At 51.4% G+C, this 55,940-nt stretch carries 59 protein-coding genes and 1 pseudogene; 28 read left to right on the top strand and 32 right to left on the bottom strand.

The window, feature by feature from the left end:
- Nucleotides 1–92: 92 nt before the first annotated feature.
- The 11 genes and pseudogenes from nfsA to ACO0U8_RS09710 all read left to right on the top strand — a co-directional run bounded on the left by nfsA (nt 93) and on the right by ACO0U8_RS09710 (nt 11,270).
- Nucleotides 93–815: an oxygen-insensitive NADPH nitroreductase gene (gene nfsA, locus ACO0U8_RS09760; RefSeq protein ID WP_421670711.1), complete on the top strand. Its 723-nt coding sequence runs from the start codon at nt 93–95 to the stop codon at nt 813–815.
- 18 nt (nt 816–833) lie between these two features.
- Nucleotides 834–1,736 (top strand): 30S ribosomal protein S6--L-glutamate ligase, encoded by a 903-nt coding sequence (gene rimK / locus ACO0U8_RS09755; RefSeq protein WP_390972336.1) that lies wholly within the window; start codon nt 834–836, stop codon nt 1,734–1,736.
- Nucleotides 1,737–1,878: 142 nt separating this feature from the next.
- Nucleotides 1,879–2,364: a YbjN domain-containing protein gene (locus ACO0U8_RS09750; RefSeq protein ID WP_056769832.1), complete on the top strand. Its 486-nt coding sequence runs from the start codon at nt 1,879–1,881 to the stop codon at nt 2,362–2,364.
- Between the two features lie 428 nt (nt 2,365–2,792).
- The gene (gene potF / locus ACO0U8_RS09745) at nt 2,793–3,902 is read left to right on the top strand and encodes a spermidine/putrescine ABC transporter substrate-binding protein PotF (protein ID WP_421670710.1); all 1,110 of its coding nucleotides are present in this window, start codon (nt 2,793–2,795) and stop codon (nt 3,900–3,902) included.
- Between the two features lie 166 nt (nt 3,903–4,068).
- Nucleotides 4,069–5,202, top strand: coding sequence for a putrescine ABC transporter ATP-binding subunit PotG (potG, locus tag ACO0U8_RS09740; protein WP_056769838.1), 1,134 nt, complete (start codon nt 4,069–4,071; stop codon nt 5,200–5,202).
- A gap of 12 nt (nt 5,203–5,214) precedes the next feature.
- A complete protein-coding gene (gene potH, locus ACO0U8_RS09735) occupies nt 5,215–6,168 on the top strand; it encodes a putrescine ABC transporter permease PotH (RefSeq protein ID WP_056769840.1) in 954 nt (317 codons plus the stop codon).
- Nucleotides 6,165–7,010: a putrescine ABC transporter permease PotI gene (gene potI, locus ACO0U8_RS09730; protein ID WP_056769843.1), complete on the top strand. Its 846-nt coding sequence runs from the start codon at nt 6,165–6,167 to the stop codon at nt 7,008–7,010. Before potH ends, potI begins: the two co-directional genes overlap by 4 nt.
- A 95-nt stretch (nt 7,011–7,105) precedes the next feature.
- Nucleotides 7,106–7,564, top strand: coding sequence for a YbjO family protein (locus tag ACO0U8_RS09725; protein ID WP_056769846.1), 459 nt, complete (start codon nt 7,106–7,108; stop codon nt 7,562–7,564).
- A 70-nt stretch (nt 7,565–7,634) separates the two neighbouring features.
- Nucleotides 7,635–8,792, top strand: a pseudogene (gene rlmC / locus ACO0U8_RS09720) (23S rRNA (uracil(747)-C(5))-methyltransferase RlmC); the annotation flags it as partial.
- 349 nt (nt 8,793–9,141) lie between these two features.
- Complete coding sequence (locus ACO0U8_RS09715) at nt 9,142–10,437, top strand: OprD family outer membrane porin (RefSeq protein ID WP_072158046.1); 1,296 nt, start codon at nt 9,142–9,144, stop codon at nt 10,435–10,437.
- Nucleotides 10,438–10,463: 26 nt separating this feature from the next.
- Nucleotides 10,464–11,270 (top strand): histidine phosphatase family protein, encoded by an 807-nt coding sequence (locus ACO0U8_RS09710; protein ID WP_421670709.1) that lies wholly within the window; start codon nt 10,464–10,466, stop codon nt 11,268–11,270.
- A 74-nt stretch (nt 11,271–11,344) separates the two neighbouring features.
- On the opposite strand, the gene ACO0U8_RS09705 is transcribed toward ACO0U8_RS09710, so the two are convergent.
- The 14 genes from ACO0U8_RS09705 to fliF form a co-directional block, all read right to left on the bottom strand.
- Nucleotides 11,345–11,758: a hypothetical protein gene (locus ACO0U8_RS09705; RefSeq protein ID WP_421670708.1), complete on the bottom strand. Its 414-nt coding sequence runs from the start codon at nt 11,756–11,758 to the stop codon at nt 11,345–11,347.
- Between the two features lie 138 nt (nt 11,759–11,896).
- The gene (fliR, locus tag ACO0U8_RS09700; protein ID WP_421670707.1) at nt 11,897–12,685 is read right to left on the bottom strand and encodes a flagellar biosynthetic protein FliR; all 789 of its coding nucleotides are present in this window, start codon (nt 12,683–12,685) and stop codon (nt 11,897–11,899) included.
- A gap of 3 nt (nt 12,686–12,688) precedes the next feature.
- Entirely contained in the window at nt 12,689–12,958 is a 270-nt protein-coding gene (gene fliQ, locus ACO0U8_RS09695; RefSeq protein WP_056769862.1) for a flagellar biosynthesis protein FliQ, read from the bottom strand.
- A gap of 114 nt (nt 12,959–13,072) precedes the next feature.
- A complete protein-coding gene (gene fliP / locus ACO0U8_RS09690; RefSeq protein WP_056769869.1) occupies nt 13,073–13,852 on the bottom strand; it encodes a flagellar type III secretion system pore protein FliP in 780 nt (259 codons plus the stop codon).
- The gene (gene fliO / locus ACO0U8_RS09685; protein ID WP_056769871.1) at nt 13,849–14,280 is read right to left on the bottom strand and encodes a flagellar biosynthetic protein FliO; all 432 of its coding nucleotides are present in this window, start codon (nt 14,278–14,280) and stop codon (nt 13,849–13,851) included. The genes fliP and fliO overlap by 4 nt, the downstream gene beginning before the upstream one ends.
- Entirely contained in the window at nt 14,280–14,696 is a 417-nt protein-coding gene (fliN, locus tag ACO0U8_RS09680; protein WP_056769872.1) for a flagellar motor switch protein FliN, read from the bottom strand. Before fliN ends, fliO begins: the two co-directional genes overlap by 1 nt.
- Nucleotides 14,689–15,705 (bottom strand): flagellar motor switch protein FliM, encoded by a 1,017-nt coding sequence (gene fliM, locus ACO0U8_RS09675; RefSeq protein ID WP_056769874.1) that lies wholly within the window; start codon nt 15,703–15,705, stop codon nt 14,689–14,691. Before fliM ends, fliN begins: the two co-directional genes overlap by 8 nt.
- 7 nt (nt 15,706–15,712) lie before the next feature.
- Nucleotides 15,713–16,213 carry a flagellar basal body-associated protein FliL gene (gene fliL, locus ACO0U8_RS09670; RefSeq protein WP_421670706.1) on the bottom strand — a complete coding sequence of 167 codons (501 nt, stop codon included), beginning with the start codon at nt 16,211–16,213 and terminating at the stop codon, nt 15,713–15,715.
- Nucleotides 16,214–16,409: 196 nt separating this feature from the next.
- A complete protein-coding gene (locus ACO0U8_RS09665; protein ID WP_421670705.1) occupies nt 16,410–17,762 on the bottom strand; it encodes a flagellar hook-length control protein FliK in 1,353 nt (450 codons plus the stop codon).
- Nucleotides 17,759–18,205, bottom strand: coding sequence for a flagellar export protein FliJ (gene fliJ, locus ACO0U8_RS09660; protein ID WP_421670704.1), 447 nt, complete (start codon nt 18,203–18,205; stop codon nt 17,759–17,761). Before fliJ ends, ACO0U8_RS09665 begins: the two co-directional genes overlap by 4 nt.
- A 77-nt stretch (nt 18,206–18,282) precedes the next feature.
- Complete coding sequence (fliI, locus tag ACO0U8_RS09655) at nt 18,283–19,647, bottom strand: flagellar protein export ATPase FliI (RefSeq protein ID WP_056769889.1); 1,365 nt, start codon at nt 19,645–19,647, stop codon at nt 18,283–18,285.
- The gene (gene fliH, locus ACO0U8_RS09650) at nt 19,644–20,414 is read right to left on the bottom strand and encodes a flagellar assembly protein FliH (protein WP_122095051.1); all 771 of its coding nucleotides are present in this window, start codon (nt 20,412–20,414) and stop codon (nt 19,644–19,646) included. The genes fliI and fliH overlap by 4 nt, the downstream gene beginning before the upstream one ends.
- Nucleotides 20,407–21,399, bottom strand: a complete 993-nt coding sequence (gene fliG, locus ACO0U8_RS09645) for a flagellar motor switch protein FliG (protein WP_056769895.1) — start codon at nt 21,397–21,399, stop codon at nt 20,407–20,409. The genes fliH and fliG overlap by 8 nt, the downstream gene beginning before the upstream one ends.
- Complete coding sequence (gene fliF / locus ACO0U8_RS09640; protein ID WP_421670703.1) at nt 21,396–23,126, bottom strand: flagellar basal-body MS-ring/collar protein FliF; 1,731 nt, start codon at nt 23,124–23,126, stop codon at nt 21,396–21,398. The genes fliG and fliF overlap by 4 nt, the downstream gene beginning before the upstream one ends.
- Before the next feature lie 282 nt (nt 23,127–23,408).
- Here fliF and fliE point away from each other — a divergent pair, with 282 nt between their 5' ends.
- Nucleotides 23,409–23,723 carry a flagellar hook-basal body complex protein FliE gene (gene fliE / locus ACO0U8_RS09635; RefSeq protein WP_056769901.1) on the top strand — a complete coding sequence of 105 codons (315 nt, stop codon included), beginning with the start codon at nt 23,409–23,411 and terminating at the stop codon, nt 23,721–23,723.
- A gap of 662 nt (nt 23,724–24,385) precedes the next feature.
- On the opposite strand, the gene ACO0U8_RS09630 is transcribed toward fliE, so the two are convergent.
- From ACO0U8_RS09630 to ACO0U8_RS09615, 4 genes are all read right to left on the bottom strand, one after another.
- Nucleotides 24,386–25,699 carry a hypothetical protein gene (locus ACO0U8_RS09630; RefSeq protein ID WP_390972314.1) on the bottom strand — a complete coding sequence of 438 codons (1,314 nt, stop codon included), beginning with the start codon at nt 25,697–25,699 and terminating at the stop codon, nt 24,386–24,388.
- Nucleotides 25,700–26,617 (bottom strand): glycosyltransferase family 2 protein, encoded by a 918-nt coding sequence (locus ACO0U8_RS09625; protein ID WP_390972312.1) that lies wholly within the window; start codon nt 26,615–26,617, stop codon nt 25,700–25,702. It abuts the gene before it with no gap.
- The gene (locus ACO0U8_RS09620; RefSeq protein ID WP_217203347.1) at nt 26,617–26,976 is read right to left on the bottom strand and encodes a GtrA family protein; all 360 of its coding nucleotides are present in this window, start codon (nt 26,974–26,976) and stop codon (nt 26,617–26,619) included. Before ACO0U8_RS09620 ends, ACO0U8_RS09625 begins: the two co-directional genes overlap by 1 nt.
- A gap of 813 nt (nt 26,977–27,789) precedes the next feature.
- Nucleotides 27,790–30,000: a phosphoglycerol transferase I gene (locus ACO0U8_RS09615; RefSeq protein ID WP_421670702.1), complete on the bottom strand. Its 2,211-nt coding sequence runs from the start codon at nt 29,998–30,000 to the stop codon at nt 27,790–27,792.
- 670 nt (nt 30,001–30,670) lie between these two features.
- On the opposite strand from ACO0U8_RS09615, the gene ACO0U8_RS09610 reads away from it, so the two are divergent.
- Together ACO0U8_RS09610 and ACO0U8_RS09605 are read left to right on the top strand one after the other, a co-directional pair.
- Entirely contained in the window at nt 30,671–31,576 is a 906-nt protein-coding gene (locus tag ACO0U8_RS09610) for a bestrophin family protein (protein ID WP_056771877.1), read from the top strand.
- Nucleotides 31,577–31,690: 114 nt separating this feature from the next.
- A complete protein-coding gene (locus ACO0U8_RS09605) occupies nt 31,691–31,930 on the top strand; it encodes a hypothetical protein (protein WP_056771880.1) in 240 nt (79 codons plus the stop codon).
- Between the two features lie 48 nt (nt 31,931–31,978).
- On the opposite strand, the gene ACO0U8_RS09600 is transcribed toward ACO0U8_RS09605, so the two are convergent.
- Nucleotides 31,979–32,443 (bottom strand): GNAT family N-acetyltransferase, encoded by a 465-nt coding sequence (locus ACO0U8_RS09600; protein ID WP_421670701.1) that lies wholly within the window; start codon nt 32,441–32,443, stop codon nt 31,979–31,981.
- 329 nt (nt 32,444–32,772) lie between these two features.
- On the opposite strand from ACO0U8_RS09600, the gene ACO0U8_RS09595 reads away from it, so the two are divergent.
- Nucleotides 32,773–32,946 (top strand): hypothetical protein, encoded by a 174-nt coding sequence (locus tag ACO0U8_RS09595; protein WP_162997812.1) that lies wholly within the window; start codon nt 32,773–32,775, stop codon nt 32,944–32,946.
- A gap of 68 nt (nt 32,947–33,014) precedes the next feature.
- Here ACO0U8_RS09595 and ACO0U8_RS09590 read toward each other — a convergent pair whose 3' ends face one another.
- Nucleotides 33,015–33,215 carry a hypothetical protein gene (locus tag ACO0U8_RS09590; RefSeq protein ID WP_056769906.1) on the bottom strand — a complete coding sequence of 67 codons (201 nt, stop codon included), beginning with the start codon at nt 33,213–33,215 and terminating at the stop codon, nt 33,015–33,017.
- Nucleotides 33,216–33,357: 142 nt separating this feature from the next.
- Between ACO0U8_RS09590 and ACO0U8_RS09585 the strand changes: the two genes are divergently transcribed.
- Complete coding sequence (locus ACO0U8_RS09585) at nt 33,358–33,627, top strand: hypothetical protein (RefSeq protein ID WP_056769909.1); 270 nt, start codon at nt 33,358–33,360, stop codon at nt 33,625–33,627.
- A gap of 90 nt (nt 33,628–33,717) precedes the next feature.
- Here the strand turns inward: ACO0U8_RS09585 and ACO0U8_RS09580 are convergent, their stop codons facing one another.
- The gene (locus ACO0U8_RS09580) at nt 33,718–33,993 is read right to left on the bottom strand and encodes a hypothetical protein (RefSeq protein WP_056769912.1); all 276 of its coding nucleotides are present in this window, start codon (nt 33,991–33,993) and stop codon (nt 33,718–33,720) included.
- Nucleotides 33,994–34,399: 406 nt separating this feature from the next.
- Here ACO0U8_RS09580 and ACO0U8_RS09575 point away from each other — a divergent pair, with 406 nt between their 5' ends.
- Nucleotides 34,400–34,654 (top strand): hypothetical protein, encoded by a 255-nt coding sequence (locus ACO0U8_RS09575; protein WP_056769914.1) that lies wholly within the window; start codon nt 34,400–34,402, stop codon nt 34,652–34,654.
- Between the two features lie 71 nt (nt 34,655–34,725).
- Nucleotides 34,726–34,884 (top strand): YqaE/Pmp3 family membrane protein, encoded by a 159-nt coding sequence (locus tag ACO0U8_RS09570; RefSeq protein ID WP_072158030.1) that lies wholly within the window; start codon nt 34,726–34,728, stop codon nt 34,882–34,884.
- A 66-nt stretch (nt 34,885–34,950) separates the two neighbouring features.
- Here ACO0U8_RS09570 and ACO0U8_RS09565 read toward each other — a convergent pair whose 3' ends face one another.
- The 5 genes from ACO0U8_RS09565 to fliD form a co-directional block, all read right to left on the bottom strand.
- Nucleotides 34,951–35,127 (bottom strand): GhoT/OrtT family toxin, encoded by a 177-nt coding sequence (locus ACO0U8_RS09565; RefSeq protein ID WP_013575783.1) that lies wholly within the window; start codon nt 35,125–35,127, stop codon nt 34,951–34,953.
- A gap of 142 nt (nt 35,128–35,269) precedes the next feature.
- Complete coding sequence (locus ACO0U8_RS09560; protein WP_238485097.1) at nt 35,270–35,974, bottom strand: helix-turn-helix transcriptional regulator; 705 nt, start codon at nt 35,972–35,974, stop codon at nt 35,270–35,272.
- 353 nt (nt 35,975–36,327) lie between these two features.
- Complete coding sequence (gene fliT / locus ACO0U8_RS09555) at nt 36,328–36,690, bottom strand: flagella biosynthesis regulatory protein FliT (protein WP_122095064.1); 363 nt, start codon at nt 36,688–36,690, stop codon at nt 36,328–36,330.
- Nucleotides 36,665–37,102 carry a flagellar export chaperone FliS gene (fliS, locus tag ACO0U8_RS09550; protein WP_122095066.1) on the bottom strand — a complete coding sequence of 146 codons (438 nt, stop codon included), beginning with the start codon at nt 37,100–37,102 and terminating at the stop codon, nt 36,665–36,667. Before fliS ends, fliT begins: the two co-directional genes overlap by 26 nt.
- 19 nt (nt 37,103–37,121) lie before the next feature.
- Complete coding sequence (gene fliD, locus ACO0U8_RS09545) at nt 37,122–38,546, bottom strand: flagellar filament capping protein FliD (protein ID WP_421670700.1); 1,425 nt, start codon at nt 38,544–38,546, stop codon at nt 37,122–37,124.
- A 253-nt stretch (nt 38,547–38,799) separates the two neighbouring features.
- Between fliD and ACO0U8_RS09540 the strand changes: the two genes are divergently transcribed.
- The 7 genes from ACO0U8_RS09540 (at nt 38,800) to tcyN (ending at nt 45,479) form a co-directional block, all read left to right on the top strand.
- On the top strand, nt 38,800–40,245 hold the full coding sequence (locus ACO0U8_RS09540) for a flagellin (RefSeq protein ID WP_390972302.1): 1,446 nt from the start codon (nt 38,800–38,802) through the stop codon (nt 40,243–40,245).
- Between the two features lie 290 nt (nt 40,246–40,535).
- Nucleotides 40,536–41,258 carry an RNA polymerase sigma factor FliA gene (locus ACO0U8_RS09535; RefSeq protein ID WP_056769937.1) on the top strand — a complete coding sequence of 241 codons (723 nt, stop codon included), beginning with the start codon at nt 40,536–40,538 and terminating at the stop codon, nt 41,256–41,258.
- Between the two features lie 54 nt (nt 41,259–41,312).
- Complete coding sequence (gene fliZ / locus ACO0U8_RS09530; RefSeq protein WP_056769939.1) at nt 41,313–41,819, top strand: flagella biosynthesis regulatory protein FliZ; 507 nt, start codon at nt 41,313–41,315, stop codon at nt 41,817–41,819.
- Between the two features lie 177 nt (nt 41,820–41,996).
- Complete coding sequence (locus ACO0U8_RS09525) at nt 41,997–43,007, top strand: D-cysteine desulfhydrase (protein ID WP_217203357.1); 1,011 nt, start codon at nt 41,997–41,999, stop codon at nt 43,005–43,007.
- Between the two features lie 176 nt (nt 43,008–43,183).
- A complete protein-coding gene (gene tcyJ, locus ACO0U8_RS09520; protein WP_056769944.1) occupies nt 43,184–43,984 on the top strand; it encodes a cystine ABC transporter substrate-binding protein in 801 nt (266 codons plus the stop codon).
- Between the two features lie 77 nt (nt 43,985–44,061).
- Nucleotides 44,062–44,730, top strand: a complete 669-nt coding sequence (gene tcyL, locus ACO0U8_RS09515) for a cystine ABC transporter permease (RefSeq protein WP_056769946.1) — start codon at nt 44,062–44,064, stop codon at nt 44,728–44,730.
- Nucleotides 44,727–45,479, top strand: coding sequence for an L-cystine ABC transporter ATP-binding protein TcyN (gene tcyN / locus ACO0U8_RS09510; RefSeq protein ID WP_056769950.1), 753 nt, complete (start codon nt 44,727–44,729; stop codon nt 45,477–45,479). Before tcyL ends, tcyN begins: the two co-directional genes overlap by 4 nt.
- A gap of 414 nt (nt 45,480–45,893) precedes the next feature.
- Here the strand turns inward: tcyN and ACO0U8_RS09505 are convergent, their stop codons facing one another.
- From ACO0U8_RS09505 to ACO0U8_RS09495, 3 genes are all read right to left on the bottom strand, one after another.
- Nucleotides 45,894–46,814, bottom strand: coding sequence for a L,D-transpeptidase family protein (locus ACO0U8_RS09505; protein WP_056771888.1), 921 nt, complete (start codon nt 46,812–46,814; stop codon nt 45,894–45,896).
- 360 nt (nt 46,815–47,174) lie between these two features.
- Entirely contained in the window at nt 47,175–49,292 is a 2,118-nt protein-coding gene (locus ACO0U8_RS09500) for a TonB-dependent siderophore receptor (RefSeq protein WP_136376982.1), read from the bottom strand.
- Between the two features lie 383 nt (nt 49,293–49,675).
- Nucleotides 49,676–51,637 (bottom strand): glycoside hydrolase family 3 protein, encoded by a 1,962-nt coding sequence (locus ACO0U8_RS09495; protein ID WP_421670699.1) that lies wholly within the window; start codon nt 51,635–51,637, stop codon nt 49,676–49,678.
- A gap of 257 nt (nt 51,638–51,894) precedes the next feature.
- On the opposite strand from ACO0U8_RS09495, the gene ACO0U8_RS09490 reads away from it, so the two are divergent.
- Nucleotides 51,895–52,182, top strand: a complete 288-nt coding sequence (locus ACO0U8_RS09490) for a Bor family protein (RefSeq protein ID WP_056769956.1) — start codon at nt 51,895–51,897, stop codon at nt 52,180–52,182.
- Between the two features lie 60 nt (nt 52,183–52,242).
- On the opposite strand, the gene ACO0U8_RS09485 is transcribed toward ACO0U8_RS09490, so the two are convergent.
- Together ACO0U8_RS09485 and ACO0U8_RS09480 are read right to left on the bottom strand one after the other, a co-directional pair.
- Nucleotides 52,243–52,761, bottom strand: a complete 519-nt coding sequence (locus ACO0U8_RS09485; protein WP_056769958.1) for a chromate transporter — start codon at nt 52,759–52,761, stop codon at nt 52,243–52,245.
- A complete protein-coding gene (locus tag ACO0U8_RS09480; protein ID WP_056769960.1) occupies nt 52,761–53,345 on the bottom strand; it encodes a chromate transporter in 585 nt (194 codons plus the stop codon). Before ACO0U8_RS09480 ends, ACO0U8_RS09485 begins: the two co-directional genes overlap by 1 nt.
- 122 nt (nt 53,346–53,467) lie before the next feature.
- Here ACO0U8_RS09480 and ACO0U8_RS09475 point away from each other — a divergent pair, with 122 nt between their 5' ends.
- Nucleotides 53,468–54,385 carry a LysR family transcriptional regulator gene (locus tag ACO0U8_RS09475; protein ID WP_421670698.1) on the top strand — a complete coding sequence of 306 codons (918 nt, stop codon included), beginning with the start codon at nt 53,468–53,470 and terminating at the stop codon, nt 54,383–54,385.
- On the opposite strand, the gene ACO0U8_RS09470 is transcribed toward ACO0U8_RS09475, so the two are convergent.
- Entirely contained in the window at nt 54,382–54,735 is a 354-nt protein-coding gene (locus ACO0U8_RS09470; RefSeq protein ID WP_056769964.1) for an ArsR/SmtB family transcription factor, read from the bottom strand. The two genes, ACO0U8_RS09475 and ACO0U8_RS09470, sit on opposite strands and share 4 nt — an antisense overlap.
- 302 nt (nt 54,736–55,037) lie before the next feature.
- Between ACO0U8_RS09470 and ACO0U8_RS09465 the strand changes: the two genes are divergently transcribed.
- Nucleotides 55,038–55,940: GTP-binding protein (locus tag ACO0U8_RS09465; protein WP_421670697.1), on the top strand; the 903-nt coding region annotated here is incomplete at its 3' end.

The following is a 55,940-nucleotide window of genomic DNA, read 5'->3' as shown; positions in this document are numbered from 1 at the left end:
AAAGCAATTGATGCCGCCACACTTGCAAAGGGCGTGCGCAGCATCAATCATTGAGCGCTGATGTATTTTATTTTTCAGTCCAAGGATTTTTCATGACACCGACTATCGATCTCCTGCGTTCCCACCGTTCCATCCGTGCTTTTACCGATCAGCCAGTGTCAGATGAACAGCGTGAAGCCATCATTGCGGCAGCACAGGGCGCATCGACATCCAGCTTTTTGCAGTGCTCTTCAATTATTCGTATCACTGATCCGGTACTTCGTGAAAAGCTGGTGGGCTATACCGGCGGTCAGAAATACGTTGCCAGCGCTGCTGAATTTTGGGTGTTCTGCGCTGATTTCAACCGTAACCAGCAAATCAATCCGCAGGCTGAGCTCGGCCTTGCCGAGCAACTGCTGCTGGGGTGTGTGGATACCGCGCTGATGGCGCAAAATGCGATGACGGCGGCTGAGTCACTCGGGCTGGGCGGCGTGTTTATCGGCGGCATTCGTAATCAGGTTGAAGACGTTGTGGCGCTGCTGAAACTGCCTAAATTTGTCATGCCGCTGTTTGGTTTTTGCATCGGTACACCGGCGCAGGATCATCAGGTGAAGCCACGTATGCCGCAGTCTATGCTGGTGCATGAAAACAGCTATCAGCCGCTGGACAAAGAGGTGCTGGCGGAATATGACGAAGCGCTGAGTCAGTATTATTTGCAGCGTGACAGCAATGCACGCCGTGATACCTGGAGTGATTTGATCGTTCGTACCCTGAAAAAGGAACAGCGTCCGTTTATGCTGGACGCATTGCATAAGCAAGGTTGGGCAACGCGCTAAACGGCGACGGAGTGTCGGATGAAGATTGCTATTCTTTCCCGTGACGGGTCTTTGTATTCGTGCAAACGCCTGCGGGAAGCGGCGCAGAGCAGGGGGCATGAGATCGACATCATCGATCCTTTGTCTTGTTATATGAACATTAATCCCGCCGCGCCCAGTGTGCATTATCGCGGACGGCAGCTCGATATTTACCAGGCCGTCATCCCGCGCATCGGCTCGGCGATCACCTTCTACGGCACCGCCGTGCTGCGCCAGTTTGAAATGCTCGGCAGTTTTCCGCTCAATGAATCGGTGGCGATCACCCGGGCGCGCGACAAATTGCGCTCAATGCAGATCCTCGCGCGCGAAGGCATTGATCTGCCGATCACCGGCTTTGCCAATGCACCGGACGACACCTCAGATCTCATCGCGCTGGTCGGCGGTGCGCCGCTGGTGGTGAAACTGGTGGAAGGCACGCAGGGGATCGGCGTGGTGCTGGCGGAAACCCGTCAGGCAGCAGAAAGCGTGATTGACGCGTTTCGCGGGCTGAATGCGCATATTCTGGTACAGGAATATATCCGCGAAGCAGAAGGGCGGGACATTCGTTGTCTGGTCGTGGGAAAGCGCGTGGTCGCGGCCATTGAGCGTCAGGCCAAACCGGGTGATTTCCGTTCCAATCTTCATCGCGGCGGCACGGCGAAAAAAGTCAAAATTACCCCGCAGGAGAAAGACATTGCGGTGAAAGCCGCGCAGACGCTGGGGCTGGATATCGCCGGGGTGGATATTCTGCGGGCACATCGCGGGCCGCTGGTGATGGAAGTCAACGCATCACCGGGGCTGGAAGGTATCGAGACGACCACCGGTCTGGACATCGCCGGGATGATGATCGATTACATCGAACAGCGCGCAAAACCGGGTTTTCGCTTAAAATCCGGCGGCTAATTCTCAATTGATCGGCCTAATGTTGATCAAGGCGGTTTTGATCGTAGCGCTGGCCGGCATAATTCCGTAAGCTATCGCCCCTTCGTAAGGCCCTGCGCATTACGGAAGGGTTATTTTCGTTGTTGAACTCGTGAGGCATTCTATGGATTCGCTCATCGTCCCTGATTTAGCGCTGTTGCGGCGCTGGCTTGATCAGCTGGGCATTTCTTTTTTCGAGTGTGATTCCTGTCAGGCTCTCCATCTGCCGCATATGCAGAATTTCGATGGCATTTTTGATGCCAAGCTCGACATTGTGGACAACGTGATTTTGTTCTCGGCGCTGGCCGAAGTGAAGCCGACGGCGCTGATCCCGCTGGTGGCTGATTTAAGCTCGATCAATGCCAGCTCGCTGACCATCAAAGCCTTCGTGGATATTCAGGACGATAATTTACCGAAGCTGATTGTTTGTCAGTCGCTGACTATCGCAGTAGGCGTGACCCATGAGCAGTTCTCCTTCTTCCTGCAACAGGCAGAAGAGCAGATGTCGATGATCATTCTCGAAGCTCATGCCAATGACTTGCTGTTTATCGGTGATGAAGAAGAAGACGGCGCACCTGCCACGTCGGTCAATCTGCCGTTACTGCACTGATCCCTTTTTTAATTTTTTCTCTCCTTTAAAGATCCTTTCCTGCGAGCCGTAACAACCACGGCTCCGCTGCCTTTATTCGCTTTCGCGATAAGTTATGCTGCTGTTTACCCGATGTTGCCCTATATTTCACTTTGTTAATGGCTAAAATGCCAGACGCTGTACATCAAATTTGCATAATTAATCGATAAACGCCGGTTTTGTCTCAGGAGGCTGGTACACGCGGGTTGCAGGCGCTATGCTTCTGACTCTGCATCAAGCGTGATTACGTCGTAAAACCAAACGGTTAATTCGCAGGCAGCGTATTCGCCAACATTGAATGCCTATGCATATTTTCGTGTCCGGCAGTTGGCTTGGTAGTGAAGGGTTTTGTATCCATTTCAGTGATGCAAATTCAATGACATATTCCCCTGGCTTGGAGGTAGTAACGGATGTTCACCCTGCGTAAAAAGTGGTTATCGGGTGTTGTCGCCGGTCTGGTAATGGCCGCGTCCGTCACAGCGTCTGCGGAAGAGAAAACGCTGCATATCTATAACTGGTCCGATTATATCGCGCCAAACACCGTGCCTGATTTCCAGAAGGAAACCGGCATCAAAGTGGTTTACGACGTCTTTGATTCCAACGAAGTGCTGGAAGGCAAACTGATGGCAGGCAGCACCGGTTTTGATTTAGTGGTGCCTTCAGCCAGTTTCCTTGAGCGCCAGCTGACCGCGGGCGTGTTCCAGCCGCTGGATAAAAGCAAACTGCCTAACTATAAAAACCTCGATCCAGACTTGTTGAAAATGGTCGCGCAACACGATCCGGGTAACAAGTACGCGATTCCTTACCTGTGGGCGACCACCGGTATCGGTTATAACGTCGAAAAAGTAAAAGCGGTGCTGGGTAAAGATGCGCCGGTGGACAGCTGGGATCTGGTGCTCAAACCAGAAAACCTAGAGAAGCTGAAAAGCTGCGGTGTCTCCTTCTTAGACGCTCCGGCAGAAATTTATGCCACAGTGCTCAATTACCTGCATCTGGATCCGAACAGCACCAAAGCGTCTGATTACACCGGTGCGGCGAACGATCTGTTGCTGAAATTGCGTCCTAACATCCGTTATTTCCACTCTTCTCAATACATTAACGATCTGGCGAACGGCGACATTTGTGTGGCGATTGGCTGGGCTGGTGATGTGATGCAGGCGTCTAACCGCGCGAAAGAGGCTAAAAATGGCGTGAACGTGGCGTACAGCATTCCGAAAGAGGGGGCGCTGGCCTTCTTCGACGTGTTTGCAATCCCTGCGGATGCGAAAAATCTCGACGAAGCCTATCAGTTCCTCAACTACCTGATGGAGCCGAAAGTCATCGCGCAAATCAGTAACACCGTGTATTACGCGAGTGGCAACAAAGCGGCCACGCCGCTGGTCAACGAAGATGTGCGTAATAACCCAGGCATTTATCCGCCAGCGGATGTGCAGGCCAAACTCTTCAGCCTGAAAGTTCAGGATCCGAAGATTGACCGCGTGATCACAAGAGCATGGACAAAGGTTAAGACGGGCAAGTAATACCGTTTAAAAGTCAGGAAGACTTCTCAGCGGCTCCGCCTGTTCATGGCGGGGCCGCTGACGTTTTGCTTCCGGCCCTATTTTGGGCATAGCGGTCAGGCACTTTTTCCCCTGACTGTTATGCTTATTTGAATCTGCTTTATCCTGATACCGGAGATTTCTCTGAGTGAACGACGCTATTCCCCGCCCGCAGCCTAAGTCCCAGAAAGGTTTCACGCCTTTACTGGAGATCCGCAATTTAACCAAGTCTTTTGACGGTCAGGCCGCTGTGGATGATGTCAGTCTGACCATCTACAAAGGCGAGATTTTTGCTCTGCTGGGCGCATCCGGCTGTGGCAAATCGACGCTGCTGCGCATGCTGGCCGGTTTCGAGCAGCCGACGCAGGGTCAGATTGTCCTGGATGGCGTGGATCTCTCGCAGGTGCCGCCTTATCAGCGACCGATCAACATGATGTTCCAGTCGTACGCATTGTTCCCGCACATGACCGTGGAACAAAACATTGCGTTCGGGCTCAAGCAGGACAAATTACCCTCGGCGGAAATCAAAAGCCGTGTGGCAGAAATGCTGACGCTGGTACACATGCAGGAATTCGCCAAACGTAAGCCGCATCAGCTTTCCGGCGGTCAGCGTCAGCGCGTGGCACTGGCCCGCAGCCTGGCGAAGCGTCCGAAATTATTACTGCTCGATGAACCGATGGGCGCGCTGGATAAAAAATTGCGCGACCGGATGCAGCTGGAAGTGGTGGATATTCTTGAGCGCGTGGGCGCGACCTGCGTCATGGTCACGCACGATCAGGAAGAAGCCATGACCATGGCCGGGCGAATCGCCATCATGAACCGCGGTAAGTTCGTGCAAATCGGCGAGCCGGAAGAGATTTATGAGCATCCGACCAGCCGTTTCAGCGCGGAGTTTATCGGCTCGGTCAACGTGTTCGAAGGCGTACTCAAAGAGCGTCTGGACGATGCGTTGATCCTGACCTCTCCGGGGCTGGTGCATCCGCTGAAAGTGGACGTGGATGTGTCGGTGACCGACGGCGTGCCGGTGTATGTGGCGCTGCGTCCTGAAAAAATCATGCTCTGTGAAGAGGTGCCGGAAGATGGCAGCAACTTTGCGGTCGGCGAAGTGGTGAACATCGCGTATCTGGGTGATCTGTCGATTTATCACGTCAGATTACACAGCGGACAGATGATTACCGCGCAGTTGCAGAACGGCCACCGTTTCCGCAAAGGCATGCCAACCTGGGGCGATGAAGTGCGCCTGTGCTGGGAAGCCGACAGCTGCGTCGTGCTGACCGTTTAAGAGGGGCTGAATATGTCTGTAATCTCTGAACAACCGGTCAGTAAACCTCCGGGTGGTTTTAACGCGCTGATGGGCCGTCTGCAACAACGTCATGGCCGCAAGCTGGTGATCCTGCTGCCGCTGGTGTGGTTCCTGCTGCTGTTTTTACTGCCGTTTCTGATTGTCTTTAAAATCAGTTTTGCCGAAATGGCGCGCGCCATTCCGCCGTATACCGATCTGGTGACCTTTTCGGACGGTATGCTGGATATCGCGCTCAACATCGGCAATTACATTTCGCTTACCGACGATCCGCTGTATATCGAAGCTTATCTGCAATCCATTCAGGTCGCGGCGGTGTCTACGGCGCTATGTCTGGTGATTGGCTACCCGCTGGCGTGGGCGGTGGCGCACAGTAAAGTCTCGACGCGCAACATTCTGCTGTTGCTGGTGATCTTGCCCTCATGGACGTCGTTCCTGATCCGCGTGTATGCCTGGATGGGCATTCTGAAAGACAACGGCGTGCTGAACAACGTGCTGATGTGGCTGCATGTTATCGATCAGCCGCTGGTGATCCTGCACACCAATCTGGCGGTGTACATCGGCATTGTGTATTCCTATCTGCCGTTTATGGTGTTGCCGATATACACGGCGCTGACCCGCATGGATTACTCGCTGGTGGAAGCGTCACTGGATCTGGGGGCGCGTCCGCTGAAAACCTTCTTTAAAGTGATCATGCCGCTGACCAAAGGCGGGATTATTGCCGGTTCGATGTTGGTGTTTATCCCGGCGGTCGGTGAGTACGTGATCCCTGAACTGCTTGGCGGGCCGGACAGCATCATGATCGGCCGCATTTTGTGGCAGGAATTCTTTAATAACCGCGACTGGCCGGTGGCCTCTGCGGTGGCGGTGATCATGCTGTTATTGCTGATCATGCCGATCCTGTGGTTCCACAAATATCAAAACAAAGAGCTGGGAGACAAAGAATGAATAAGTTACCGGTTGTCCGTTCGCCGTGGCGAATTCTTATTCTGATCATCGGCTTTACGTTTTTGTACGCACCGATGCTGATGCTGGTTATTTACTCGTTCAACAGCTCCAAGCTCGTGACGGTCTGGGCGGGCTGGTCTACCCGCTGGTATACTCAGCTTTTCCATGACACCGCGATGATCAACGCCGTGGGCATGAGCCTGACGATTGCCACGGCCGCGGCCACGATGGCGGTGATTGTCGGCACACTGGCGGCGGTGGTCATGGTGCGTTTCAGGCGTTTTCGCGGTTCGACCGGCTTTGCTTTTATGCTGACCGCACCGCTGGTTATGCCGGATGTGATCACCGGGCTGGCGCTGTTGCTGCTGTTTGTGGCGATGGGGCACGCCTTTGGCTGGCCCGCCGAGCGCGGCATGTTCACCATCTGGCTGGCGCACGTGACGTTTTGTAGCGCTTACGTCGCCGTGGTGGTGTCTGCGCGTTTGCGCGAGCTGGACCGCTCAATCGAAGAGGCCGCGATGGATTTAGGAGCAACGCCGCTGAAGGTGTTTTTCATCATCACCTTACCGATGATCCTTCCGGCGCTGATTTCCGGCTGGCTGCTGGCGTTTACGCTCTCGCTCGACGATCTGGTGATCGCCAGTTTCGTCGCCGGGCCGGGCGCGACCACCTTGCCGATGCTGGTCTTTGCCAGCGTGCGCATGGGCGTCAACCCTGAAATCAACGCACTGGCGACGCTTATCCTGCTGGTGGTTGGCATCATCGGCATGATTGCCTGGTGGTTTATGTCGCGGGCTGAAAAGCAGAGAGTGAAGGAGATCCAGCGCGCTGCGCGAGGTTAACGCCCGTCATTCTTCGGGTTACCGCCTTGACGCAACACCCATGATTCAGGGGATTAGCAGTTGAATACCATAAGAAAAGGAAACAACAAGGAAGTATGAGACTCTCCTTTATCCCCGTTCCGGTAATGATAGGCGCGTCGGCCATTGTGGCGACGCGCTGCCTGGAATTCATTCTGTTACTCGATGCCATGGGCTTTTCAGGGCTGATGAGTTTTATCGAAGTCAGCGCCGAATCCTGGCTCAATTGCTTCATCATGCTCGCCAGCCTGGTGATTATTCTGGTGGAATGCCGTGCCGCTTACGCCATGATGCGTGCACGCCGCTGGGGGCGCTGGGCGTTTATCGGCTGTCAGGCCATCGTGGTCAGCTATATGTTGCTGGCGTCATTTGACTGGTTCGGGCCACGTATCTTTCGTTTTAACGTTGAAACGCAGGGCGAATTCTTGTTAGCGCTGCTGGAGCAAAAAATTCCCGATATGGCGATCCTGCTGTTGCTCTTTCTGCCTGCCAGCAGCCGGCGCTACTTTTCCAGACGTAAGGCTGAAAATAAATAAGTCCGGCTGCCAGTGAGCCTTTCGGGCCGCGTGGTGGTACACTGCGCGCCAGTTTTTTTCAGCATCTGATGACCGGACTTCTTTCATGCATTGCGCACTCTACACCGCAGGAACCTGCCGTTCCTGCCAGTGGCTCGACAAACCCTATTCCCGCCAGCTGGCTGACAAACAGCAAGATCTGCACGATCTGCTGAGCGGGCTGCCGGTGGGCGAATGGTGTGAACCGGTGACCGGCGAAGAGCGCGCTTTTCGAAATAAAGCCAAAATGGTGGTCAGCGGCAGCGTTGAACGCCCGCTGCTGGGCATGCTGCACCGCGACGGCACGCCGGTCGATTTATGCGATTGCCCCCTTTATCCGGCCAGTTTTCCGGCGGTATTTTCCGTTCTCAAAACCTTTATCGCCCGCGCCGGGCTGACGCCGTATAACGTCGCCCGTAAGCGCGGCGAACTGAAATTCCTGTTACTGACAGAAAGCCAGAAAGACGGCGGCATGATGCTGCGTTTTGTTCTGCGCTCGGACACCAAACTGGCGCAACTGCGGGCCGCACTGCCGTGGCTGCAACAGCAATTGCCGCAGCTGAAAGTGATATCTGCCAATCTTCAGCCGGTGCACATGGCTATTCTCGAAGGCGATACGGAAATTGCGCTGACCGACGTTCAGCGGCTGGAAGAGGATTTCAACCAGGTGCCGCTGTTTATCCGCCCGCAAAGTTTCTTCCAGACCAATCCGCAGGTGGCCGAAAAACTCTATGCCACGGCGCGCGACTGGGTGCGCGAGCGCGGTAATATCGCCAGCATGTGGGATTTATTCTGCGGTGTGGGCGGTTTCGGGCTGCACTGCGCGACGCCGCAGATGAAACTGACCGGTATTGAAATCAGCGCTGAAGCCATTTCCTGCGCGAAAGAATCGGCGGCGCGGCTGGGGCTGCAAAACGTTGAGTTTCAGGCGCTCGATTCCACCGGTTTCGCCACCGGAAAGGGCGAGGTGCCCGATCTGGTGCTGGTGAACCCGCCGCGTCGCGGTATCGGTAAAACCTTGTGTGATTACCTGAGCCGCATGGCGCCCGCCACCGTGCTTTACTCCAGCTGCAACGCGCAGACGATGGCGAAAGATCTGGCGCTGCTGCCGGAATACCGCATCGCACGCGTCCAGCTTTTCGACATGTTCCCGCACACCGCGCACTATGAAGTGATGACGTTATTAATTCGTCATGACGCTCCACGGTAATTAACCTGACAGCGTCAGGTGTTATTCCCGGCCCCTGGTAAAAGAACGTGTAAATATATCGGTTACTTCCGTGTTACCGGCAGAGAGGTTATTGATTTAACGCGGGGGGAATAATCATGACTGAGTTCACAAATCCTTTTTTTAATCCGTAAAAGCGGATTGTCTTCATGTTTTTAGTTTCGTAAACCCGCTATGTTTGCCTCCGGATTGTTACTGCATCAGCAGGCAAAACCTGAACTGAAATCTCGCGCGCCTCGGGGGATTTCTGTTCAGGTTTTTTTTTGCCTGTCATAAATGCACCCAGAAAAATCACTCTACCTCGGGTTATGACACAATGGAAAAACAGGCTATGGAAAAGCACGCACGGGCACTGGCATTAGGGCTTCTCTGTGTTCCCGCACTGGCATGTGCCGGGATCGACGATATTGCAGAAACGGATTTTATCAAAAAAAGTTCGCTGGAATTCGGTACGCACAATATCTGGAAATACCTGAATGAAGGCGAAACGGATAAACGCTACGTTCACTCGGCATGGGGGCAGGGGCTGTCACTGGATTACACGTCGGGATATCTCTCCGACGTTATCGGTGTCGATGCCTCTTATTATGGCGTAATCAAACTCGCCGCCGCCGATAATTTCGCGTCGAGAGGTATTTTGTATAACGACGAAGGTAAAGCGAAAGGTTTCAATAAACTTGGTCAGATTTATGGCAAGGCAAAATTATCCGAAGGCGGAGTGGATGCCAATCTCTACGGCGGCTGGAAACTGCTTAAACTTGGCGTATTAACCACATCGATGCGTGCTGCGCCTAATACGTATCAGGGCTGGAGCGGGGATATTACCTATGACGCCTACCGGTTACGTCTGGGTTACGTCACCCGATCATCAAACCGTGACTCACCGGATAAAGTGGATTTTCAGACCAGCGATTCAAAGTCGATAAACGCCATTTATACCGGTGATATTCAGGTCAAAACCGACAATCTGACCGCGCTGTATTTCTATGGCGAGAGTGAAGATTATCTGCGCAGAAATGGCCTCGAGCTGAAAATAACACAAAATAAAGCGCTGTCTTATGGCGTGCAGATATACATGACCGAAGGGCTGGATAAATGGAACAGCATGGCGAACAGCAAAAAAGATTTCGACACCCGTGCGAATCACTACGCCACCGATGTGACCTGGAAACACAACGGCTGGGTCACCAAAGGCGGGCTGGCGTATACCGACGCCAATAAAGACGGCGGTATCGGCATGTATCCGAGACACATGAGCAAAAATTCACGCGGCACCTTTAACTCGATGACCACTGCGGGGCTCGATTACATGCGTGACGAAGAAAAAGTGCTGTCGCTGGACGTTGGTTACAACCTCACTCCGGAGGTGTTAGTCGGCATTAATACCCACTACGGTTTCTTCGATTATCAGGGGCAGTCGGTGCAGGAGGGGGAATTCAACCTGTATTCCGTCTGGAAACCGGCATCGAAAAAGCTGAAAGATTTGTCTCTCTTCGTCCTGATTGGCCCTGGCCGGACGTATGAACATAAAGGCACCGCACCGATTGTCGATCACCACGGCAATATTAAAAATACTGACAGTTTTGCGGCGGAATTCCGTCTGGACTACAAATTTAAAATCTTTTAATTAACCTCAACGATAAGGATGCTGTTATGAAAAATAGCTTAACGAAAACGCTGTTCTCTTTACTGGCTTTCAGCCTGCCGCTGTTCCTGAGCAGCGTAACGGTGTCGGCGGCGACGCCTGAGGTTCAGGCCGCCGGTGAAAAGGGAGAAGTGACTTTTTACGTTACCCGTCATGGTAAAACCTTGTTCAACGCCGCGCACCGGGCGCAGGGCTGGTCAGACACGCCGCTGACCTCCGCCGGGGTGGAAGTGGCAGAGCAACTTGGCCGTGGCCTGAAAGACATTCACTTTGCCGCAGCCTTTTCCAGTGATGCTGGCCGTGCGCGCCAGACGGCAAAAATTGCCTTAGCTTCTGCCGGGCAACCCCTGCCGGTCAGCGAAGATCAGCGCCTGCGCGAAACCTTCTTCGGCCCGTTTGAAGGGGAGCATGAATTACTGATGTGGGAGCCGGTAGCGAAAAAACTCGGCTATAAAGATTTCGCCGCCCTGACGCAGGCGCTGAATAACGGTCAGGTGACGCTGAAAACCATGATGAATACGCTGGCTGAGGTTGACCCGTCGCATACCACCGAAAACGCGGCGCAGGTCCATCAGCGTATGCAGGCCGCACTGACAGATATCGCCCGCAAAGTCAGCGCACAGGGCGGCGGCAATGTGCTGATCGTCTCTCACGGCATGGCGATTCTGGCGATGCTCGAAGGGATGACGCCTGAAGAAAACCTGCGTGCGCCATTACAGAACGCCAGCGTCACGGTGATCACGTATAAAGACGGTAAGTTTACGGTCGGTAAAATCGGGGACATGCATTACGTGGAGAAAGGGAAAGGGAATTAGGTTGAAACAGTTTGCATGATGTAACGTCAGATAAAATAAGCGCAACAGGGAGGACTCTGTTGCGCTTATTTCGATTACGGGATCAGCGTGTTCAACACATAGAAAAGCTTTTCAGCGCCTTTATTGGACTGAGTCAGGGTAAACTTATGCTGTGCTGAATGAAGCGTCAAAATTTTAATGGTCTTATTCAGGCTGCCGCTTATCGACAGGGCTTTTATATCGCTTAATTCAAGACGGAAACATTTGTATGCTTTTCCTAAGTCACAAATCATTTCACTCCGGGTAATAACAACGCCGCGATCGCCACTGCCAAACACCGTATCATCAAAGTAAAATAATACGTCTTCTGCTCTGAGGAGCGGCATTTTAATGCTGGCATTCAGGGACGTTAAAAATTTACCGAGCTTAAGCGTGTCCATCTCATCATCACGGTAAAAGTGCAGGGCTTTATTCGTTGAGGTGAAGTCATTTTCCATTTCAGTCGTCATAGAAAATTGATCCCTGTATTTTCTTTTAATATTAATTAAATAAGTAAGCCATGGGCACGAAATGACCCGGCACATGAATATACGCTGCAAATCTTTATAAATACACCCTCAGCACCCGCGGACATCGCGAAATACATATTAACGTCCGGTCGCCAGCTGGTTCATGACTAGCACCAGTTTATCGAACACTTCACTGAACAAATGCTCACTGAATGGCGCAAGCAGCGGCATCATCATACCGATGGAGAGAATTCCGATGCTGAGTGTCAGCGGGAAACCGATGACGAAAACGGAAAGCTGCGGCGCCACGCGGTTGAGTATGCCGAGCGCCATGTTGAGTGTCAGCAGCAGGGTGACAATTGGCAGGGCGAGCATCAGGCCGCCGCTGAACACAATGCTGCCCGCCTGTGCAACTGCCATGTAGCCCTGAGCATTCACCGGATTGGGGCTTATCGGCAAGGTGTGGAAACTGTCGGCCAGCAGGGAAATCAACCACAGATGACCGTTGAAACTCAGAAACAGCAGCACCGCCAGCAGGTTGAGAAATTGTGCCAGCAGCGGAGAGTTCAGGCGGTTACTGGGATCGTAGAACGTGGCGAAGGAGATGCCCATTTGCAGGCCCATGATTTCACCGGCCATGCGGATCGCGGCGAACGCCAGCTGCATGGTCAGGCCGAGCGCGGTACCAATCATGATTTGCTGCATGGTCAGCCACAGCGCAGGCGTGGAGAAAATCGGGGTGTCGACAACCGGCAGAGCCGGGGCGATCAGAAAGGTGATCATCGCCGCGAGGCCAATTTTAACCTTTTTCGGCACCTGTTTTTCGCTGGTGATCGGCGCGGTGCTGATCAGCGCCAGAATGCGCAGCATCGGCCAGAAATACATGCTCAGCCATCCGGCTAACTGGGTGCTGTCAAAAGAAACCATAGGTTAACCGATGATGTACGGCAGGCTGGAAAACAGCGTGCGCATGTAATCAAGCAGCAGATTGAGCATCCACGGACCCGCGATGACGATGGTCGCCACCACCGCCAGGATCTTCGGAATGAAGGACAGCGTTTGTTCGTTGATTTGCGTCGCCGCCTGCAACAGGCTGACGATAAGACCGGTGACCAGCGCAGCCAGCAGCAGCGGGGCCGCGACCGCAAGTGCGACTTTCATCGCTTCATTGCCAATCGCCATTACCGATTCAGGAGTCATAAATCTCTCTTTAAATGTGAACCTGCGTGGGCGGGCTTACGTGTCATTTTGTCCGCCGGCAGTGCCCGCACTGACGGCGACGCTGACGCCCATAAAATCAGGCAACGGCATGAATTAACTGTAGAAACTCTGCGCCAGCGATCCGAGCAGCAGCTGCCAGCCATCGACCAGCACGAACAGCATCAGTTTGAAGGGCAGTGAGATAGTTGCAGGCGGCACCATCATCATCCCCAGCGCCATCAGCACGCTGGCCACCACCAGATCGATAATCATGAACGGGATAAAGACCGTGAAGCCAATCTGGAAAGCCGTTTTCAGTTCGCTGGTGACGTAAGCCGGTAACAAAATACGCATCGGCACCGCTTCCGGGCCAGCCAGTGGCGGCAGGTTGGCGAGGCGGGCGTACAGCGCGAGGTCACTTTCACGGGTCTGGCGCAGCATGAATTCACGTAACGGCTGAGCGCCTTTGTCCATGGCATCCTGCATGCTGATTTTGTTTTCAGTGAACGGCTGATAAGCGTCGGTGTAAATCTTGTCGAAAACCGGCGCCATGACGAAGAAGGTCAGAAACAGCCCGAGGCCGAGCAGAACCTGGTTCGGCGGTGCAGACGGCGTGCCGAGGGCGTTTCGCAGTAAACCCAGCACGATGATAATGCGGGTAAAGCTGGTACACATCAGCAGCATCGCGGGCAGCAGGGTCAGCGTGGTGATGAAGACCAGCGTCTGGATCGGCAATGACCAGTTTTGCGCACCGTTCGCCATTTGCTGGCTGATGATGCCCGGTAATTGCGCAAACGCGGCGGGGCTGGCGAGCAGCAGCAGCGGCAGACAACGGGTAAGCAAGCGAACAGGACGCTGACGGACAGCGTTAACTACGGAACTCAAGAAGGTCATGCCTGCTTTCCCGGACGTTTCAACATTTTTTGCATCAGCTGACGAAAATCAGCGGGCTTGTCGGCAGCAGCGCCCGGCGTGATATCAGCCGGTGGCGCGCTCAGGGTATGCAGCGGTGTGATGTTGTGGGCAGTCACGCCCAGCACCAGCCAGGTATTGTCCACTTCCACAATCACCACTTTTTCACTGCGCCCGACCTGACAGCTGGACGTGATTTTCAGCAGCTTGTTATTTTTTGCCTGCGGTGCCAGACCGGTCCGTTTCGCCACCCAGCCGATAAACAGAATCAGCAGCAGAATCCCGCCGAGCACGGAGCTGACTTGCGTCAGCACGGAACTGGCGGGCACCACCGGCGCGGAGGCATGGGCAGTGGCGGGCGTCACCGCCCCGGAAAGGTATGGGGAATCCGTCGCGGCAGTCTGGCTCATCAGCGGCTCAGACGACGCATACGTTCTGATGGCGTGATGATATCGGTGATGCGCACGCCGTATTTATCGGCCACAACCACCACTTCACCCTGAGCAATCAGATAACCGTTGATCAGAATATCCAGCGGCTCACCGGCCAGACCGTCAAGGGAAACCACGGAACCCTGCGACAGGCGCAGCAGCTCTTTGATGGTCATCTTGGTGCGGCCTAACTCCACGGTCAGCTTGACCGGAATATCGAGGATCATATCGATATCCTGCAAACTGCCTGCTCCTTCCTGGGCGCCCAGCGCGGCGAAAACACCCTCGGTTGACGCTTTGGCGCTGCCCGCAGATTGTTGTTCGTTAAACGCATCAGCCCATAAATCGTCAACGTTATCCGATCCGGCGTCAGACGGTTTATTGGTGTCACTCATGGGGCTGTTCCTCATCTAGAGAATTTAAAATTGGGTTGATCAAATGTTCAACGCGCAGAGCGTATTGTTCGTTTAAGGTGCCGTATTTACTGGTCAGGACCGGCACGCCGTCGACGTGGGCAATCAGGCGATCCGGCTTTTCAATCGGCAGCACATCGCCCGGTTGCAGTTTCAGGATCTGAGATAAACGCAGCGGAATTTCGACGAAGTTTGCCACCAGTTCCAGTTCGGACTGCTGAACCTGGGTCACCAGATTTTCGCGCCACTGGCTTTCTTCATGACGGGAGTTCTCGACCGGCGGATTGGTCAGCAACTCACGGATCGGTTCAATCATGCTAAAAGGAATACAGATGTTGAAATCACCGCTCAGCGCACCGATTTCCACGTGGAACGGCGTCGTGATCACGATATCGTTCGGGGAAGAGGTGATGTTGGTGAATTTGATCTGCAATTCCGCACGGACGTACTCGACGCTCAGTTTGTAAACGCCGCTCCAGGCATCTTCATAAGCATCCAGCGCCAGGGTCAGCATGCGTTTAATCACGCGCTGTTCGGTGTGGGTGAATTCACGACCTTCTACTTTGGTCGGGAAACGGCCATCGCCGCCAAACAGGTTATCCACCGCGATAAACACCAGGCTCGGGGCGAACACAAATAAGGCCGTGCCGCGCAAGGGTTTGAGGTGGATCAGGTTGAGGTTGGTCGGTACCGGCAGGTTGCGGGCAAAATCGTGATAAGGCTGAATTTTGATCGGCCCGACAGTGATGTCCGGGCTGCGGCGCAACAGGTTAAATAGCCCCATACGGAAATGACGGGCAAAACGCTCGTTAATGATTTCCAGCGCCTGCAGACGCTCGCGGACAACGCGGCGCTGAGTCGTGGGGTCAAAAGGTTTAACGCCGTCGTCGGACGCCAGCGTTTTCGCTTTTGTGGTTTCAGCCGCGCTGTCGCTGCTGTCACCGTTGAGCAGTGCGTCGATCTCGGCCTGTGAAAGAATGCTGTCGCCCATAATTTGTTTATCGCAGTATGAAAGCAGTGAAAAGCACGTCGTTGATCGCCTGTGGGGGCTGACCTTTGACCAGTGGCACGTCCAGAACTTCTTTGATTTCCTGCACCAGTTGCTGCTTGCCGGTTTCACTGACTAAATCCGACGTTTTCTGGCGTGAAAGTAACAGCAGCAAGCGGCTGCGGACTTCAGGCAGATACTCATTCAGGATGGCGCGGTTTTTTTCATCCGGCAGACGCAGGGTCAGGCCGATGTAAAGCACACGGTCAGGATCGTTATCCGGCGTTTGCAGGTTGACGGTGAAGGTGTCCAGCGCCAGGAAAATCGGCGGCACCGGCGGCTCATTCTTTTTCACTTCAGCGGTCTGCGAACCCGGTGCTGACTGCTGTTTATGCAACATCCACCAGGCGTAACCCGCCGCACCACAAGCACCAAGGGCCACCAGTAAAAGCAGAATCATTAAAAGCGGTCGCTTTTTTTTGCGCGAGGCCGAGAGAGCGGAGTCAGACATGGATGAGGCGATTTCCTGTAAGTATGGGCAGATAAGCTGAGGGAAGCCCAACCTGCCGGATCAATTCTGAAAATGATTATCCCGCTTATCCTGTTGTTCAATAGTCAGAATAGGCGGGAAAAATAAGGTCAGCTCTGCCGTTTGAATTAAGTGAACACTGACCGTCAGCAACTACCTGAAACAATTTTGCGAACAATTACGCAAAGATATCGACGCTGTTGTTACCGCCAAGACGCTGTGCGAGCGACACCGGCACCGGCAGGGCGTCTGCCGCGGCATTCACGCCACCGGCATTAAAGGCCGCCCAGCTTGAGGCGTTCCCCTGCTGCGAACCGGATTGTGAACTTTGCTGTTGCGCCTGTTGCCACTGCGAGCTGTCGCTGCCGACGCTGCTCTGACCGAGGCTGATGCCGTTATCCGCCAGCGCCGTTTTCAGATCGGGCATCGCGGCTTCAATGGCGGAACGCACCGCACTGTGGCCTGAGACAAAGTGCAACTGCGCCTGGTTGTTTTCAATCTTCATGCTGATCTGGATTGAACCCAGATCCTGCGGATGCAGGCGCAACTCGGCGGTCTGCTGCCCCTGACGGTTGAACATCATCACCTGCTGACCGAGTTGCTGTTGCCACTCCGGCGTCCCCAGCTGCGCGTTGAGCAACGGCGTGGACGGCGCGGTCACGGCGCTGGTGGTGGTCGGCGTGGTTGACACCGGCGCAGAAGAGACGGCCACCGCGGCGTTGTTCACCAGGTTCAGGGCGCTGTCCGCCGTGCGGCTGTCGGTCTGCGCCGCCACGGCGACATTGCCGTTAGCCGCGGTCATCGCAGCCAGCGCGCTGGAGAAATCAGGGCTGGCGGCGGAGGTGTTTTTGCCTGCCGCGTGCGCGGTGACGGTACTGGCCGTGGCCGGTGCACTGCTGTCGGTCACGGCGGTTTTACCGTCATCGGCCAGCAGTGAAGAGGCGGTGGTGGTCAGCCCGGCAAGTAATGCACTCTTTTTATCGGCATCGGCGGTGTCTGAGGACAAGGCGGACTGCGCCGAAGCCGCGGTCGCGGTGGTCAGTGGCTGCGCCGGTTGCTGTTGCGCGGCGAGCTGGGCAAACAGCGCCTGCACCGGCAGGGAGGTAGCGTCGTCAGCCTGGGTGTCTTTGTCTTTATCGGTGAGCGCGGTATTTTTGACCGCAGAAGGATCGGTGCCTTTCAGGCTGCCGTTGGGCAACAACTGGATCGCCGCAATCATTTTGCTCAGGTCGCTGTCGTCCAGCGCCAGGCTGCCGTCTTCTTCGCCGGTGGTTACCGCCTGAGTCAGCGTGGCTTTGTCCAGGATCTGGCCTTTGGCACTGATTTTCTGGCCGAGCTGAGATAACTGGCTGGCGAGTTTAGGATCGAGTTTTTCGCCCAGCTGCGCCTGCAACTGGCTGGCAAAATCTGCGGTGGCGCCGGTCGCGGAAGCATCACCGGTGGCGACAGCATCCGACGCCGTGCTGGCGGAGGCGGCGGAAACGGTGGTTTTCGCCGAGGTGACGGCCGCAGGCAAGATATTCAGATTCATAGCGTTTTTTTCCTGTAAGCGCTGCGTTGGGCAAATTCATCGTTCTGCTTTTGATCCATCTTGTTCTCATGCGAACGCTGCTGTTCACTGGCACGGCTTTGCAGGGTCTGATACGCATTCAGTCGCTGTTGTTTATCCTGCCACTGATTGACGGCGGCATTGAGCCGCTGATCCCATTGCTGCAACTGCTTGCGATGCTGTTCAATCGCCACTTCCAGCGTGCCGATAAACTGCTGGTAGTTCTGCCAGGTATTGGCCGCAATTCCGCCGGTCATGGTGGTGTTCAGTTTTTCGCGGTACTCACGCTGATAGTTGAGCAGCATGGTGAGCTGTTCCTGAGCCTGAGAATGCGATTGCCGGATTTGCCCCAAATGATTGGTCGCCTGATCCAGCGCTTTTTGCGCCAGAGAACAAAGGGTGATCAATGGTGATGAACTTTCCATTCGATATTCCTCATACCCTTCATTGTTTGCCCTGATACGGCGCGCACGTTGATGGATATAGTTCTGTGTGTAATGTCTTAGCCAGGGAACAGCATGTTCAGTTCCAGACAGGCGTCTTCATACGTGCTGCGTTCCATGATGTCCTGCTGGAGAAAGTTCTCCATTTGCGGGTACAAGCGGATGGCGCGATCGAGCATCGGATCGCTGCCTGCCGCGTAGGCACCGACGCTGACCAGATCACGGTTACGCTGGTAGCTGGACAACAGTTGTTTGAAATTTCGTACACGGGAATACTGGTTGTCGTCGATAAGCGATGTCATGGCACGGCTGATCGACGCTTCTATATCAATGGCCGGATAGTGGCCGGACTCCGCCAGACGGCGCGATAACACCACGTGGCCATCAAGAATGGCGCGGGCGGCGTCGGCGATCGGATCCTGCTGGTCATCCCCTTCGGTCAGCACGGTATAGAAGGCGGTAATCGAACCGCCGCCGCTGATGCCGTTCCCTGCGCGTTCAACCAGCGCAGGCAGTTTGGCGAAAACGGAAGGCGGATAGCCTTTGGTTGCCGGTGGCTCACCGATGGCTAGGGCGATTTCACGTTGGGCCATGGCGTAGCGGGTCAGGGAATCCATGATCAGCAGCACGTGCTGCCCGCGGTCACGGAAATCTTCTGCAATGCGCGTGGCGTAGGCGGCTCCCTGCATACGCAGCAGCGGCGAGACGTCGGCCGGCGCTGCGATGACCACGGAACGGGCGCGGCCTTCGTCACCTAAAATGTTCTCGATGAAGTCTTTGACTTCACGTCCACGTTCACCGATCAGCCCGACCACGATCACATCGGCCTGGGTGTAGCGGGCCATCATGCCGAGCAGAACGGATTTACCCACGCCGGAACCGGCGAACAGCCCCATACGCTGGCCGCGACCGACGGTCAGCAGTGCGTTGATGGCCCGCACGCCCACGTCCAGTACGTCGGTGATCGGCGTACGTTGCAACGGGTTAAACGGCGGAGTGATAAGCGCGGCGCGATAGCCGGTGTCCGGTGGCGGTAAGCCATCCAGCGGTTTGGCGCTGCCGTCAAGCACGCGGCCCAGCAGTTGCGGGCCGAGCGGAAGCTGCTTGCCGGCCATGTGGCCGTCGGGAGAAATACGCGCGTAAACGCGGGCGCCCGGCAAAATACCTTCGACTTCTTCCAGTGGCATCAGAAACAGATTCTGGCCGTTAAAACCCACCACTTCGCTTTCTACTTCCTGCACCACTTTGCCGTCATGACGTTCAATCAGACAGGTGGAGCCGAGCGGCATCTGCAGGCCGGTGGCTTCGAGGATCAGCCCCGTCGCGCGGGTCAGACGGCCATAACGGCGCACGGTAGGCGTGCGGCTCATGCGTTTTTCTGCATCGTCGAGGGATTTCAGCAGGCGGCTCAGGCGGGCGGTCATCCGAGATCTCCCGGCGCGGCGAGGCGGCACAGTTCATGCCAGCGCGTGGCAATCGAGGCATCCATATCGCCATCTTCCGCACTGACTTTACAGCCACCGCTGTGGATCTGATTATCTGCGAGCAAACGCCAGCCGTGCATACTGAGGCTGGCGCCGAGTTGCAGTTCGACCCGCTCGAAATCAGCCGGGTTGACGCGCAGCTGCGGTTTGCCTTTAAACATCGGCTCCAGCTGGATCAGCTGCTGGATCTGAGTGAGCAGGGCGGAACCGTCACAAATCGGGGCCTGACCTAAAATCTGTTTGGCAGCGGTCAGCGCCATTTGCATCAGGCGCGAGGCGATCACGCTGTCCAGCGCGTCGAGCGTTTGCTGGAAATCGGCCACCAGAAGCTGCCAGTGTTCAGTGAGAACGGCCTGCTGTTGCTGACCTTCCAGTAAACCCTGCTGTTGCCCGGCTTCCTGACCGGACTGAAATCCGGCGGCATAACCCTGTTTCTGACCGGCTTCAAGACCTTGCTGAAAACCCTGCTGTTCGGCGCGGCGTTGCAGGTTCAGCAGCTCATTCTGATCGACCTGCACCTTGGGCTGGCCGTCGTCCTGCTCTTCTTCACCTTCCTGAAACAAGGGCTCAAGCGGGCTGGCGAAAGAGGGCATCGCCAGATCGCCCGGCCGCCACGGCTGCCACGGCAGGGCGTTAAGACGCTCGGTCTGCCGCTCTTCAGCGGTTTTCTTTTCCGGCACCGGCTGGTCATTCATTGGATCAGACATATGAATCCTCGCCGCCGCCGACTACCATTTCGCCAGACTCTGCCAGACGGCGAACCGTTTGCAGGATGGCTTTCTGTTCGTTCTCGACCAGAGACATACGCATCGGGCCACGGTTGGCCAGATCGTCGCGCAGGATGTCGGCAGCACGCTGCGACATGTTGCGCAGGAACTTCTCGCGCAGTGGTTGCTCGGCACCTTTCAATGCCACCAGTAACGATTCGCCTTCGATTTCCTGCAACAGGCGCTGGATACTGCGGTCGTCCACGTCCACCAGGTTTTCGAACAGGAACATCTCGTCGATAATTTTTTGTGCCAGTTCGCCGTCGTAACCACGCACCGCTTCGATAACCGCTTCTTCCTGCTGAGTTTTCATCAGGTTGATGATTTCTGCCGCCGTACGAACACCGCCCATCTTCGAACGTTTGAGGTTCTGGCCGTCGAGCAGGTTGTTCAGCACTTCGGTCAGCTCGGCCAGCGCCGCTGGTTGGACACCGCCGAAGGTGGCGATACGCAGCATGACGTCGTTGCGCAGACGCTCGTCGAACAGCGCCAGAATATCGGCCGCCTGGCCCCGTTTCAGGTGCACCAGGATAGTGGCGATGATCTGCGGATGTTCGTCGCGGATCAGATCGGCGGCAATCACCGGCTCCATGAAGTTGAGCGTTTCCATGCCGCTGGTGGTTTCGCGCGATTCGAGAATGTCTTCCAGCAAGCTCGAGGCACGCTCTTCGCCCAGCGCCTTGGTCAGCACTGAACGCAGGTATTCGCTGGTGTTCACACTCAGCGCAGCATACTGCTCGGATTCGTCCTCGAATTCATTCAGGACCTCGGCCAGCTGCTTGTTGGAGATCTGATGGATATTCGCCATCGCGCCACTGATTTGCTGAACTTCACGCGGGGAGAGGTGTTTGAACACCTCCACCGCACGGTCTTCGCCCAGGGTTATCATCAAAATGGCGCTTTTTTCAGTTCCGGTCATAGTCATGGTTGTTCGGTACTCATCCATTGGCGGATAACCAGGGCGACGATACGCGGATCTTTATCGGCCAGCTCCTGTACTCGTTGAGTCTGTACTTCGACGCTGACGCGCTGCTGTGAACGCTTACGTTTCTCCAGCTCGTCGGTGCTGAGTTTGACCGGTTTGCTGCCTTCAGGTTGTGGCATGGAAGCGGCAAGGGCAGCGGCGGCAATGGCTTCTTTCTCGGCCTGCTGTTTGCGCAGCATCGGACGAACAATCTTGCGCCACAGTATCCAGGCCACAATCAGCACCAGTAACCAGCGACCGGCATCGATCAGTTGGTCGAAGAACGCCTGTTGTTTCCAGAATGGCAACTCTGCGGTGTCATCCGCGGCTTCGTTGAACGGTGTATTCACCACGTTCAGCGTATCGCCACGTTCGGTAGAGAAGCCCATCGCTTCGCGAACCAGATCGTCGATCTTCTTCAACTGTTCGTCGGTCAGCGGTTTGGATTTGCCATCCGTTCCCACCTGATAGTTGACGACCACTGCCGCAGACAGGCGCTGTACCGCACCGGCGCTGTGCTGGGTGTGGGTGATGGTGCGATCCACTTCATAGTTAGTGGTTTCATCACGACGGCTGTTCGATGGCACCGTTGAACGGTTCGACGTGCTATTTTGTGCGCCGTTCTGAGCGTTGCCAGCCTGATTCTGATTCTGATTCTGATTCTGATTCTGAGCCGTGTTGGCCGCAGGCGGTGTGGTCACCGGTGCAGTCGCTGCCGGCGCGGGCTGATTGCTCAGCGCACCCGGTACGCCGCCCACTGAAGAGCCACCAATCTGATCGCTGGTGCTGAGCTGGCGGGAACGTACGGCGGCTTTATCCGCTGCACCGTTCGGCTGGTAATTTTCGTCAGTTTGTTCACGGGTGGCGTAATCAATCTGCGCGGTGATTTGTGCGTGCACGTTGCCGTTGCCGACCACCGGTTGCAGAATCGCTTCGATGCGGCGTTGCAGGCGGCCTTCCACTTCGTTGGCGTATTTCAGCTGTGACGCATTGAGGTCGCGGCCATTGCTGTCGGACTGCGTCAGTAAATGCCCGCTCTGATCGACCACGGTGACGTTGGCCGGGGGTAAACCGGAAACGCTGCTCGACACCATATAAACGATGGCGTTGATCTGACCATCATCGAGGGCGCGGCCCGGTTGCAGATTCAGGGTGACGGAAGCGGAAGGGTTTTTCTGTTCGCGTACGAATAAAGAAGGTTTCGGAATGGCTAAATGCACGCGGGCGCTCGAGACCGGGCCCAGCGTTTCGATGGTGCGGGAGAGTTCACCTTCCAGTGCGCGCTGATAGTTGATCTGCTCGCTGAACTGGCTGATCCCAAACTTCTCCTGATCCATCAGTTCAAAACCGACGGCGCCGCCTTTCGGTAAACCGGCCGCAGCCAGTTTCAGACGGGTTTCATACACTTTGTCAGCGGGAATAAGGACTGCGCCACCGTTATCAGAAAACTGATAAGGGATATTCATTTGCGTCAGTTGGGTGACGACCGCGCCACCATCTTTGTCGTTGAGGTTGCTAAACAGCACCTTATAAGTAGGCTGCTTAGCCCACAACATCATAACAACAACAATAGCCACGGCTGCCGCAGCAGCAATGGCGATAGGAACTTTTGGGTTGGCGCGCAGGCGATTAAGCAGAGCAGTGAAACCGCTTCCAGGGTTTTCTGCGCCGGCTATTGCGGAACTCATACAAGATCCCTATTTAGCTGTTGGACGGTGGTGTTCATGTTGTCTCTTAACAAAACAGACTCCCAGGTGCGCAATCGGTGAAGCGTGACATTTTTCAAACCCCCACACAGGCAGGCCTATTTTCTAGGTGAGCCATTATTTGTCGCGCAGGGCAAAGTTAATGGCCCGATAAGCCATGGTTTTTGCGGTCAATTATGGCGTTTAGGAAAAAACTGATGTGATAGGGTGTCATTCCATGAAAGAACCCCATTGGTCACCGAAAGAGCGTTAAGCGGAGAAAGCATGTCAATTCAAGGCATTGAGAGTGTTTTACAGCAAATGCAGGCCACTGCAGTGCAGGCAGGCGCGGTTAAGCAGACCGACACCACGTCAGAAGCCGGTTTTGCCAGCGAACTGAAAGCGGCATTAGGCAAGATCAGTGAGACGCAAAACAGCGCCAAACTGCAGGCTGAAAAACTCGAGATGGGCGTGCCGGGCGTCAGCCTCAACGATGTGATGGTCGATCTGCAAAAATCCTCTATTTCATTACAGCTGGGCGTGCAGGTCAGAAATAAACTGGTGGCGGCGTATCAGGATGTGATGAATATGTCGGTGTAGGTGGTTAGCAAGATCTTCAGGAACTACAGCTATTACCGCAGTTGAGTACAGTGTTGAAATGTTTAATTACGTAATCTAAAGGCCAAGATCCAATTGAAGAGTGTACATTTGACAGAAGTCGCAATAGCTCAGGCTCTAAAGTGACAGAAAATTATATCTTTAGTGGAACTCATACTGATGGAAATTGGCCGCCAACATTTTTTGGTTGAGAAGATACCAATCAAATATAAGAGTACATGAGCTCCTTATATTGCTTCGAAAGCATACCCTGTTCGTATTATTATAGTTACGAGCAACTCAGACCGAATTACCACAATCGCATAATCTGATTACAGTGGTATTGTCTTCCGAGGGCCATTTTCCCGTCAGCTAATAATTTTAAAAGTCAGACAGCACGTTCGATGAAACCTGGAATATTTCAACATAATTGGATGAGTATCAGGGGTATTCAGCTTTTTTATGACGAATGATGGTGGTAACACAACAACATTACGGATGGTAATAAAGTGATTAATTTTTGATGCGTCTCCTAATTCATCAGAAGATTACTTGATATTGCGCATAGTAAATATGGGTGATTAATACCCATATTACAGGAAATTTCTTCGAGATTTAATTGTATGTTCTGATTGGTAATGCCACTCAAAAAGAGTGGCAACACTTCATTTTGACTTACATGAAAATCTGAATATATATATTATTGAAACGAATAAAAGTAGGTCAAAGCTGAAGTTCATCCCGAAAAGATGCTTTGACATGTCTCTATACCCTTCACCAAAGAAAGCCATATAAAATTGAGAGCACCCAATAGTTGAGACAATGAAAAGTAAACCAGAGAGTTCATTTTTTCTGAATGAAAGTGAAAGTATGAGCGAGGCTAATAAAATTAAAAACCTATAATCTTTGAATAAGTAATCCTTCATCAATGTTAACTGATAGTAAAAGCCTTTGTTGTTAATTATTAAATCCATGGCTTTGTATACATGAAAATAATTTTCAGTTAATTGGCTTTTTACTCCAGAATCAAATGGGAGCATGAATATTATTGAAGGGTGCTTAATGAATTCAGACAGACTATTTTTAAAGTTGGCATCAACGTGTTGGTTAAAGCATTTTTCACCTATATCGGTTTGAGTTACTCCTTTACTTGTATCAAACCGATTTCCCCACGCATCAATCCCTACGCAGGATTCATCAACGCCGTCAGGTAAAACTATGCCATTTAATCTTTCATATTCGTAAATGCCGAAATATTCAGAATGATATTTATTGTAAGTTACGGTAGAAGTCGCTGCAATAATGCAGAAGATAGCCATAACTAAAGATATAATCATTAGTGGAAGCTTAATAAAAATCTGACCTCTATTGAATAAGCAATAATAGGCGATAGCAATTATTGGGATGTAGAAAAACTGGCTCTTACTACAAGCAATGACGGTAATGCTAATAAATGCTATTAGAATATTGAGAATGTTATCTTTAAAAGTAGATAATATAAATAGTGGAATGAAAATCATCAAAACTTGTTCTTGGTAAAACGAACCAAAAAATGCCAAGTTTGATGATGAAATTATCGGCAATAAGCTAAGTAAATATGCTGCAGCAGTAATGAGCTTGTTATTATTTTTGTTTAATTTAAAAAATAAAAAAGTAATTATACATATATATATGACTTTTAATATTGATGAGTATAACGACAAGCTAAAATGGTCAGTAAAGAAACTAATAATAATTGCATATGTATAAACCAAATAACTGTATGAGCTTATGTAGTCATAGCTAAAAATAGAATCAATTTCCGGCTTTAGTGGGAATGATTGCGGGATGTCTTTTGTAAACTGGTTGATGTTATCTATAAATGGAAATATAGATCTGTAATAATCACCTGTGTTAACCATGTAAAGCGAACTGGATGTTATAGCTATCACGATTCCTATCGCAATAGACGCAATAATCTGTTTGGTAGAGATGTTCATTTACTTGCCTTTTTTGACGATGTAACGAGGTCTTTGTTTTGACTCAGTGTAAATTCTTCCAATGTATTCTCCTAGAACGCCAATGCCGATAAGTTGGATGCCTCCTAAGAAAAGAATAGATACCAGTAAGGACGTATACCCCTTGACTGGGTTACCAAAAGCGATAGTATCAAATATCATCCATGCCCCGTATAAGAAAGAAAATCCAGCTACTAGCAAGCCAATATATGTCCACATCCGAAGTGGAAATGTTGAAAAACTAGTTATACCTTCTAAAGCCAAGTTCCAAAGCTTCCATCCGTTAAATTTAGAAGTCCCAGCAACTCGTTCAGCTCTCCGGTATTGTACAACGTCAGTTTTCCCCCCAACCCAGCTAAGAACACCCTTCATAAATAAGTTGCGTTCGGGGAGTAGTTTTATATTTTCTACAACTTCACGGGACATAAGTCTAAAATCGCCAACATTTTCTTCAATTTTTGGTGTGCTGATTTTATTATGCAGTTTATAGAACATTTCAGCTGTTTTGCGCTTGATATGACCATCGCTTGATCTGTCAAATCTTTTTGCTAGGACCATGTCTGCTCCTGCAAGCCATTTTTCTATTAGTTCTGGTATGACGGTGATTGGGTCTTGTAGGTCAACATCAATAGGAATAACTGCATCACCTGAGGCATGCTCAAGTCCTGCAAACAGAGCTGGCTCTTTGCCGAAGTTTCTCGTGAAGTTAATGGCCTTTACGTTTTTATCAGACAGGGCCAACCCATTTATAATTGACTCCGTTGAGTCTTTACTTCCGTCATTTATGAAAACAATTTCAACCACATGTTGTGAAAACTCTACATATTCGCGCACTTCTTTATAAAAAATCGGTATGGTGTCTTCTTCATTGAAGACGGGAACAACCAGCGAAATATTCATTATTCTTCCTTAAATACAACGTATGTAGAATACAAAAAACCTACAAAAAGACTTATTGCTGAGAAGCCTAATAAGGTGATGATCGGATTCAGGGAAGCTTTATCAGCAAGATATCCACACGCCAGGGCTAGTAGCCCCATGAAGCCGACATACATGAAGTATTTTGAGGTTGTATGCTCAGACTGAAAAGTCCATTTAGCATTTACAAAAAAGCTGAAAGTTACTGCAACGCAAAAACCTGCGAAGTTACTCAGCATTTGGTTATGGCTTGAGGAGTAGAAAACTACTGCGAATGTTACCCAGTGTAAGGCCGTGTTCATGCCTCCTACGACTGCATACTTTAAAAATACTTTTAACATTAGATTGGTCTTAAAAAAATTGATTGGTCGATCCTAGCACCTGTAACGGTTAAGGCAAGGATGCGTAAAGAATTGTAATACTTTTTTTTCTGGTTAGAAATAACCACACTTTGTCAAGCACTTAAAATGATGAGAAGTCTGGACTTGTGCTGTTTTTATATACAGTTTTTTGCTGGGTCAGTTATGGTTGCTAAGGATTTAGGTTCTGATGTGATGTAACGCGGTCAGACCAGGAAGAGAATAGAGCCGGGCATATACGTGTTCTTTTAGCGCAACAAAGAGTATTGCTGAGGTTTTGATTGGGCCAGGCGTATGATATTTAGTTTAGCTATGTGATTGAAGCGCCGGCGTCGCTGAGTCAGGGGATCGATTATCTGATGATGCTGCGGAAGATAGTGTCACAGATTGTAGGGTTCCATGAAGACGTTGAATATTTCTTTCTGCGGAGTTCATGAAAATTCTATGTGGCATGGTTGAGGCAAAAAATCAACGCGAACTTACATTCTCCATCCTGCAACGAATTTTGGTTTGGGTTACTTATCAGCATGTTATCTGCTCTTAAGAGTTATTCTTTATTTTCAGAATATTAAGCCTCATATGATGAAGGTGTCGGTGCAAGTGAGGAACCGGTTGTTTTAAATAAATGCTTTGATTTTTATTCTTTCAGGCATGGATGGAACAATGTCTAATCATCTGTCATGGGGACTGTATTTATCTCTAATCAGTTTTTTGAATAATGATTTATGATTGTCTTGATTTTACTCATGATAGCGATGGCCAACTTTTTGTTGGCCATTAAGCTAATTCACTGTGTCAGCAGTCATCAAACGCTTTGCATACGCTTATCAGATGACCTTTACCTGTATCAATAAAAGCATCTAAAGGAATACCAGGTAAACCTTTGATGAATTCGCTTTTACCATCCTTAACCACTCCGATAATTTGCTGTCTAAATTGTACCGACGTAAATACATCGCTCTTTAATACGCCATTAAGACTTATATAACCATTGTCATTGCTACAGATAATGGAATCACTTGAAGCAATAATCGAAATTTTATTTTTTCTAATCATATTTTGTACCGCATTATCATCAACTACAGCACCAGTGCAAGTCTGATAATTTTGTTCGACTTTAAAAGATAAGCCCTGCGGAGAGAGAAAATTGATTCCGCTTGGAAGACTATTGTTAGTGCCGGAAGCGGAGAAACCGCTTTCTATAAAGTAAGGCGCTGAAGATATCCCTTCAATATCCCGTTTGAAAAATATTGACTGATAATTCGACTGTTTACTCGAGACTATGCCCTGTGGGGTGATTCTTAGTTTTATGATTTTTTCTGGCGAAACAACGTATCCACATATGGCATTATCATCTATTCCTATGTTTTTGCAGGCGTTTGCATAGAAAAATGAGTTGTCTTCTGAGGTTATTTTAAATATATTTTTTGCGAAGGCTTCAAACCACAATGAATTGAGTTTGCCCTCAGTTATCGGCGAGTAAATGGGTAGTGAAAACTTTTGCGACCCTATCTGAAGCTTATCTCCAGATTGGAATGTCTTGTCTTTGAGGGATGTTACCCCCCATAAGTTTGAAGCAAAGGCTAAGTAGTCTGCATTCTTCCCTAATTTATAATCAGCTACATATTGGTTTTCTTCATTTTTATTTAGGCTCCTGCCGAAGCCAAGAGATTTGGTGTCAGATCCAGAAATATCGAGTACCGTAGGCCATACATCCATCAAAGTACCGGCCGTATTGTTTTTTAAGGATTTAAGCCCCTTTTTAATGATGATGAAATTGTTTCTTCTCAGGTCTTTATTTTTATCGAGCAGTGCACTCGCATCATTTTCCATCATAAGATGATCTGATACGAGAACAATAATCGTGTTGTCAAAAGATGGGCTGTTTATTATTTTTTTTATGAAATCAGAAAGCAAATAGTCAGAGCATTGAACTGCAGATAACATCGCGTAGTCTGTCTTAATCCCAACTTTATCTTTGCAGTCGGAAAGGAACAAGCCATCAGGTGAGTGTGTATTTACAGTCAGAAATGATAAAAGGAAGGGTTGCTGGGATTTGGACAGACGATTAAATTCCATCCATGCATGATTAAGGAGAACATCATCATGAACCCCCCAACTACTTATTTGTTCAGATGACGCCAGACCATTACTGACAAAGTAATTAAGATCGTCCTGTCTGTTCCAGCCATGTTGCGAAAAGAACTTATCACCGCCTGCAAATTCCTTATCACTACCTCTAAGAAATTCTGTGTTATATCCCTGGTTCGTTAACCATGTCGCCACACAGTTAGCTTTATTCAGAAACTCTGATAAATTCCCCCCAGCATTTCCTTGTGCCATGACTAAGGGTATACCACACTGAGTATTGACCATGCCGGCCATTGTCCAGCCAAAACCCCTGTTGGCTGGTTGGATTATATTGGTGAAGTCTGCATAATTGTCAGCCAGAGCACTGAGGTTTGGCAGGTAATTTTCACCTTCTAAATCACGAAATGTACGTTCTAAACTTTCAGCATAGATGAAAACATAGTTATATTTTTTATCCAGATTTTTATCTGGGGTAATATATTCGTTTTTAACTGCTTCTGGGTTGCCCTTGCTTAAGAACGATTCCTTCGTTGCGTTGTAGATATTTATTGAAAATGACGAGGAAAAAATAGAAGCAAGTGCCAACAAATATAAAAAGGACGACATTGGCAGATTTAGCGATTTTATTTTTTTAAGCTTGGTAAGGATGCAGTAGATTGTAAGGACTAAAATTATAACTATAAAAAAAGAGGCAACTTTAATTTTGGGGATGAGATCATCTACTGAAACACCTTCTGAACTGTTTTGTAAATGGTAAAAGACAGCGTCATTAACACCGTTGCCTGTGAACATATTTGATATATACCAAAAGGCGAAGGCCAGTAGTGCGACTATCGTCACAGTTGTTTTGGTAACTATGAGTTTTGGTGATGAAATTGTGAATAAAATCAGTAGAGCTAATAGTGAGTAAGTCATTCTAGCGGTTCAACATTTGTTAAGGAATTATGACAGTATGCCACAACTTTGTTTATCAAATAAATGTTAAGCATTATTTGTGCAGATTTTAAGCATGTGAATTTTTCAGATACATAGGGAATCTGTATTAGAAACTTACAAATTTAGAAGGGAAGAAAGGGGGGGCTGAATGGAAAAAACTGAAAAGCATAAATGAGTGCTGACAAACCACATTGCACCGACAGCAAAGGGCGTTCAATGCAAGAACTATCAATAATCGTTATCGATGTCTTTCACTGCCGCTCTCAGTACGTACCAAACTATGAAAACGACAAAAGCTATGATGAGGACTAGGTATATCAAAGCTCATTTCCTTTCTAGAATGTTGAAATTTTTCTATGAGTTCTCGGTTGCTGTTCATAGACTATTGTTCGAATGTTACAGACGAACGTAAAAACATTTGGTAAAGAATAATTACACACCTGTATTATCGACAATATCAGAGCAAAACTTGAGTTGCCGTGAAGAATTGTTGCAAATTATTTAGTTGCGTTATTATTTCAATGTAATGGATTGTTAGACCATTCAAGAAAAAATGTTACCTGTGTCACAAAATTGTCCTTTGCTTGTGCAGGTTTATTTGCCAAAATCGCAAAAAAATGGTCCCACCTGCAAAAAGCACCTGTCTAACATGATAATCCGTCCACCGCGTCACTGGTTCCTGCGTTTGTTCGTCTGGCACGGCTCCGTGCTGCCCAGCATTATGTTCCGCCTGAGTTTAAATCTGCTGATGTCGCTGGCCGCCATTCTCTGCCTGCCCTGGTATGAGACGCTCGGCGTGAAGCTGACGCTTGCCCCTTTCAGCCTGCTCGGCGTGTCGATTGCGATCTTTTTGGGGTTCAGAAATAGTGTCGCGTACTCGCGTTATATCGAAGCGCGTCAGCTGTGGGGCGGGTTACTGATTGCCTGTCGCACGCTGCAAAGTCAGATGATGGCAGTGTGTCCCGGTGAAGCGCCAAGGGTTACCGCGCTGCTGCTGGCTTTCTGCTACAGCCTTAAACATCAGCTGCGGCACAGCGATCCCCGCCCCGATCTGGAGCGTCTGCTCGGGGAGGATGCTGAGGATATTCTTTCACGGCGCGCACCGACCAATATGGTGCAATTGCGGTTGTCGCAGTGGCTTGCCGAGCGTCGGCGCAGCGGGGAGATGTCGGATGTGGTGTATGCGCATATGGATACCACGCTGTTACAGCTTTCTCAGGTTGTCGGCGGCTGCGAGCGTATCGTCAGTATGCCGATCCCTTTTGCTTACGGGCTGTTGTTGCACCGCACGGTGTATCTGTTCTGCAGTTTGCTGCCGTTCGCGCTGGTGGTGGACTTACATTACATGACGCTGCTGGTGTCCGGCTTCATCTCCTACACGTTCCTTTCTCTTGATACGCTGGCCGAAGAGCTGGAGATGCCGTTTGGTTACGCCAATAACCATCTGCCGATGGACGCGATGTGCACCAACATTGAAATCAATTTACTTGAGATGAATAACCAGACGCAGCTGCCGGACACGCCGATGCCGGATGCGCATTACCGCCTGACATAATTTGTCTGTGTCACGGTTCTGCCAATATTCATAAGACTGTCATAAATACGCAACAAAAATGAAATAGCGTAGACGGGCAACTTCACAATGTCCGTCAGCTATCTCGAGGTATTTATGTCAGTCATTCAGGCCAAATCCCTGCACGAAGCCGAAGACCTGCTGAATTCCGGTATGGTAAAAAAAGTCGAACTGGCTTTTAGTATTAACAGTGATGAGTTTTTTAAACTCGCGCTGGAATGCGGCGACCGCGGTGCGAAAATCACCAAGGGTAAGAATTTTTTTATTATCACACTCAAGAAATGGGTCATTCCCTCCAATGACCTGCCTGCCACCAAAAGCAACGTACTGATGTGATACAGTATCCATAACACTGCCATGCTGACAGTGTTATGGAGCACTTTGCTACGCCACCGTTTTCATCATAAACACGCTGAGCGGATCCGGTGCCTGCCGGTAGTCGCCAAATGCCTCCGTGCGGGCATACCCGACTTTTTCATACAGCGTGATGGCTTTTTCCTGAAACACGCCGGTTTCTAAATACAGATCTTTATGCCCCAGCGTTTTGAGCTTTTTCTCCATGGCCTCGATCAGCAACGAGGCAACACCTTGCCCGCGAAACAGCGGATTCACGTACACCCGTTTCATTTCCGCAATGCTATTTTTGGAGATGTACAGACAGGCGCAACCCGCCCAGTCATCATCGACGCGCGCCATAAAACAGGTAATTTCCCCTTCACTGAGCTCCGTGATGTTGACCCCGTAAAAGGATTCCGGCGGGTAGAGCGGGTACTGGTAAGCATCCAGTTCGGCGATAAGACGGGCTAAATGCGGGTGGGCGACATCGGTTTCGAAAATCTGGGCACTCACGGCGTGGGCTCTCATTGCAACATTATGGATTTATATTCTTAACTGAAATCGCACCGAAAACAAGGGACTGGCAGGAGAGCGGTCGGAGTGTCGGACAGGGTAATGTAAGAAAACAGTCACATATGAGGAACTCTTCGCCACGTCTGTCAGAGTTATCTGAATTGATCAAATCATGAGCATTTTATCTGTCTTACCCATCTCTTTTACCTCATATTCTTCCACTGTAATAAACGGATATAATGCAATAACTCACGGTGAGTAATTCACGTTAAAATGGCGCTGTGAGATAAATGAAACACGTTATAAGTGTTTGAATAAAGGATAAAATCATGACCGTCTATCCTGTTGGCGTTTTTGTCACGCTTACTTTTACACCAGGTTTGTTCGAAGTTGTCGCAATTTTGACTGAGGTATCACCCGTGCAATATCAGGTGATGAATGTGGAAACAGGCAATGTTATCAAAGTGAATGAGAACTATATTCGCGGGATAATAAAACCTTAACTGCATGGCCGGGCAGGGCGCACGTTGCTGCCCGCCCGGCCTCTCACACACCTTCTGCGTTACCGCCGTCAGTCCGGCATCAGCGCGTTAAAATCCTCCTCGTACAATTCCCGGCATTCCTGAATAAACTCCGGATAACCCAGTTCCGACGTCTGCACATCGCGACCCAGACGTTTTTCCAGATCCTCGTGAAACCATTCAAACTCTCCGTGCAGAATGCCGGTAAAACCGGTCAGGATGATGCATTGCTGGGGTGTCAATTTGGTCACGTTACGTTCCTTACGCTGAGTGTCTGAAAAGCGTTTTCTGAAAAGTTGTTAAAAGAGAGAAGTGCCTCACGCCGGGTTTCTGCAAAACGACGCAACATGGCCTATCCTCTAATTAATCCTACTGAAAAACAAGGAGTCACCGATGGATCAGGACTTATTCGAACAGGCACCTTTGCCGCTGTTAACCCGTTTTGAGGTGGGTGATCGTGTGAAATTACTCACTTTCCCGGTGGGCGTGCATCCTGCCAGCTATCAGCTGGATGTGGCGATCACCCGTATTCTGGACGGCGAATTTGAAGGGGAGATTGTGCGTATTGCCCCGCTTGGCCGGCAAGGGCACGAGGAGGGGCATTTTAAGCTGGGCGGGCAGGTGGCATTCTTTGCAGGTAATATTCAGGGGACTGCCTCCTGAACCGGAAAAACAAAACCCCGCTTTCAGGGCGGGGTCTTAAGGGACTGCTTACTCTTTACTTTTCACTCGTCACATCTGATATAACCGCAGTTACATCATTGGCTTAACGTGTTTGGTGTGTGCCTGGTTTGTCAGTTCATCGGCAGGAATTTTCGAGCAACTGCCACAATAACCGACCAGATACCATTTTCCGTCAACGCCTTTCTCCGGGTTCACTTTGTAACGTTCGTTACGCTTTCCGTAAAACTCACGATCCCTGTGCTGTGATGCATCTTCCCAGAAACACAACGAGAACTGATGGCACGCATCAACATGCCGTTGTCCGTCGCGGCTTCCGCCAACCAGTAAATAATGATATTCCGACATACTGCCTCCTGAACCCCAAATATGATGGGGTAATTGTCCTGACTACAAGGGATCTACCTGGAATTTCATACCCAAAAAGCAAAACAAGAGAGACAACAAGAGGCGTAACGCACCGCCCGGACATCCTATTTTTTATACGTAAACTATAGAGTAGATCACAGCATTGGGCCGAGAAAAACGCCGAAATGTGATGAGAATCACTTTTTTATTTTTAGATGATTTTTGTGATGCGTTTTAAACCGTTCAGGCTGCTGAAATTGCCGGTTTTTTTCTTGTAGGTTTCGATATCGCCGGTAAATTCTACGCGCCGAATTAGCGGGGTTAATCGTCTCAGCTACCGGCATTGCCGCGGGATCCGTCATGCTACTGTGGCGCTGTTGAATCTTTCACTCCAGCAGGAACAGCAATGGCAGAGAATCAGGTTGTCGATTTGGTCATGTCGGTCAATAAACACGTTGAAGAAACGGCTATGCAACATCTGATGCTGCGCAATTTTATTATTGTGATGTGCCGGAGCATGACCGAAGAGCAGAAAAATCAGGTGAGATGGCAGATGCGCCAGATCCATCAGGTGAGCGATGCAGAATACCGTCAGGGTGATGTGGAGATTTTGGAAAAGACCCGGCGTGATGTGGAAGTGATGCTCGAACTGATCAATTAGGTTTCTTCTTATGTCTGCAATATCGATGCTGGGCTATCATTAACATCATGATAACCAAAGGGAGATAAAAAATGGGATTCTGGAGAGTATTGATCACCATTCTGGTGCCGCCATTAGGAGTATTGATAGGTAACGGTTTCGGCGGGGCATTTCTGCTGAACATTTTACTGACTTTGCTGGGCTACTTCCCGGGTCTGATCCACGGTTTTTGGGTTCAGACGCGCAAATAACAGCACACAGATTCAAAAAGTATGTTTCTGAAAACCCGGTGAATGCCGGGTTTTCTTTTTGGAAGGTCAGAACAGAGAGAAGAGAAGTACCACCGGAAGGCTCATCGGCCAGGTAAATCCAATAATGCCGGATGTTAACAATCTGATCTTAATCGTATCGCGGCTCACCAGCAGGGTGAACAGCACGGCGATACCCAGCCCGCCCCAGTAAATCGTTTTAATCACTTCCCACCAAACATGCACAACCAACCCCTGACCATTCACAAAAAACCGGCGGGTATGGTAATCCGTTAACATCTGGTAATCAATTATTGTGTGATGTTACGCATGGATTTGCGTTGTGAGCATTTGACATCAATTGTTATTGAACATGACTTGTGCTGGATCAGTGAACTGACAAGGCGCGCAAATGCCCGCGGATGGCGGTAGGCGCGAAACCGAAACGTTTGCGAAAGCGTTCTGCAAAGCGTGAGCCGCTTTCATACCCGACCTGATGCGCGATGTGTGAAATCGCCAGATCCGTGCACTGCAACAGGCGCAGGGCATGCGTCATACGCACGTCTATCATCACATTGCGCAATACGCTGTTTTCCGCCGCCAGACGGCGTCGCAGCATCACCTCATTCATCATTAGCTGTTCCGCCACCTCTGCCGCTGTGAAGGTTTTATGCAGATTATTCACCAGCAATTCGCGCACCCGCTGGGTCACGCTTTCGCTGTGATGCAGGGAATAGCGCACACCGAGTTGTGACAGCCATAATAATTGCTCCAGCATCCGGTGGCGGGTGATCGGCGCAGGCAGGCCGTGGTGCCACAAAATGGCGTTATGGGTATCGGTGAAACTTTGTTTGAAGGCGCTGGGGACGTGGGGGATCACCTGCATATGATCGACGGTAATCAGTGGCGGTTTAAATGCCTGAGTGTGCAGGCCGGCATCGGCCAGCAGCGTCGGATCCCATGCCATGATGGCGCAGCTGAACGGGCCGTTATCGGATAACTGATGTTTCAGACCCAGCGTTTGCCCGCTGTTGAGCACCAGCATTTCACCTGTTTGCAGCGAAATTTCCTGATCCTGGTAAGTTATCGTCATACTTCCATTTTGAATCAGGAGTAATTGCGGTTTGTCGATATACACATCTTGAATAAAAAGTTCACTGTGCTGAATAAGCAACGAGGTCGATCCTATTCCTGGGGTGACTTTTATTTTACGTACCATGTTGATGATGCCCGAATATGACGACGACGGCGACCTGCTGTCTGTAATAAACAAACGTTGCGCGACTTTGTTACTAATACAAACCGGTCACCGGTTGAGGCGAAAGTCAGGGAAGGAGACAGAGAGAATTAGCCCTGGCAGCCGTGTGCTCTCTGCCTCTGAAACCTTAGTATGTACAAGAAATATTAGATAAAATAGAACAATATAAAATAAAACAAAAGTAATAATTATTGGCGATCGCCAAACGCGATCGAACGGAGATCTATCTTTCCGTAAGTCATATTCACTTGTTGTTGTCTTGTCGACTGTCCAATCAGCTCGGTCAGTTGATTCATCCGCGCTTGTAATAACGTTTTAATGGTATTTTCATTGTCCAGAATCTGACGCAAATATCGGCGTACTTCATACTGGATAACCATTGATGTGCTTTCTGATACCGGCAACGTGGTGGTCGCTTCCACGGCTTTCAGATAACTGACTTCGAGCTCGACCAGCTCATCCCATTTCTCTTCTTTCGCCAGCCGCAACATCTGCTCGCTTAAAGTCAGGATCAGTTGATATTCATTAACCAGATACTGATGTTGATCCATTATAGTGGTCCTGCGACGGGTGATAGTTTGGGCCGATTTGCCGCCAGGCATCGGCTATATTTTCAAGTAAGCCCAGCACTTCCGTGATGGCTTCTTGGTCGTTGTGTAAATTAGCGTGTAATAAACGACGAACCATATAGGAATAGAGCGCTTCCAGATTATCCACTAAATCAGGATCGCCTTTCTCACGGCTCATTCCGGCTTTCAGTCCGCTGTCGATAATATTAATGGCCTTGGAGAGCGCTTTGCCTTTATCGGCAATATTTCCCTGCTGCATAAAAATGCCGGCACGGATAAGGGCGCTGCGCGCCCCGTCAAATAACATCACCACTAACTGATGTGGGCTGGCACTCATTACGCCACTTTCTAAACCTACCTGTGCGTAGGCCTGGGTTCCTTTAGCGTTATACATAATTTTTCTTCCTTCCTTACTAGCTTGAACTGGACGTGGACATCGCATCGAACTGCTTGGTCAGATAATCGGCCGTGCTGTTGAGCTTCTGGATCGCAACGTCAAGCGCAGTGAACTGCGTTTTATAACGGGCAATGGTGGTGTTGATGCTGGTGTTCACTTTGTTGTACTGCTCAGTCAAACTTTTGAGCGTGGTATTAACCGCAGTTTTCGCATTCGCAATAGTTCCGGTATCTGAATCGAGATAGGAAACATTGAGATTATTAAGCTTTGTAATAACGCCTGTCGTTGTACCGTTGCCAAGCAGCATCGCTTTTACATCACTGGTGTTGTCAGATAACGCTTTATCAAGCTTAGTGCTGTCAACTTCAAGATTGCCTGTATCTGGATCGGTTGTGATACCAATACTTGAAAGTGAACTAATGCCGTTTGAATTGAATGCTGAGGAAACCGCTGATTTCAATTGAGTTTGGATAGTTCTCAAGGCGCTGTCACCCAACAAGGCGCCATTGCTGGTGTCCTGGGTTGCTGTATTACTGTCAACTGCGGTGTATTTTGTCAGATTAGAAAACGTTGTTTGCAGCGCATTATAGGCAGTAACAAACGCCTGAATCTTGGTGCTGGCGTCACTGGTATCTTTCTTAACGGTCAGGGTTGCGGCGCTATCAGTTGTTGCCAGCAAGTTCAGCGTGATGCCCTCTGGTGCATCGGTCACTGTGTTGCTTTGACGTTCCAGTGCAATCCCGTTAACACTGAGTTGAGCATTTTTGGCTTCAACGTTTTGAGTCATTCCGCCTGTGTTAGTCGCAGAGTCATACCCAATAAATTTATTGAGAGTGTCGTCGCCAGTTACGGCGATCGTCATTTTTGAATCTGTACCTGTATCGTCAGCAGAAACAATGAGCTGATAACTACCGTCGGATACTTTAAGGATACTGGCCGTGACCCCGGCATCAGCGCCATTAATGGCATCGCGCATGCCAGCCAGCGAGGTTTGATCATCAGTTAATGAAATTGTGACTGGTTTGCCATCACCCTGAGTGATAGAGAGGCTGCGCGTGCCATTAGTGGATGTACCGCCCAACGCAGTACTGGTGTCTTTCGCAGTACCTGAAACTAAGACCTGCGCCTGCGCCAGCGTGGTCACATTCACCGTATATTTGCCAGCCGCTGCCCCTGCAGCAGTAGTAGCGGTGAAAGCTGAAGAGTTGCTTGATGTGGCAGTCGTTGCCGCATAAACATCTGCACTGTTTAGCGCAGCGGTCGCATCAGCGAATGACTGCAGTGAACTTTGTAAAGTTCCATAAGCAGTTAGTTTTGCGCTATAGCTGGTTTGAGCGGTAGTGATTGGCGTCAGACGCGCTTTTTCTGCCGTGGTCATATTGTCCAGTAAGGTGGACAGATCCAGACCTGAGCCGATACCTAATGAAGATATAGTGGCCATATGTATCCTTTACGAGTTGTATAAGAGTCTTTAAGCCCTATCGGCACGACGGAGAAAAAGTTTAATGGATTACAACAAAAAGTAATGGCGTGAATAGCCGGTATAAGGAGGGGTAATTCTCAAAGTAAGAAATAGAGAAATTTTATGAAATATCTCTAAAGGTTGTGGGTGAAGCGCCGATACAAGTTTGGACGGTGATGAACGCCGTGGGCAATAAGCCCGAACCCTTAACCAGATTTGAAGGAATACACTCATGGCTCAAGTTATCAATACCAACACGCTGTCTCTGATGACTCAGAACAACATGAACAAATCCCAGTCCGCACTGAGCACCGCTATCGAGCGTCTGTCCTCCGGTCTGCGTATCAACAGCGCGAAAGACGATGCAGCGGGCCAGGCAATTGCTAACCGTTTCACTTCTAACATCAACGGTCTGACTCAGGCTTCACGTAACGCCAACGACGGTATCTCCGTTGCGCAGACCACTGAAGGCTCATTGAGCGAAATCAACAACAACTTACAACGTATTCGTGAGCTGTCTGTTCAGGCTGCTAACGGCACCAACTCTGATTCCGACCTGTCTTCAATCCAGGATGAAATCACTTCCCGTCTGGACGAAATTGACCGCGTATCTGGTCAGACTCAGTTCAACGGTGTGAAAGTACTGGCTTCAAACCAGACTATGTCCATTCAGGTTGGCTCGAATGATGGCGAAACTATCGACATCGATTTACAGAAAATTGACTCTAATACTTTGGGTCTGAACGGTCTGAATGTTCAAACTGCTAACGTATCAACCGGTAAGGCACTTACTACAGTTCCTACAAATGTCACGCTTGTTAATACAGGTTTAGCGACTGCAGCTACTGCAATTGATGCAACAGCAACAGCAACTGTCGTAAAAGCAGACGACGGCAGCTACTACGCGAAACTCGCTGCTTCAACTGATGCTACTAAAGATGGTTACTACTCTGTGACCATCAATAACAGCACTGGTGCTACTACTCTGGGTACTAAGATCACTGACCAGACATCAGTTAAATCTGATAATGTTGCCCAGACCGCTGTAACAGTTAACAAAGCTATTGACATGACTGATGCCTCTGTTACTGCAGTTTCCGGTGCAAAACTGTATCAAGTTACCAATGCAGCGGGTAATACAGCTTATGCAGTTAAAGGTACAGACAATAAACTCTACTCTGCTTCTGTTGATACTGCCGGTAAAGTAACTTTAGATAAAGTTAACTACACTGCGGCTGATGGTACTGCTGTAACAGGCGCTAACGTTACTCTGGGTGGTACTGATGGTCTGACTAAAGTTGTGACTGTAGGTACTGGCGAAGACACCAAAACTTACAAGGCAAGTGATCTGAGTACCGCAAATCTGCAAACTCAGACTTTGACCTCAATCAAAACGTCTACCACTGATCCGCTGGCTGCAATCGACAAAGCAATTAGCCAGGTCGATAATTTCCGTTCTTCACTGGGTGCGATTCAGAACCGTTTCGATTCTGCTATCACTAACCTGGCAAACACCACTACCAACCTGCAGTCTGCACAGAGCCGTATTCAGGATGCTGACTACGCGACTGAAGTTTCTGCCATGTCTAAAGCGCAGATCCTGCAACAGGCTGGTACTTCAGTGTTGTCTAAAGCTAACCAGGTTCCACAGTCCGTACTGTCCCTGCTGCAAGGCTAATTTTTCGGATAACCCGAAAAACACAGTCCAACCCCGCTTCGGCGGGGTTTTTTTTAACCAAAACTTACGATTATTCTGAATCCCTTCTTCGCGCCGGCTGGTATAATTTAGGATAATCTTTATGTTTAGATCACAAAATGAGCTATTGTGAGCGGCGTACAAAAGGGTGCCGCGAGGACAATGTTCGAGACATAATCAAAATAGCCGCGCTTTTTTGTCCTTATTCTGCCGATTGAACAGGGTTTCCACTGTCACAATGATACAGACCCTTAATTTTACAGGTTACGACAGTGAGCGATCTGTATACCGCCGACGGCGTGATAGACAAAAATTCTTTGTGGCAGCGCTATGTACCGCTGGTGCGCCATGAAGCCCTGCGTTTGCAGGTACGGCTTCCCGCCAGCGTAGAGCTTGATGATCTACTGCAAGCGGGGGGCATCGGCCTGTTAAATGCGGTTGAGCGTTTTGATGCAATGCAGGGTACGGCGTTTACCACTTACGCCGTCCAGCGAATTCGCGGAGCGATGCTCGATGAGCTGCGCAGCCGCGACTGGGTGCCGCGCAGCGTCAGACGCAATGCGCGTGAAGTCTCCCAGGCGATGCATCACGCAGAACAACGTTTAGGGCGACCACCGAGTGAAGGAGAGGTGGCGCAGGCGCTGGATATTCCCATCGAGGAATACCGGCAAATACTGATGGATACGAACAGCAGCCAGTTGTTTTCTTATGACGAGTGGCGTGAAGAGCACGGCGATTCAGCCGAGGCATTGATGGAAGGGCACGAAGAGGCCAACCCGTTACATCATCTGTTGGAGGGCAATTTACGCCACCGGGTGATGGAAGCTATCGATGCGTTACCAGAACGGGAAAAGTTAGTTCTTACGCTTTACTACCAGGAAGAGTTGAATTTAAAAGAGATCGGGGCAGTGCTGGAAGTCGGGGAATCCCGCGTAAGCCAGCTGCACAGTCAGGCGATTAAGCGATTGCGAACGCGCCTGGCTAACGACCACTGATCCGCTTTTTCCTGGCCGGTTATACATTTTATGTCCCTTATCAGGAATAAATTTATGCCAGCGGGAATCAAAACAAGGCCTTTAAGCCGTTATCTTAAAGATTTTAAACACAGTCAGACTCACTGCTCACAGTGCGCAAAAGAACTCGACAGGATGGCGCTGGTGTTTCGCGGGCAAATCATTAATAAAGAGGCCATCGCTAAGATGGACCAGCCTATTGATGATGACGTGTGGCAAAACCTGTCGCAAGAACTGACCGCTCTGTGTCGTTTTTGCAGTGAGATTAGCTGTAACAGCCATTCGTCGTATTTTGACATTATGGCGTTTAAGCAATATCTGTTTGAACAGACTGAAATGAATCACAGCACGGTGCGCGAATATGTTGTCCGCCTCCGCCGTCTGGATGACATCCTGTCTGCCAATAACTATCCTCTCGATAAACTGAAAGGGGACAGTATCCACCAGCGGATCATCAGTGATCTGCCGGTGGCGGCGCATGATAACTACCGTATTGCCTTGCGCAAATACGATCAGTATCTGGCCTGGCAGAAATCAGCCTGAGACTGTTCAGCACAGACTGACGAAGTCACACCACAAACAGGTTCCTCCGGGAGCCTGTTTTTTTGTCTACAGTTTGTATACATTCTTTATATACTTCATCATTACGCTCCTTTCATATCCTAATAATCCACATTTACGGTTTCGCTCAGCGATGCGGCTGCGCGTCAGGGGAACATTGTGCCTGCTAAAATTTCATTGCTTAAAAACCGGCTGGATGCCTTTGATCGTCTCGATTTACTGGGTAACAGCACGCCGCTGGAGAAATTACACCGCCTCTCAGAGCATCTGGGGCGCGATATTTACATCAAACGTGATGACGTCACGCCGCTGGCGATGGGCGGTAACAAGCTGAGAAAACTGGAATATCTGGTGGCCGATGCGCTGGCAGAAGGCGCAGATACGTTAGTCACCGCAGGCGCGATCCAGTCTAACCACGTTCGTCAGACCGCCGCCGTGGCGGCGAAGCTTGGCCTGAAATGCGTCGCGTTGCTGGAAAATCCTATCGGCACGCAAGAAGCTAACTATCTGACCAACGGCAACCGTCTGTTGCTGGATCTGTTTAACGTCGAAGTGGTGATGTGCGATGCGTTGCACGACCCGATGGCGCAGCTGGCAGAGCAGGCAGAGCGTCTGGAAGCTCAGGGTTTTCGTCCGTACATCGTGCCGGTGGGCGGCTCGAACGCGCTGGGTGCGCTCGGATATGTTCAGTGTGCGCTGGAAATCGCCGAGCAGTCCTCGGCCAGTTTTGTGGATTTCAGCGCCGTCGTGGTTGCTTCCGGCAGCGCCGGAACTCACGCGGGGCTGGCGGTCGCCCTCAGCCACCTGATGCCGGACACGGCACTGATTGGCGTTACAGTGTCACGTAAAGCGCATGAGCAACGTCCGAAAGTCGAGGCCATTGCGCGCGAAGTGGCCGCCCGTTTAGAGTTTGACGACACATCGCCAACGATTGTTTTATGGGATGAGTATTTTGCGCCGCGCTACGGTGAGCCTAATGACGCCGGGATGGCAGCGATCAAACTGCTGGCAGAACAGGAAGCGATGTTACTTGATCCGGTTTACACCGGCAAAGCGATGGCGGGGTTGCTCGACGGTATTGAGCGCGGATTGTTCCCGGACGAAGGCCCGATCCTGTTTATTCACACCGGCGGGGCTCCGGCACTCTTTGCTTATCACCCTTTTGTATAGGCATGACTTATCGTTGTGATGGGTGGAAAAGAGGGTGTTGATGGCTTAACGTGTGCTTATTCCATTTTGAGCTAAGATTATAGAATTATATTCCTGATAACTGTTGCGGCGGGTGCTACTGTGCGCAAATTCATTGGGTATATAACGTTTTATAATTAACTATAAATGAGGTGAATATGATTTTTTCTACACTGCGTCGTCGTTTACTTCTGGGTGCTGTCGCCGTCTCGCTGACTGCCGGTATGGTCAGCAACAGCTTCGCCGATGAAGGTTTACTGAAGAAAGTTAAAGAGCGCGGCACGCTGATCGTCGGGCTGGAAGGCACCTATCCTCCGTTCAGTTTTCAGGGTGAAGACGGCAAACTGACCGGTTTTGAAGTAGAATTTGCAGATGCGCTGGCGCAGCACATGGGCGTGAAAGCCAAGCTGCAACCGACCAAGTGGGACGGTATGCTGGCTTCCCTGGAATCTAAACGTATCGACGTGGCGATTAACCAGGTGACGATTTCCCCGGAGCGCCAGAAGAAATATGATTTCTCCACGCCGTACACTGTTTCCGGCATTCAGGCGCTGACCAAAAAAGGCAATGAGGCCAATTTTGCTAAACCTGAAGATCTGAAAGGTAAGAAAGTAGGCGTGGGTCTGGGCAGTAACTACGAGCAGTGGTTGCGTGAAAATGTTCAGGGCGTGGATATCCGTACCTATGATGATGACCCGACAAAATACCAGGATCTGCGTGTAGGCCGTATCGATGCCATTCTGGTGGACCGTCTGGCCGCGCTGGATCTGGTCAAGAAAACCGGCAATACCTTAGCCGTTGCGGGTGCGCCGTTCTCCCGTCTGGAAGCAGGCGTGGCGTTGCGTAAAAACAACCCGGAACTGCTAGCTGCGATTAACAAAGCCATTGCTGATATGCAGAAAGACGGCTCACTGACCAAAATTTCTGAAAAATGGTTCGGGGCTGACGTCACCAAATAATCGCTCACGATGACCGGGGCGGCACATCACGCCGCCCCGGATCCATTCAGAGCAAACATCCAGAAGGTCTTTATCGGATGCAAGAAAGTATTCAACTGGTGCTGGATTCAGCACCATTTTTATTGAAGGGCACCCTGTTTACGCTCCAGCTGAGTCTCGGCGGGATGATTTTCGGGTTATTACTGGGCTTTATGCTGGCGCTGATGCGCCTTTCGCGTTTCTGGCCGCTGTCATGGCTGTCACGTTTTTACGTGTCCGTGTTTCGTGGTACACCGCTTATCGCGCAACTGTTTATGATTTACTACGGCCTGCCGCAGTTTGGCATTGAGCTGGATCCCATTCCGGCTGCCATGATCGGCCTGTCGCTTAATACCGCGGCTTACACCTCTGAAACCCTGCGAGCGGCGATTTCGTCGATCGAAAAAGGGCAGTGGGAAGCTGCTGCCAGTATCGGCATGAACCCGTGGCAGACGCTGCGCCGCGTGATTTTACCGCAGGCCGCCCGCACCGCGCTGCCGCCGCTGGGCAACAGTTTTATCGGTCTGGTGAAAGACACCTCACTGGCGGCGACCATTCAGGTGCCGGAGCTATTCCGCCAGGCGCAACTGGTTACCTCGCGCACGCTGGAAGTGTTCACCATGTATCTGGCCGCCTCAATCATCTACTGGGTGCTGGCGACCGTATTATCCTTCCTGCAAAACCGTCTGGAAGACCGCGTTAACCGTCAGGATCAGGAGCCTTCATGAGTACTATTGACGTTAAGCAACTGACTAAGAAATTCAACGGCCAAACGGTATTGCACGGTATCGATTTGCAGGTCAACGCTGGCGAAGTTGTGGCGATTATTGGCCCAAGCGGTTCCGGTAAAACCACGTTGTTGCGCAGCATCAATTTGCTGGAAGAGCCGGACGGCGGCACCATCAAAGTGGGCAACATCGAAATTGATGGCAATAAGCCGATCAGCAAACAAAAAAACAAAGTCCGTGAACTGCGTCAGCAGGTCGGGTTTGTCTTCCAGAACTTCAATCTGTTCCCACACCGTTCCGTGATGGAAAACATCATTGAAGGGCCGGTCATCGTGAAGGGTGAACCGAAAGAGAAAGCGATAGCCGCCGCGCGCAAGCTGCTGGAGAAAGTCGGCCTGAGCGGCAAAGAGGATGCTTATCCGCGCCGTTTATCGGGCGGCCAGCAACAACGTGTGGCGATAGCCCGCGCACTGGCGATGGAGCCTGAAGTCATTTTGTTCGACGAACCGACCTCAGCCCTCGACCCGGAACTGGTTGGCGAAGTGCTCAACACAATCCGCGCCCTGGCGCTCGAGCACCGCACGATGGTGATCGTCACCCATGAAATGAGCTTTGCGCGAGACGTTGCTGATCGGGCGATCTTTATGGATCAGGGGAAGATCGTCGAGCAGGGGCCAGCGAAGGAGTTGTTTTCGAATCCGCAGCATGCGCGGACTAAGCAGTTTCTGGAGAAGTTTCTGGCACATTAAATTCAAGACCTTGGGCTGCCGCCCAAACCGGCCTCAAGGGTGGTCTGTCGCCACCACCCTTGAGAATCCCGGGCTCTTTAAAACACGTGCCATGCATCCCGGCTCCGTTTCAGAAACTCCCCCTATTGCCGCAAAATCCCGCCGCTGCGCGGTTCCCTCCGGTCGGGTTACAACCCGCGCAAAAAACCTCGCGGTTTTCCACCTCTTCCTGCGGCGTGATTTTTGAACGCGGCCAGAGGCTTTTAAGGTCACAACTTCACCTGCTCAGGATGAGAAAAGTAAACAGCTTGCCATCATTTCAAAATAACCCGGACAGCTCCGTCGTCTGCGAGGGGGAGGAGAAAAAATCCCCAAAAAAAAGCCCCGAAAATTTTCGGGGCTTTACAAATTCTCACACCACTCCAGGCCTTACGCTTAGTTGATTTGAACCGGCATCCCGGCACGCATCTCAATCGCACGCTGAACCACAGTCTGATTCACACTCGGATCCATCGCCACGGCATTTGAACTGCCCGTCAGGCTGATTGGAATCGGTTGCTGGGAATCAAATTCTTCCTGGTTGGAAGACAGCGGGTTATGGATTTCAACATAACGCTTGCCGTCTGGCTCAACCGTGGCTTTCACCGGCTCGTTGATGAACTGAACGCGGGTGCCCTGCGGCACGTTGTCGTACAGCCATTTGATGTCAGCATCACGCAGACGCACACAACCGTGGCTCACGCGCAGACCGATACCGAAGTTAGCGTTGGTGCCGTGAACGGCATACAGACGTCCCACGTACAGCGCGTAAAGACCCATCGGGTTGTCCGGGCCGGCAGGGAAGACGGCTGGCAGGAATTCGCCGCGTGCCGCGTATTCTTCATGCATTTTTGCCGTTGGTGTCCAGGTCGGACCGGCTTTTTTACGCTGAACAGTGGTCACCCAGTTAAGCGGGGTGTCTTTACCCAGTTCGCCGATACCGATTGGCAGAACAACGACGGTATTGGTGCCTTTCGGGTAGTAGTACAAACGCATTTCTGCGCTGTTGATGACAACACCTTCATGCGGCGTATCCGGCAGAATTAACTGCTGTGGGATCGTCAGCACAGTGCCAGGGGTTGGCAGGAACGGGTCAACGCCAGGGTTAGCTTCGAGCATGTTGCTCAAACCCATCTGGTATTGCGCTGCAAAATGTTCCAGAGGCAGGCTGCTGCCTTGTGGAACAGTGACCGTGATATTTTCACCGATCAGACGACCATTGTTCGCCGGAAGAGGATAAACCACAGCAAAAGATGCCTGGCTGTATGCAGCAACTGCCAAAACCAGGGTAACTATCGCGCGAATGCTCATTTTCATATTTTCGTTGGTCGTTAATGCCACACTGGCAGTTGTTGTCAGGATGTTGATTTCCCCCCGGCCTGCTTTCAACCGGAGGAACAGTGTACGTTCACAGGCACTTTAATGAGACTCAGTATGTGTAACGAATCACATTTCAGGGTCGCTAATTATAAGGATTTATTTCAAACAGGCCAAAGCTTTCTCACGCTGTTGGAAAAGTTCCCTGCGTCGAAGGCATTTTTTGTGGAACTTCACACAATTCCTTCACAATTAAGCCGTTCTGCGTGGTCAGATACGCCTGCCCGGTCTGTTGTGGCAGGCGATTTCAGGGCATAAAAAAACCCTGATTTCTCAGGGTTCTTTCAACACGTTTAGCTATCAGAAATCATAACCCACGGTCGCGACCACGGTACGTTCCTGACCCCAGTAGCAATAGCTGGTGCCGTAACAGGCAGCGACGTATTTCTTATCGAACAGGTTATTGGCGTTCAGCTGCACGAATGCGCCTTTCAGCTGCGGATTAAACTGCACCAGATTCATACGCAGTGATGCATCGACCAGCGTCGCGGAAGGCATGTGACGGGTGTTTTCGTTATCCGCCCATTGTGTGCCGATGTAACGCACACCCGCGCCCAGATCCACACCGACCGGCGTATTGTACTGACCCCAGATCGATGCCATCTGTTTTGGCGTCACGTATGGCGTGTTGCCGTTATTCTGGCTGGCATCGCGAATACGCACTTTATTGTAGGTATAACCGGCCATCACGTTGAAGCGCTCGGTCACCTGTTTCTTGGCTTCCAGCTCCAGACCCTGTGAACGGATCTTACCCGCAGGTTCATAATAGCTGCCGACCACTACGCGGTTACCCACGTCATCCTGCGTCAGGTCATACAGTGCCGCGCTGTACATATCGGAAGTGCCGACCGGCTGATATTTGATCCCCGCTTCGTACTGCTCACTCTGCATCGGTTTGAGCAGCGTGCCATCAGAGCCTGGCAGGGCCGATGGTGTCATCGCCTGGCTGTAGCTGACGTAAGGGGAAATCCCGCTGTCAAAGGCATACAACAGGGAAGCGCGGCTGTTGAAGTGGCTGTCTTTACGCTCGCTGCTGCTTTCTTTGCCATAGATACTTTCGTAGCTGCGGCTGTCGGTTTTCAGTGTGTCGTAACGGCCGGACAGGGTCAGGAACCACTTGTTCCAGTTCATTTCGTCCTGCAGATAGGTGCCCATCTGCTCGTAACGGTTTTTGCCGCGAGAAAGGCTGTAATAGTCCAGCGCATCGCTGCCAACACCGGTGTACGGGTTGAGCGTGCCTGCGATGGCGCCGTCAGATTTCAGATCATTGACGAAGTGAGAATAGTCGAAGCCCAGCACCACTTTGTGCGCCAGTTCGCCGGTGGCGAAATCGGCTTCAAGCTGGTTATCAATCGCGAAGGTATCCAGAGAGGATTTCTCACCGGAATAGTAGCGGTTCATCAACGTGCGGTCTGCGTTCCAGCCAGCCTGATACACCTGATCCAGCTCGGTATTGGAATGGGTGTAGTTGGCGTTCTGGCGGAAGGACCAGACGTCGTTAAACGCATGCTGGAATTCGTAGCTGTAGATCTGCTCCCAGCGTTTGAACTGGTTACGATCCGTTTCGCCGTCGAAGAATCCACGGCTCAGTTTCTGGCCATACAGGCTGCCGTCGGCAGGAACCGCGGCGTGATAACCGCCGGACGGATCTTTTTGCAGGTAGGCGCGCAGTAACAGGGAGGTATTTTCATCCGGCTGCCACATCAGCTGCGGGGAGATCGCATAACGCTCTTCGCGCTGGTGATCATACTGCGTATCACTGCTGCGGGTCATGCCGGTCAGACGAAATGCCCACTGGTCGTTGATCGCATTGGTGTAATCGAACGCACCGCCTTTGGTGTTTTGCGTCCCGCCGGACAGACGGAAATGGCCTTCTTCCGCGAACTGCGGACGCTTGGTGGTTTCAACCACGACGCCACCGGGAATGCTCTGGCCGTAAAGGGCAGAGGACGGCCCTTTCACCACATCAATACGTTCGAGGAACCACGGATCCACCTGAATGGAGTTATAGCTTGCGCCATCGCTCAGAATACGCAGGCCATCGAGGAATGTGTTGTTGACGTCACCACCGTGGAAGCCACGCAGGGAAATGGTGTCATAACGCGTTGCGCCGCCCGCAAAGTTGGTGAACACGCCTGGCGTATAGTTCAGCGCGGCATTGACGGTGGTGGCGTTCTGGTCGTCCATTTGCTGGCGGGTTACGACGGACACGGCCTGACCTGTGGTGATCAGTGGCTGATCGGTTTTGGTCGCACTTTTAGACGTTTTCGCGCTGTAACCCTGCGTCGGTGCATCTGCGGTATCAGCCTGAGAGGCTTTGATGACCACGGTATCTTCGGCGGCCAAAGAGGAAGCCGGAACAGCGACGGCCATGGCGCACAAAAGCACCGAGCGTTTGAGGGGAAAAGCCAACAACATATTAATAGTCCCTATAAATAACCCGATTAATAATCGAGTAATTAATTGATGCGTGTGTAAATAAGCCCAGAAGCCAACAGCGTTCCGCACGAAAGCCCGTCCTGAATAAGGCGGGTGATAACGAAAACGAGACGAATGTTAAACTTAATGATAATTGTTATCATTATTATTTTACAAATTCAAGGGAACTTTACGACAAAAGTGTGAAGTGACGCATTTTTATCCGCATGAATCTGATGGTTTTTATGGTTTTGAGGCGGGAAATTCAGGGCAGGGAAGACGAGGTGGTGGCCGGGCAGGTGGTGGGTGAATGGCAATGTGTCAGACAAACCCGCTGAAGAGTGCCCCGCCAAAAGACGGGACATTCTTAAGGGACCAGCAGATTAACGTGCCAGCCCGAAGCCAATATCAAACAGCGGGTTTTCGCTGTCGTGCGGCATATCTGATTTTTGTCTGAGCACGGCATCCATGGAGGACGGCAGTTCGAACGGCAGTTTGCCGGTATAGGCTTCGGTGCTGGTCAGGCGGGTAAACAGCACCGCATCGCTGACACCAAAGTTGCCGATAATGGCTTTCGCTTTGTCATTCACGTTGGTGAGAATGGCGGGGCGATCGAGATAAACGGTCACCACTGTCGGCACCGCGTTGCTGGCTTTCACAATCGCCTGATAATCCGCATTGTCATCAGTAAAGGCCAGTGAGCCTTCATGATGACGTTTGCCAAAGAACCAGGCTTTGTGCGGTTGTTCATACGGCGCATGAGCGCGGATCAGCGCAATATCTGCTTTTTCCGGCGTATCCACCACGGTGAAACCGGCGGCTTTTGCGGCCTGTGGTGCGATGCCGTACAGCCAGATTTTCTGGCCCTTCTTCAGCGGCAATGTGTCACCGGTGTTTTGCAGTAACACCAGAGAATGCCCTTGCGCTGAATCTGCTTCTTTCTGCCAGTCGGCACGACCCACGGTTTGCACGGCTTTTTGCACATCGACGTACGGATTTTCAAATAAGCCAGTGCGGAATTTCTGTTCAAGAATACGCACGACAGACTCATCAAGGCGCTGTTCTGTCAGTTGCTTTTCATTCACCGCGTTAACCAGCAGCTGTGAATCGGTCACGCCGCCAAACTGATCGACACCTGCCAGCACCGCTTTTACGAAACGCTGTTGCGGTGTCTGGGTTTCAACGCCCCAGGACATGCCGCCCGGCACTGGGTCTTTGCCTTGCGGTGAGCCGTTCAGACATTCGCCTTCGCAATTATTGGTGATCAGCCAGTCGCTCAGCACCACGCCTTTAAAGCCGTACTGCCCGCGCAAAATATCGGTGAGCAACTGATGGCTGAACCCCGCACCGACCTGTTCAAGCGGTTTGCCTTCAAGGGAAACATCTTTCAGGATCGAATAAGTCGGCATGACGCTGGCGACATTGGCTTCAAATGCGCCGGTGAACGGATAAATATGCTCTTTCAGATTGTTGCCGGGAAAGACGGCATTTTTGCCATAAACGTTGTGGCTGTCGTAGCCGTTTTCCGCCGCGCCGTAGCCGACCCAGTGTTTCACAACCGAAATCACGCTGCCCTGATTCAGACCGTCGGCGCCGTTTTGCATGCCTTCCACGTAGCCGCGCACCATGTTGTGAACGCGGGTCGGATCTTCGCCAAAGGTGCCGCTGATGCGCGCCCAGCGCGGCTCGGTTGCCAGATCGGCCTGCGGCGAGAGCGCTTCACGAATACCGACGGCCAGATATTCCTGACGCACGATATCGGCATAGCGGCGGGTGACTTTCTCGTTGCCAATGGCCGCCAGCCCTAAGGTTTCCGGCCACTGGGTGAATTTGCCGGAAGAGGTGCTGGCGCCAATCAGATACTCAAAAGAATTACGCGGATCGCTGCTGATGGTGACCGGAATACCGAGCCGCGTCTTTTCGGCAATCTGCTGTAATTTATTGTTCTCTTCCGCCATTACCGCCGGGTCTTCCGCTGAAAGCCGGGTGATCAGGCTGTTCACCCTGGCACCGGAAATCATTTTCTCCGCTGCCGCCATATCATAATGCGTGCCTGCGCCGATCGGGCTGTTGGCCGTCGGTGCCGATCCGTGCATCATCACGCCAGCTTTTTCCTGCAGCGTCATACGCTTTACCAGATCCGCAGCGCGTTCTTCAGGGGTCAGCCGCCAGTCTTCGTAAGGTTCCAGTTTCCCGGAACGGTTAAGGTCTTTGAACGGCAAGCCGTCAACGGTCAGCAGGGTGACTTCACGCTGGCTGAGTTCGGGCGGGGTATCGTTGGCGGAGGCGGCAGCAGTAGAAAGCAGAAGGGCAGAAATGGCAATGCTCAGAGGTGTCGTTTTCATTATCATCCTTAACGATTGATATATATAGAAACTCAATAAATCATCAATACGCTATATATTGGAAAGATGCTGAGATCGGGTTCGCAATTAAAAAACCACAATAAATGCACTGTTTTCAGTCTTTAGCCTAAATTTTTCCGTCAGTCTTCCGATAACACCCTTGAATCTGCTGATCCCGCCCGTTTTTTACAGGGCGTACCGGCAGACTGATATACGATACGTATTGACCATTAGGGTCTTCTATTAAAGGGATTGTCATGAAAAAGGTTATTCTTGCGGCGGCCGTTGCCGTTCTGTTATCCGGCTGTGCACAGCAAACTTTCAACATGGGTCAGGGTATTGCCACTGCGCCTAAGCAAGTGACCACACATCACTTCTTCGTCAGCGGTATTGGTCAGAAGAAATCCATTGATGCAGCGAAAGTCTGCGGTGGTGCGGATAAAGTGGTTCGCGTTGAAACCCAACAAACTTTCGTCAACGGCCTGCTGGGGCTGGTGACTTTTGGTATTTATACCCCGCGTGAAGCCCGCGTATTCTGTTCTTAATTCGCGCGGGTACACCCCATCAAGGCTGCCCTGTTGCAGCCTTTTTAATGGAAAGAACCGTTAACCCAATACCAGCCCCAGCAACGCACCGGCGGCCAGTACCCAGAGGGGGTGGATGCGTTTATTCATCGCCAGCAGGGTACACACCACGATAATGCCGCCCATCAGGGCGGTGGTGGCGGACGCTTCGGCGATCAGCAATCCGCTCGACACCACCAGCCCGACGGTGACCGGCACCAGCCCGCGCTGGATCACCTGCCGCCATGGCCGGTCTTTGTAGCGTTTCCACCCGCCCATCACGATAAGCGTGACGATGGATGACGGGCCGAACTTCGCCAGAGATGACACCAGCAGCCCGGACCAACCCGCCACCTGCCAGCCGATCAGCGGTACGATCATCATATTCGGCCCGGGTGCTGCCTGCGCCAGGGCGAACAGGGCGCTAAACTCCTGCGCGCTCATCCAGTGATGTACATCGACCACTGCACGCTGCATTTCCGGCAAAATAGTGTTCCCGCCGCCGAAGGCCAGCAGGGAAAGTTCAGTGAACAACAGGGCCAGCGAGAATAAAACCGTCATCAGAATTTCCCTTTTGCGCAGATGAAGATACTGACCGGTGCCAGCACCAGCATGACCGGCAGCATCGGTATACGAAACAGCGCGATGGCCACTACGCCTGCCGCGACCAGCGCCAGTTGCAGCCATTTTCCGCGCAGCGGAGCCAGCATTTTTATGCCGGTTGAGAGCAGTAAACCCGCTGCTGCTGCCGCCATTCCGGCAAAAAGATGCTCCACCAGCGGTTCATTCTGATAGCGTGCGTAAATCAGGCCGAGCAATACCACGCAAAGGGTCGGCGCCAGAATCAGCCCCAGAATGGCCGAGAGCGCACCGCGCAGGCCACGAAACTCCATCCCCAGCGCAACGGACAAATTGATGATATTGCCGCCCGGCAGAAACTGACACAGCCCGAGCAACTCGGTGAACTGATCGGCAGTCAGCCAGCGGCGTTTATCCACCAGCATGTGTCGTGCCATTGGCAGAACGCCGCCAAACCCGGTCAGCCCGAGGACGAAAAAGCCCATAAACAGTTGTCCGCAATCGGGTTGCGGTGCGGTGTGTTCTTCCAGATCGAGCATGATTTTTTCCTGTGAACAGTCGGCCATTGCTGCACTCTCCCTAAATGTAATTCAATGATGCCAAAGGCGTAAATTCTGTTGAGGATCATGCGCGCCAACGTGCCATGATGTCTAATGCCTATAATAGTGAATACCGATACCTGGAGAGTATGGCAATGATTGAGCTGAAACGTCTGAATGCCTTCGTGAGCGTTGTCGAGGCGGGGAGCATTACCCGCGCCGCAGAATTGCTTTTTATCCAGCAACCCCCGCTGACCCGTCTGTTGCAGGGGCTGGAGCAGGATTTCGGCGTGGCCTTGTTACAGCGTTTGCCGCGCGGGGTGATCCCTACCGAGGCCGGTGAAGTGTTGCTGAACGAAGCCCGAGCTGTGCTGGCGCGGGCTGACCAGTTGAGCGCTGCGATGCAACGCGCGGCGCTGGGCGAACAGGGGCGCATCCGCATCGGGTTCACCAGCTCTGCTGCCCTGCATACCTTTGTGCCCGCGCTGCTGCGCCGGTATCGCGAAATTTACCCGTCGGTCAGCACCCTGCTTGAGGAAAATGGCAGCGGTGAGCTGCTGGCGGGCGTGGTGGCCGGGCAGCTTGACGTCGCTTTTGTGCGCATGCGCGTAAAAGATATGCCGGAATTAGAGATGGAAAAAGTGCTGGAAGAACCGATGTGGGTGGCAGTTCCGGCGGGGCACCGGCTGGCCTCTCAGCCGGGCGATCAGCCTTTAAAACTGGAAGAACTGAGTAACGAGCCTTTTGTGCTGTACCGGCGGCGCGCCGGGCAGGGGCTGTACGATGCAATACTGGCGGCGTATGTCCGCGCCGGTTTCAGCCCGCACATTGTGCAGGAAGCGCCACGGCTGACGTCGTGTCTGAGTCTGGTGGGCGCAGGGCTGGGCATTTCGATTGTGCCCGCTTCGATGACCCGCCTCGGTGGCGACGGCGTGGTGTTTCTGCCTCTCGATGCCACCACAAAACTCAGCGCACCGCTTTATCTCGCCCGGCGTGAGGACAGCCACGGATCGTCTATCATTAATACGTTCTGTTCGCTGGTGAAATCACAACTGGCGGAAAATTAAAGGTGTTGCTCGGAGATATGTTTCTGGGTGGATTCCAGCGTAATGCCGTCGGATTCGATGGCGTTAAGCAGGGAATCGAGCAGGCCGGGGAAGCGGGCGTCCAGATCGTCGCGGCGCAGTGAAAGCAAGTTGGCGCGGCCATCCGGGCGTTGCCAGATCACGCCGCTGTCACGCAATACGCGCCAGTGGTGAGTCAGCGTCGATTTCGACAGCCCCTGCAATAATGTTCCGCACGGATGTTCGCCGCCTTTTGCCAGCGTGCGCACCACGGCCAGACGTAACGGATTACCCAGCGCAGTCAGGACATTTTCGAGGCGGATCTGCTCGCGTTCGGGGTGATTGGCTATCATCGGACTATCCTCTTTACCCTTCATACTTCAGGTTGCAGATGCGTTTGCCGCCTTCCTGCAACCAGAATTATTTTGGCTAAAATTTTAAATTATCAGCGGCCGCGCAATATAGCCTATCCCTCAACTGCTGTACAACGTGACGGCCTGCGACCAATTTCATTGATAGACTAAATTAATTGTACGAATATACACGTACAATTGTAGTATACTCTCCGCATTAAGAATTTAAGTACCCAATACTTTGTGACGGGACGTGAAAACCACTCCCCGCCAACTTAGCCATCAACCAGTAAGGACGTTATATGGCTCGCAAAACGCCAATCGAGCGCTACCGCAATATCGGTATCTCAGCACACATCGACGCAGGTAAAACCACCACCACCGAGCGTATTCTTTTCTATACCGGCATGAATCATAAGCTGGGAGAAGTGCATGACGGCGGTGCGACCACAGACTGGATGGCTCAGGAACAGGAGCGCGGCATCACCATTACCTCCGCCGCGGTGACCTGTTTCTGGCGCGGGATGGATCACTCGTTCGATGAGCATCGTATTAATATTATCGACACACCGGGGCACGTGGATTTCACCATTGAAGTGGAACGTTCCATGCGCGTTCTCGACGGCGCGGTGATGGTGTATGACGCCGTCGGCGGCGTGCAGCCTCAGTCTGAAACCGTGTGGCGTCAGGCGAATAAATACAAAGTGCCGCGCCTGGCCTTTGTGAACAAAATGGACCGTCAGGGTGCAGATTTCTTCCGCGTTCGCCAGATGATGGTGGACCGCCTGAAAGCCAATCCGATCCCGATCGTTATCCCGATCGGCAGCGAAGAGCATTTCACGGGCGTGGTGGATTTACGCAAAATGCGCGCCATTTTGTGGGATGACGAAACGCAGGGCATGACCTTCAGTTATGCACCGATCCCGGCGGAGTTACAGGCGCTGGCGGAAGAGTGGCGCGAGAAAATGGTGTCGGCAGCGGCAGAAGCCAATGACGCGCTGATGGATAAATATCTCGAAGAAGGCGCGCTCACCGAGGATGAGATCACCGAAGGTCTGCGCCTGCGTACCATCGCCGGTGAAATCCAGCCAATGCTGTGCGGCAGCGCGTTCAAGAATAAAGGCGTGCAGCGCATGCTCGACGCCGTGATCGAACTGATGCCTTCGCCGCTGGATATTCCGCCGATCGCGGGGACTGACGAAGAC

Origin of the sequence: Rahnella sp. EDr1-12 (assembly GCF_049206505.1) — a bacterium.
Classification (GTDB): Bacteria; Pseudomonadota; Gammaproteobacteria; order Enterobacterales; family Enterobacteriaceae; genus Rahnella; species Rahnella rivi.
Note: the sequence above shows the minus strand (reverse complement) of the source record. Positions and strands in the feature narration are given on the sequence as shown.

Excerpts from the sequence above, each read along its gene's own strand:
- nfsA (WP_421670711.1), top strand. The coding sequence starts at position 93 with ATGACACCGACTATCGATCTCCTGCGTTCCCACCGTTCCATCCGTGCT.
- rimK (WP_390972336.1), top strand. The coding sequence starts at position 834 with ATGAAGATTGCTATTCTTTCCCGTGACGGGTCTTTGTATTCGTGCAAA.
- ACO0U8_RS09750 (WP_056769832.1), top strand. The coding sequence starts at position 1,879 with ATGGATTCGCTCATCGTCCCTGATTTAGCGCTGTTGCGGCGCTGGCTT.
- potF (WP_421670710.1), top strand. The coding sequence starts at position 2,793 with ATGTTCACCCTGCGTAAAAAGTGGTTATCGGGTGTTGTCGCCGGTCTG.
- potH (WP_056769840.1), top strand. The coding sequence starts at position 5,215 with ATGTCTGTAATCTCTGAACAACCGGTCAGTAAACCTCCGGGTGGTTTT.
- potI (WP_056769843.1), top strand. The coding sequence starts at position 6,165 with ATGAATAAGTTACCGGTTGTCCGTTCGCCGTGGCGAATTCTTATTCTG.
- ACO0U8_RS09725 (WP_056769846.1), top strand. The coding sequence starts at position 7,106 with ATGAGACTCTCCTTTATCCCCGTTCCGGTAATGATAGGCGCGTCGGCC.
- ACO0U8_RS09715 (WP_072158046.1), top strand. The coding sequence starts at position 9,142 with ATGGAAAAGCACGCACGGGCACTGGCATTAGGGCTTCTCTGTGTTCCC.
- ACO0U8_RS09710 (WP_421670709.1), top strand. The coding sequence starts at position 10,464 with ATGAAAAATAGCTTAACGAAAACGCTGTTCTCTTTACTGGCTTTCAGC.
- ACO0U8_RS09705 (WP_421670708.1), bottom strand. The coding sequence starts at position 11,758 with ATGACGACTGAAATGGAAAATGACTTCACCTCAACGAATAAAGCCCTG.
- fliR (WP_421670707.1), bottom strand. The coding sequence starts at position 12,685 with ATGGTTTCTTTTGACAGCACCCAGTTAGCCGGATGGCTGAGCATGTAT.
- fliQ (WP_056769862.1), bottom strand. The coding sequence starts at position 12,958 with ATGACTCCTGAATCGGTAATGGCGATTGGCAATGAAGCGATGAAAGTC.
- fliP (WP_056769869.1), bottom strand. The coding sequence starts at position 13,852 with ATGACCTTCTTGAGTTCCGTAGTTAACGCTGTCCGTCAGCGTCCTGTT.
- fliO (WP_056769871.1), bottom strand. The coding sequence starts at position 14,280 with ATGAGCCAGACTGCCGCGACGGATTCCCCATACCTTTCCGGGGCGGTG.
- fliN (WP_056769872.1), bottom strand. The coding sequence starts at position 14,696 with ATGAGTGACACCAATAAACCGTCTGACGCCGGATCGGATAACGTTGAC.
- fliM (WP_056769874.1), bottom strand. The coding sequence starts at position 15,705 with ATGGGCGACAGCATTCTTTCACAGGCCGAGATCGACGCACTGCTCAAC.
- fliL (WP_421670706.1), bottom strand. The coding sequence starts at position 16,213 with ATGTCTGACTCCGCTCTCTCGGCCTCGCGCAAAAAAAAGCGACCGCTT.
- ACO0U8_RS09665 (WP_421670705.1), bottom strand. The coding sequence starts at position 17,762 with ATGAATCTGAATATCTTGCCTGCGGCCGTCACCTCGGCGAAAACCACC.
- fliJ (WP_421670704.1), bottom strand. The coding sequence starts at position 18,205 with ATGGAAAGTTCATCACCATTGATCACCCTTTGTTCTCTGGCGCAAAAA.
- fliI (WP_056769889.1), bottom strand. The coding sequence starts at position 19,647 with ATGACCGCCCGCCTGAGCCGCCTGCTGAAATCCCTCGACGATGCAGAA.
- fliH (WP_122095051.1), bottom strand. The coding sequence starts at position 20,414 with ATGTCTGATCCAATGAATGACCAGCCGGTGCCGGAAAAGAAAACCGCT.
- fliG (WP_056769895.1), bottom strand. The coding sequence starts at position 21,399 with ATGACTATGACCGGAACTGAAAAAAGCGCCATTTTGATGATAACCCTG.
- fliF (WP_421670703.1), bottom strand. The coding sequence starts at position 23,126 with ATGAGTTCCGCAATAGCCGGCGCAGAAAACCCTGGAAGCGGTTTCACT.
- fliE (WP_056769901.1), top strand. The coding sequence starts at position 23,409 with ATGTCAATTCAAGGCATTGAGAGTGTTTTACAGCAAATGCAGGCCACT.
- ACO0U8_RS09630 (WP_390972314.1), bottom strand. The coding sequence starts at position 25,699 with ATGAACATCTCTACCAAACAGATTATTGCGTCTATTGCGATAGGAATC.
- ACO0U8_RS09625 (WP_390972312.1), bottom strand. The coding sequence starts at position 26,617 with ATGAATATTTCGCTGGTTGTTCCCGTCTTCAATGAAGAAGACACCATA.
- ACO0U8_RS09620 (WP_217203347.1), bottom strand. The coding sequence starts at position 26,976 with ATGTTAAAAGTATTTTTAAAGTATGCAGTCGTAGGAGGCATGAACACG.
- ACO0U8_RS09615 (WP_421670702.1), bottom strand. The coding sequence starts at position 30,000 with ATGACTTACTCACTATTAGCTCTACTGATTTTATTCACAATTTCATCA.
- ACO0U8_RS09610 (WP_056771877.1), top strand. The coding sequence starts at position 30,671 with ATGATAATCCGTCCACCGCGTCACTGGTTCCTGCGTTTGTTCGTCTGG.
- ACO0U8_RS09605 (WP_056771880.1), top strand. The coding sequence starts at position 31,691 with ATGTCAGTCATTCAGGCCAAATCCCTGCACGAAGCCGAAGACCTGCTG.
- ACO0U8_RS09595 (WP_162997812.1), top strand. The coding sequence starts at position 32,773 with ATGACCGTCTATCCTGTTGGCGTTTTTGTCACGCTTACTTTTACACCA.
- ACO0U8_RS09585 (WP_056769909.1), top strand. The coding sequence starts at position 33,358 with ATGGATCAGGACTTATTCGAACAGGCACCTTTGCCGCTGTTAACCCGT.
- ACO0U8_RS09580 (WP_056769912.1), bottom strand. The coding sequence starts at position 33,993 with ATGTCGGAATATCATTATTTACTGGTTGGCGGAAGCCGCGACGGACAA.
- ACO0U8_RS09575 (WP_056769914.1), top strand. The coding sequence starts at position 34,400 with ATGGCAGAGAATCAGGTTGTCGATTTGGTCATGTCGGTCAATAAACAC.
- ACO0U8_RS09570 (WP_072158030.1), top strand. The coding sequence starts at position 34,726 with ATGGGATTCTGGAGAGTATTGATCACCATTCTGGTGCCGCCATTAGGA.
- ACO0U8_RS09560 (WP_238485097.1), bottom strand. The coding sequence starts at position 35,974 with ATGACGATAACTTACCAGGATCAGGAAATTTCGCTGCAAACAGGTGAA.
- fliT (WP_122095064.1), bottom strand. The coding sequence starts at position 36,690 with ATGGATCAACATCAGTATCTGGTTAATGAATATCAACTGATCCTGACT.
- fliS (WP_122095066.1), bottom strand. The coding sequence starts at position 37,102 with ATGTATAACGCTAAAGGAACCCAGGCCTACGCACAGGTAGGTTTAGAA.
- fliD (WP_421670700.1), bottom strand. The coding sequence starts at position 38,546 with ATGGCCACTATATCTTCATTAGGTATCGGCTCAGGTCTGGATCTGTCC.
- ACO0U8_RS09540 (WP_390972302.1), top strand. The coding sequence starts at position 38,800 with ATGGCTCAAGTTATCAATACCAACACGCTGTCTCTGATGACTCAGAAC.
- fliZ (WP_056769939.1), top strand. The coding sequence starts at position 41,313 with ATGCCAGCGGGAATCAAAACAAGGCCTTTAAGCCGTTATCTTAAAGAT.
- tcyJ (WP_056769944.1), top strand. The coding sequence starts at position 43,184 with ATGATTTTTTCTACACTGCGTCGTCGTTTACTTCTGGGTGCTGTCGCC.
- tcyL (WP_056769946.1), top strand. The coding sequence starts at position 44,062 with ATGCAAGAAAGTATTCAACTGGTGCTGGATTCAGCACCATTTTTATTG.
- tcyN (WP_056769950.1), top strand. The coding sequence starts at position 44,727 with ATGAGTACTATTGACGTTAAGCAACTGACTAAGAAATTCAACGGCCAA.
- ACO0U8_RS09505 (WP_056771888.1), bottom strand. The coding sequence starts at position 46,814 with ATGAAAATGAGCATTCGCGCGATAGTTACCCTGGTTTTGGCAGTTGCT.
- ACO0U8_RS09500 (WP_136376982.1), bottom strand. The coding sequence starts at position 49,292 with ATGTTGTTGGCTTTTCCCCTCAAACGCTCGGTGCTTTTGTGCGCCATG.
- ACO0U8_RS09495 (WP_421670699.1), bottom strand. The coding sequence starts at position 51,637 with ATGAAAACGACACCTCTGAGCATTGCCATTTCTGCCCTTCTGCTTTCT.
- ACO0U8_RS09490 (WP_056769956.1), top strand. The coding sequence starts at position 51,895 with ATGAAAAAGGTTATTCTTGCGGCGGCCGTTGCCGTTCTGTTATCCGGC.
- ACO0U8_RS09485 (WP_056769958.1), bottom strand. The coding sequence starts at position 52,761 with ATGACGGTTTTATTCTCGCTGGCCCTGTTGTTCACTGAACTTTCCCTG.
- ACO0U8_RS09480 (WP_056769960.1), bottom strand. The coding sequence starts at position 53,345 with ATGGCCGACTGTTCACAGGAAAAAATCATGCTCGATCTGGAAGAACAC.
- ACO0U8_RS09475 (WP_421670698.1), top strand. The coding sequence starts at position 53,468 with ATGGCAATGATTGAGCTGAAACGTCTGAATGCCTTCGTGAGCGTTGTC.
- ACO0U8_RS09470 (WP_056769964.1), bottom strand. The coding sequence starts at position 54,735 with ATGATAGCCAATCACCCCGAACGCGAGCAGATCCGCCTCGAAAATGTC.